The following is a 56,264-nucleotide window of genomic DNA, read 5'->3' as shown; positions in this document are numbered from 1 at the left end:
GAACGTGGGCGGTGGCTGGCTGCGCGGCTTGTCGATGCGAACGCGCTTCGTGAGCTTCGACCGACCACACGTGGCGGCCGCCTCGATGATCGGCCGCTCCTTTCCCTTCAACCGCTGGGCTGCGTCCATGCGGCACCGCGACACGCAGCCCGGCCACTCGGTACTGATCTATGTCTACACCATCGAGGCCGGGCCAAAGGCGTTGCGCTGGCTGCTGGAGCCGGTGGTCGCGTGGGTTTTCGCACGGCAGACGCAGCGGCGCTTCGCGCGCATGCGCGCGTTCCTGGCCACACATGCGCATGAAGTTGTCGCGTGGCAGCACAGGCAGCACGGGAGTTCCGCCGCATGAAGGACGCCGGGTGCTCCCCGCAGCGAAATAAAGTAGGAGGCCGCAGGCCGGGGGACATTCGCGGAGGGGAGCACCCGGTGTCCTTCGCACACACCCCGAACAGGAGCGCCCCGAACGCCCCGCCATGAATCATTGAGATAAAGGCCCCGCGCAGGCCTGTGCAGTTTTCACCAAGACTTCACACACAGCGCCATTGCTTCACAGATGGTCCGCAAACTCGCGGACGCCAACAAAAACACAGTGGGAGCGTCCATGCTTCAAGTCGCCAATCGAAAACTCGCGTCGTTCAGCGACGTGCTCTTCACCGGACTGGGCCGCGTGCTCGGTTTTTTGCGTCCGGTGGCCCGTGGGCTCATCGGTTCCTGGCGACCACCGGGCTGGCTGCGCATCGCGGGCGCCTTCCTGCTCTTCGGACTGCAGTGGCTGCAGCAGCGGCTGGCCTGGGTGGTGTTGCTCCTTCTGCTCGTGCTGGCCGGCTGGATGGCCAGCCCCCATGTGATCAAGTGGTGGCACGGCCTCACGCCCGATCGCGTCGAACCCGTCGTTGCCACCGCGAAGACCGAGCCGCCGCAGCGCACGCAGATCGAGCTCGACAGGGGCCCGAACCCCTTCGTCATCAACTTCTCGGCCTCGGTGGCGCCCATTGCGCGCATCGGCCAGGAGGCCACCGGCGTCACCATCGAGCCCGCCATTGCCGGCCGCTGGACGTGGACCAAGCAGAACCGGCTTGAATTCCTGCCCGCGCAAGACTGGCCCATCGGCCAGCCGTACAAGGTGCAGATCGCTGACAGCGCACTCGCGCCGCACATCGAGATGGCGCTGCGCAAGTACGAGTTCATCTCGCCCGAATTCACCGCGCAGATCAACGCCGCCGAGTTCTATCAAGACCCAGTGCAGGCCAACGTGCGCCGCGCGCTCTTTCAGGTGCACTTCTCGCACCCCGTGAATACGGCCGAGTTCGAGAAGCGCCTGGTGCTGACCTACGACCAGCCCTGCAGCTCCTCCTTCTTCAGCGTGGGCAAGTGCGCGAGCGAGAAGTTCACGGTCAGCTACGACAAGCTGCGCCTCAACGCCACCCTGCAGTCTGAACCGCTGCCGATCCCCGAGAAGACTCGCCCGGCGATTCTCAGCCTCACCTCCGGCACGGTTGCGCAGAAGGGCGGCCCGGCGCTGCGTGCCGACATGTCCCGCGCGGTCGACATCCCCGGCCTCTTCAGCCTGAGCATCGCCAGCATCGAACCCACCATCGTCACCGGAGAGAACGGCGAGCCCGAGCACGTGATGCACGTCGCCGCCTCGATGCCTGTGCACGAGCGCGAAATGGCGCGCGTGGTGCAGGCATGGCTGCTGCCCGCGACAGAAGAAGCCAAGGGCGACCCCGACGAGAAATTCGACTGGTCCGCTGACCCGTCGAAGGTCACCGACGCCGTGCTGCGCCGCGCGAAGAAGCTCAACCTGCAGCCCATCGCCAGCGAGCGCGAAGTGACCGAGATGGTCAGCTTCCGCATGCCGCAGGCCGAGGGCGGCCGCTACCTGCTGGTGCGCGTGGCCAAGGGCCTGAAGACGCCCGGCGGCTACCAGCTCGGCGCCGCACGGCAAGACGTGCGCCTGCTCAAGACCTTCGCGCCCGAGCTCACCATCATGAGCCAGGGCTCGCTGCTCGCACTGTCGGGCGAGCGCAAGCTGCCGATCCTCGTGCGCGACCTGCCCGGCATCCGACTCGAAATCGGCCGCCTGCTGCCGCAGCAGCTGCAGCATCTGGTGACCCAGACCAACGGCGACTTCTCGCATCCGCAGTTCTACAGCGGCCTGCAGTCGGACAACCTCGTCGACCGCTTCCAGAAGGAGATTCCGCTCAGCATTCCCGCCGGCAAGGCGCACTACGAAACCGTCGACTTCGCGGAGTACCTGCGCAACGACGTGGCCGACCGCCGCGGCGTGTTCCTGCTCAAGGTGCAGGGCTACGACCCCAAGGCGAAGAAGAAGCCCGAGGGCGATGAGCAGCAAGCCCAGCCCGAAGACGAACAGCAGCAGGAAGAACAGTCGTCCGACGAAGAAGGCAACGGCGAAGGCGGCAGCCCCGAGCAGCAGCTCGACCAGCGCCTCGTGCTCGTCACCGACCTTGGCATCGTCGCCAAGAAGTCGCTCGACGGCACGCGCGACGTGTTCGTGCAGAGCATTGCCAACGGCCAGCCCGTGGCCGGCGCACTGGTCGAGGTGTGGGGCCGCAACGGCATGATCGTCGCGTCGCAGGCCACAGATGCGACGGGCGCCGCCAAGCTGCCCAACCTTGCCGGCTACCAGCGTGAGAAGGCACCGGTGGTGCTCGTCGTGCGCAAGGATGGCGACCTGAGCTTCCTGCCCTTCAATCGCAACGACCGCACGCTCGACATTTCCCGCTTCGACGTCGGCGGCCTGCGTGCGGCCGGCGTGCCGAACCAGATGACGGCCTATGTCTTCAGCGACCGCGGCATCTACCGTCCCGGCGACACCATGCACATCGCGATGATGGTCAAGGCCGGCAACTGGGGCACCTCGCTGCGCGACCTGCCGCTCGAAGCCGAGATCATCGATGCGCGCGGCCTCAGCGTGCGCCGCGAAAAACTCAAGCTCGGCCCCGGCGGTGCGGCGGAAATTGCCCACACCACGCAAGACACATCGCCCACCGGCAACTACACCGTCAACCTCTACCTGCCGCGCGAATCGTCGCCCGGCACGCCCGAGGTCGAAGGCCTGCTGATCGGCAGCACCACGGTGAAGGTGCAGGAGTTCCTGCCCGATCGCACCAAGGTCACGGCCAAGCTCAGCAGCGAGATTGCCGAGGGCTGGGTCAAGCCCAAGGACCTGAAGGCGCTCATCGACGTGCAGAACCTCTTCGGTACGCCTGCGCCCGATCGCAAGGTCGAAGGCACGCTTACGCTGAGCCCCGGCTTCCCGATGTTCCGCGCCTTCACCGACTACGCCTTCTTCGATCCGCAGCGCGCCGCCGACAAGCAGGTCGACGACCTGGGCAGCGTTCAGACCAGCGCCGACGGCAAGGCCGAGTTCGACCTGCGCCTGTCGCGCTTCGACGCCGCCACCTACCAGGTGCACGTGCTTGCCAAGGCTTTCGAGCCCGAGGGCGGGCGCAGCGTGTCGGCCGAGGCGCAGACGCTGGTGAGCGACATGCCCTACCTCGTCGGCGTGAAGGTCGACGGCGACGTCGGCTACGTGAGCAAGGGCGCCGCGCGCAACGCCACCGTGATCGCCATCGACCCGCAGGCGAAGAAGACGGCCGTGGCCGACCTGAAGATCGAGCGCGTGGAGCGCAAGGTGCTGTCGGTGCTCATCAAGCAGGACAACGGCTTGTACCGCTACGAGTCGCGCCGCAAGGAAGTCGTGCTCGACGAGAAGCCCTTCGCCATCGCCGCGGCCGGCAACAACGTGGCGCTGGACACCAGCGCGCCTGGCAACTTCGCCTATGTGGTGCGCAATGCGCAGGGGCTGGAGCTCAACCGCGTGGAATACAGCGTGGCGGGCAATGCCAACGTGTCGCGCTCGCTCGACCGCAACGCCGAGTTGCAACTCACGCTCGACCGCAAGGACTACGAGCCGGGGCAGGAGATTGCGGTGAGCATTCGCGCGCCGTACGTGGGTGCGGGTCTCATCACCATCGAGCGCGACAAGGTCTATGCCCACGCATGGTTCAAGACCGACAAGACCGCCTCGGTGCAGAAGATCGTGCTGCCCAAGGACTTCGAGGGCACCGGCTACATCAACGTGCACTTCGTGCGCGACCCAGCCTCTGACGAGGTCTACATGAGCCCGTTGTCGTACGGCGTCGTGCCCTTCGCCACCGCGCTGACCAAGCGCACCGCCAACCTGCAGCTCACCAGCAGCGAACTGGTGAAGCCGGGGCAGACCGTGAAGATGAAGCTCACCAGCGACAAGCCCACGCGCGCCGTGGTGTTCGCGGTGGACGAAGGCATCCTGCAGGTGGCGCGCTACAAGACGCCCGACCCGCTGAAGCACTTCTTTCAAAAGCGCGCGCTCGAAGTCGGCACCCTGCAGACGCTCGACCTGATCCTGCCGGAGTTCAAGAAGCTCATGCAGGGCGCCGCACCCGGCGGCGACGGAGAAGGCGAACTCGGCAAGCACCTGAACCCGTTCAAGCGCAAGCGCGACAAGCCGGTGGCCTACTGGTCGGGCCTGGTCGACGTGAACGGCAGCCGCGAGTTCAGCTACACCGTGCCCGAGAGCTTCAACGGCAGCCTGCGTGTGATGGCCGTGGCAGTGAACGACGAGACCACCGCCGCCAAGACCACCCGCACCGTGGTGCGCGGCGACATGGTGATACTGCCGAACGCACCGCTCGCGATGGCGCCCGGCGATACGGTCGAAGTGGGCGTGGGCCTTGCGAACAACATCGTGGGCTCGGGCAAGGAAGCGCCTATTGCGCTCACGCTCACCGCCTCCGGCGGGCTCGAAGTGGTGGGCGACGCCACGCAGACGCTCAAGGTCAACGAGCGCGGCGAAGCCAGCACCAGGTTCAACGTGCGTGCCAAGCCGGGCGAACAGGCGGTGCTGGGTTCTTCCGCGCTGGTGTTCACCTCGACGCACAAGACCTTCAGCGCGCGCCTGTCGACCGAAGTGAGCGTGCGGCCCGCATCGCCCTTCGTCACGCTGGTGCAGGCCGGCAGCTTCCAGCGCGCGGGCGAGCTGTCGAGCCAGGCCGACCTGTACCCGAACTTCCGCCAGAGCGACGTGGCCGTATCGGCTGCACCGTGGGCCTTCGCGACCGGGCTCATGCAGTATCTGGAGGCGTACCCGCACGGCTGCACCGAGCAGATCACGAGCCAGACTTTCCCTGCAGTGCTGCTCGCGGGTCGCCCCGAGCTGGTGAAGGAAATGGCGCGCGGCCGCACGGCCGAGCAGGGCCCGATGCCCGAGGCGCGCAAGACCTTCGAGCGCTACCTCGTGCAGCTGCGTGCACGGCAGACGGCCGACGGCGGCTTCTCGCTGTGGCCCGGCGCCGGCACCGATGCCTTCGCCACGCTGTACGCAGTGCACCTGCTGGTCGAAGCCAAGGACCACAAGCTGCCGGTGCCGCAAGACCTGCTGCAGAAGGCGAACGCCTACCTGCAGGGCTGGCTCGGCAGCGGCGACGCTTCGCTAGACGGCTGGCGCCAGCGCACGCAGGCCGCCTACCTGCTGACGCGCCAGGGCATCATCGCGCCGGCCGCGCTGGCCAACCTGCGCGAAGCATGGCGCAGCAAGCAGACGCAGGGCTGGAGCGACGACCTCGGCGCCGTCTACCTTGCCGCGAGCTACCAGCTCGTGAAGCAGGAGCAGGTGGCCAACGAGCTGCTCAACCCGGTGTGGGCCGACCTGCTCGCGCGCACGGAGAAGAAACAGCGCCGCAACGTCTGGGGTGCCTACTACGACCCGCTGGTGCACGACAGCATGACGCTGCACCTGGTGGGCCGGCACTTCCCGTCGCGCCTGAAGACGCTGAAGCCCGCGGTGTGGGAAGGCATGGCGGCGATGGTGCGCGACGGCTGGTACAACAGCCTGTCGTCGGCCTCGATGCTGCTCGCGGTCGATTCGTACTTCGAGGCCGTGGGGCAGAACGTCGAGGGCAAGCTCACGGCGAGCGCCGTCAACGCGCAAGGCCAGGCCGCAGCGCTCGCGCTGGGTGCGGTGAACCCGATCACGCGCGCCGCGGTGCCGGCCGGCACTGCCAAGCTGAAGCTGTCGAACGACAGCGACTTCAACCTGTACTACAGCTGGGCCGAGCAGGGCTTCGAGCGCAACGTGCCCGCCACGGCGGTGAACAAGGGCCTCGAAATCTTCCATGAAGTGCTCGATGCCAAGGGCAACCCGATCACCAAGGCGAAGCTCGGCGAAGAGGTCACGGTGCGGGTGCGCGTGCGCAGCCTGGAGCGCGCGCAGCTCAATGACGTGGCGCTGGTCGACGTGCTGCCCGGTGGCCTCGAGCCGGTGCTGCAGGCCGTGGGTGATGACGACGATGCCAACGCCGACGCGCCGATCTGGAAGAAGCGCCTGGGCGGAGGCGGCTCGTGGAAGGTGCAATACGCCGACATCCGCGAAGACCGCGTCGTGTTCTACGGCAGCGTCAACAAAGACCTGCTCGAAGTGACCTACAAGGCTCGCGCCACCAACGTCGGCGACTACGTGGTGCCGGCGGCGTATGGCGAGGCGATGTACGACCGGCGGGTGTTCTCGCGCTCGGCGGGTGCGCGCTTCCAGGTGGTGGGGAATTGAAAACAGCGAGCCCCGCCTTTGTCCCCTCTCCCGCTTGCGGGAGAGGGCCAGGGTGAGGGTGCAGCGTCACCATGACCACCGTGCCCGATCCATCGCCGCCGCCCTCACCCCAACCCTCTCCCGGAGGGAGAGGGAGGAAAGCCGTGATTGCCTTGGCGCTCATCGCCGCATTGCTCGCCCTGTTGCGCTTCTGGCCGCACGCACCGTTGAGCGAAACCGTAGGCAGCTCCCGCGCCGTGTATGCGCAAGGCGGCGAGCTGCTGCGCCTCACGCTCGCAGGCGACGAGCAATACCGGCTCTGGGTGCCGCTCGATCGCATCTCGCCCACGCTGGTCGACGCGGTGCTGCTGTACGAAGACCGGCGCTTCTATGCGCACCCAGGCGTCAACCCCGCCGCGCTGGCGCGCAGCGCCTGGCGCATTGCCAGCGGCGAGCGCAGGCAGGGCGGCTCGACGCTCACGATGCAGCTCGCGCGCCGCGTCTACGGCATCGACAGCCGCACGCCTACCGGCAAGGTCGCGCAGATATTCGCGGCGCTGTGGCTCGAAGCGCGCTTCAGCAAGCACGACATCCTGGAGGCGTATCTCAACACCGCGCCCTACGGCGGCAACATCGAAGGCGTGCAGGCCGCGAGCCTCATCTACTTCCGCAAGGACGCCGCCAAGCTCAGCCTGCCCGAGGCGCTGACGCTCGCCGTGATTCCGCAGAATCCCGTCAAGCGCATCGCCGAGCGCGGCCGCAATGCCGAGCTGCAATCAGCACGCGAACGCCTGTGGGCGCTGTGGGCCGAGCGCGATCCGACCGCGAAGCAGCACGCGCCTGATGCGCAGCTTGCGTTGTCGGCGCAGTCGCGCGGCAGCCTGCCCTTTCTTGCGCCGCACGCCACCGACATGCTGCTTGCGCAGGAGCGCGGCGTGCAGGAAGTGCGCACCACCATCGACCTGCGCATGCAGGCCACGCTCGAACGCGTGATGGGCCAGTACCTGCGCACGCATGCCGACGTGGGCATGACGAATGCGAGCGCGCTGCTGCTCGACGCCTCGACCATGCAGGTGCGCGCCATGATCGGCTCGGCCGACTTTCGCAACGACGCCATCTCGGGCCAGGTCAACGGCGTGCTGGCCAAGCGCTCGCCGGGCTCCACGCTCAAGCCCTTCATCTATGCGTTGGCGCTCGACCAGGGGCTGCTGCATCCTAAGACGATGCTGAAGGACGCGCCGACCTCCTTCGGCCCCTACACGCCCGAGAACTTCGACCATCGCTTCGCCGGCCCGCTGCCGGCGCAGGAGGCGCTGATCCGCAGCCGCAACGTGCCCGCGGTGGCCCTGGCCGCGAAGCTCTCGAAGCCGGGTCTCTACGACTTCATGCGGCTCGCGGGCGTGCAGAAGCTGCAGAGCGAATCGCACTACGGCCTTGCGCTGGTGCTGGGTGGTGGCGAGGTGACGCCCGAGGAGCTGGCGGGCATGTACGCGACGCTGGCCAACGGCGGCATCTCGCAGCCCATTCGCTACACGCAGCCCGCGCCCGACGAACGGCCCACGCAGCCGCTGCGCCTGCTGAGCGAGGAGGCTTCTTTCATCACGCTCGACATGCTGCGCCACACGCCGCGCCCCGACACCACGCTGCCCGCGCGCCCCGCCATCGCGTGGAAGACGGGCACGTCCTGGGGCTTTCGCGACGCATGGACGGCCGGCGTGTTCGGCCGTCACGTGCTGGTGGTGTGGGTGGGCAACTTCGATGGCACCAGCAACCCCGCGCTGGTGGGCGTCGATGCGGCCGCGCCGCTGTTCCTGCGCATGGTCGATGCGCTGCGCGCCGAGCGGCTCGACCCCGGCGAGGTCGCGTCGCGCCAGCCGCCGGATCTGAGGCAGGTCGAGGTCTGCGCTGCGACGGGCGGCCTGCCCGACGCGCTGTGCCCGGTGCGCACCATGACGTGGTTCATCGCCGGCAAGTCGCCGATCCAGGTCAGCAACCTGCACCGCGCGGTGTGGGTTGACGAGACGACCGGCAAGGTGGTCTGCGGCCCGCAGCCCAACGCGCGCCAGCAGGTGGTGGAGCAATGGGGCAGTGACATGCGCCGCCTGTTCCGACAGGCCGGCCTGCCGCGCGCGAGCGCACCGGCCGATGGCTGCGAGAAAGACGGCGACGCACCTGAAAGCGCGCCACTCATCACCTCGCCCCTGCGCGGCGTGCGCCACACGCTGCGCGCGAAGAAGCCCGAGCCGCTGGTGCTGCGCGCCGAGGCCGCTGCGGGCACGCAGACGATCTACTGGTTTGCTGACGACGCGCTCATCGGCCGCGCCGCGCCCGGCGAAGGCATCACGTGGATGCCCGACCTCGCGGCGTCGGGCCGGCGCTATGTGCTGCGCGCGGTCGACGACCAGGGGCGCGCCGAGTCGCGCGAGGTGACGGTCGACATTGCACCTTGAAGGGATGTCATGGCTGCGTCATGCCTTCTCGGCATGGTCGCGTGTCTTTAACTTGAACACTTTCCTGCTCATGATGCGTCTTGCTTCCCTGTCCTTCGTCGCCCTCGCCGCTGCGCTCGCATGCGGCGCCGCGGCCGCACAGACCGCCTTCCCCGCCACGCTCTCCGGCCACGCCGTGCTGCCCGCGCAAAGCTTTGTGGCCGCGCCCAAAGATGCGCCGGCCGACCTGCAGGTCAGCGGCAAGTTCACGACCGGCAAGCGCGTCGAAGCGGTCGGCACGGTCGAAGGTCTTTCGGCCGGCCGCGGCACCGGCGTGTCGGTGCCCTTCAAGGGCCAGCCCCTGCAGGGCCACTCGGGCATCAAGAAGATGGACGACGGCAGCTTCTGGATCCTCACCGACAACGGTGCGGGCGCGAAGGCCAACTCGCCCGACTTCATGCTCTACCTGAACCACTACAAGGTGGACTTCAAGGGCGGCAAGCTCAATCGCATCAACACCATCTTCCTGCACGACCCCGACAAGAAGGTGCCCTTCCGCATCGTCCACGAAGGCACGAAGCAGCGTTACCTGACGGGCTCCGACTTCGACCCCGAGAGCTTCCAGTTTGCCGGCGGCGCGCTGTGGATCGGCGAAGAATTCGGCCCCTTCCTCATCAAGGCCGACCTGAAGGGCAAGGTGCTCGCGGTGTTCGACACGCAGGTCGACGGCAAGGTCGTGCGCTCTCCCGACCATCCGGCCGTGACCACGCCGGGCGCACCGGGTGGCGCGGTCGACTTCCAGATCAAACGCTCCAAGGGTTTCGAAGGCATGGCCTCGTCGAAGGACGGCAGCAAGCTCTATGCGTTGCTCGAAGGCCCGGTGTGGAACGCCGAGGCCAAGGACTACGAAAAGGTCGAAGGCAAGGAAGCGCTGCGCGTGCTGGAGTTCGACGTGGCCACCGAGAAGTGGACCGGCCGCCACTGGAAATACGTGCTCGAAGCCAATGGCAACGCCATCGGCGACTTCAACATGATCGACGGCACCACGGGCCTGATCATCGAGCGCGACAACGGCGAAGGCACGAGCGACAAGGCCTGCCCCGAAGGCCAGAAGCGCACCGATTGCTTTCATGACATCGCCAAGTTCAAGCGCGTCTACAAGGTCGAGCTGAGCGACGCGAACGTGGGCGGCCCGGTGCGCAAGATCGGCTACATCGACCTGCTGAACATCGCCGACCCCGACAAGCTCGCACGCAAGCCGCTGAACGACGGCGTGCTGAAGTTCCCTTTCTTCACGATCGAAAACGTCGACGTGGTCGACGCCACGCACATCGTGGTCGGCAACGACAACAACCTGCCCTTCTCGAGCAGCCGCGAGCCGAACAAGGCGGATGACAACGAGCTGGTGCTGCTGGAAGTCGGGGCATTGCTGCAGGCGAAGTAAGTTGCCCTGGCCGGGGCGAAAGCCCCGGCTCGCAGACTGGGCGGTAGGGAAAAGTTCTTGCCAGATGAGTATCATTCTCATCTTCGTTAGCCCTTTTCCCTTTCATGAATCCCCGAACGACCCCGCCCGCCGTCCGGCGCGCGCCGTGACCATCGGCGTTCGTTATCGCCTCGGCGTGGCCTCTCGCGCAGCAGCAGCCATCTTCGGCGGCTACGGCGTCGCCGCCCTGTCCGCCGCCGTGCTTGCGCTCTGCCTGCCTGCCGCTTTCGGCATGGCCCGCAGCGAAGCCGCGATGACCGGCACGCTCGCTTCCTTCGCCATCTTCGCGTTCGCGGTGATGTGGGTTTTTGCCGCGCGCACCGCGCTGCGGGCCTGGTCCGGCCTCGTCATCGTCGCGGCACCGCTGGCCCTGCTGTTGCTGCTGCTCATGCGCACCACCGGAGGCGCCGCATGAAGGAAGGCTTCCGCCAGTCGATGGCCTGGCTGCACACATGGTCGGGCCTGCTGGTCGGCTGGGTGCTGTTCATGGTGTTCGCGGCTGGCACGGCTTCGTATTTCAAGGACGAGATCACGTTCTGGATGAAGCCGGAGCTGCACGCGGTCGCGCAGAACGCCGTGCCGCCGGTCAAGGCCGTCGAGAGCGCCGTAGCCTACCTGCAGCAACGCGCTGCGGACAGCCCGCGCTGGTTCATCAACCTGCCGAATGAGCGCCAGCCGTCGACCGACGTGCTGTACCTCGCGCCGCCCGCACCGGCCGGTGCTGCAGCAACTGCCAAGGCCGGCGAGAAGCCCCGCCGCCGCTTCGACCGCGCCTCGCTCGATCCCGCCACCGGCGAAGCCATCAGCGCACCGCGCGTCACGCGGGGCGGCGAATTCTTCTACCGCCTGCACTTCGACCTGCACTACATGCCCGCGCTGTGGGCACGCTGGATCGTCGGCTTCTGCGCGATGTTCATGCTGGTCGCCATCTTCAGCGGCATCGTCACGCACAAGCGCATCTTCAAGGACTTCTTTACCTTCCGCCCGAAGAAGGGCCAGCGCTCGTGGCTCGACGCGCACAACGTCACCGCCGTGCTCGCGCTGCCCTATCACCTGATGATCACGTACACGGGCCTGGTCACGCTGATGTTCATGTACATGCCCTGGGGTCCGCAGGTGGCCTACAAGGACCGCGGCGGCGAGCAGGCCTTCTTCTCCGAGGCCTTTCCCGGCAGTGGCCGCGACCAGTTCAAGGCCTCGGGCAACAGGGTGCCGCTAGCGCCCATCGCGCCGATGATGGCGCAGGCCTCCGCGCACTGGGGCGGCGCGGCGGTGGGCCGCGTCACGGTGCATCAGCCCAACGACGCCAACGCGGTGGTTTCGCTCACGCGCGCCGAGGGGCCGCAGCTGTCGTACGACCAGCCGTCGATGCAGTTCAACGGCGCGACCGGCGCGCTCATCGGCGCGTTCGGCGATGTGCCCAAACCGGCGGCCGAGACGCGCGGCGTGCTCTACGGCCTGCACATCGGCCGTTTCGGCGATCCGCTGCTGCGCGCGCTGTTCTTCCTCTCGGGGCTCGCGGGCTGCCTGATGGTCGCGACGGGGCTTCTGATGTGGGCCGTGAAGGAACGGCAGAAGTTCGCGAAGACGCTCAAGCAGGGCGGCCGCGTCAGCTTCGGGCTGCGGCTGGTCGACGGACTGAATCTCGGCGCCGTCGCCGGCCTGCCCGTCGCGATGGCTGCCTTCTTCTGGGCCAACCGCCTGCTGCCAGTCGATGTGGTCGAGCGTGGCGAAGCGGAGATCCGCTGGTTCTTCATCGTCTGGGGCACGACCGCCGTGCTGGGCCTGCTGCGGCCCACCTTGCGCATGTGGCAAGCGCAGCTTGCGTTGGGCGCGCTGTTGTTCGCGGGGCTGCCGGTGCTCAATGCGTTCACCGGCCCCGCGCCGCTGACGGTGAGCCTGCGCAACGGCCCGACCTCGGTGGCGGGCTTCGACCTGGTCGTGATCGCGCTGGGCCTGGGGCTCGCGGGCGCTGCATGGCTCGTGGAGCGCAAGCGCCGCAAGTCGATTGCGAAGCAGGCGGCGGCGAAGACGCCACCACCATCATCGACGCTTGCCACTTCGGGCCAGGGCTCATGACGAGCGACTCGCTGCTCCTCGGCCTCGTGTTCGCCGCATCGCTTGCGGGCTTCTGCGCGCTGAGCCTTGCGATGGACCGCCACAGCGAAGACGTCTTCGGCCGCGGCAGCACGCCGGGCCCGTGGCGGCGCTGGCTGCAACTGGGTGGCGCCGTGCTGCTGTGCCTGTCGCTGGTCGCGAGCCTGCGGGTGGCGGGCAGCACGATTGGCTGGGTGCTTTGGCTGGGTGCGCTCACGGCGGCAGCGCTATCCACGGTGGGGTTGCTCAGCTATGCGCCGCGCCGCTTTCACTGGATCGCATTCGCGGCCGCAGCGGTCACGCTGTGCAGCCTGCTGCTGGCCGCGTCGATCACGGCGTGATGCGCAGCGCCTGCCCGCAGATCGCGCTCTTCATGCCGGCCGCCGCACCGAGCTGCCGCCCGAGAGCACGCCCTGCGTCATCGGCAGCGCCATGAAGTCGTGCGGGAAGCCCATCGCGACGGCGCTGGCCGCATCGAGGCGCTGCAGCGCGGAGCCGTCGAGCTCTACATCGAGCGCACCAAGGTTGTCCTCGAACTGAGCGAAGGTGCGCGCGCCGATGATCGGCATCACCGTCGGCGCGCTGCGGTGCAGCAGCCACGCCAGTGCAATCTGCGCGGGCGAGCGGCCCTGCTCCTTCGCGACCTGCGCGACCACCTCGGCGATGTCGAGCGAGCGGGCGGTCAGCGCGCCGTTGCCTGCTGCCACGTCCTTGCGCGAGCCGGTCACGCCCGAATCGGGGTCCTTGCGATAGTCCAGGTCGGCGCGCGTGTACTTGCCCGACAGCACACCGCTGCCCAGCGGCGACCACGCCATCACGCCCAGCCCGAGCTCGCGCGCCATCGGCAGCAGCTCGCGCTCCACGGTGCGTTCGATCAGGCTGTACTCGATCTGCAGCGCCACCAGCGGCGCCCAGCCGCGCAGCTCGGCCAGCGTCTGCATGCGCGCGACCTGCCAGGCCGGCGTGTCGGAGATGCCCGCGTAAAGCACCTTGCCTGAGCGCACGAGATCGTCGAAGGCGCGCATCACTTCGTCGAAGGGCGTCAGGTTGTCCCAGATGTGCAGGTACAGCAGGTCGATGTAGTCGGTGCCCAGGCGCTTCAGGCTGGCCTCCACCGAGCGGACCATGTTGCGGCGGTGGTTGCCGCCCGCGTTCGGGTTGCCTGGCTGCATGTTGAGCGAGTACTTGGTGGCCACGACCACCGACTCGCGCCTGTCGGCGATGAACTGGCCCAGCAGCCGTTCGGAACTGCCGTTGGTATAGAAGTTGGCGGTGTCGATGAAGTTGCCGCCGCGCTCCACATACGCATCGAACATGCGGCGCGATTCGCCCGCGTCCGCGCCCCAGCCCCATTCCTGGCCGAAGGTCATCGTGCCCAGCGACATGGGGCTGACGCGCAGGCCGGAGCGGCCGAGGGTGAGGTAGTTGTCGAGCTTCATGGTGAATGTCCTTTTCGAGTTGAGATGGCAGCGTTGGCCTGGCGATAAAGTTACCTGCCGGGCGTTGTGGAACAAAGCCGTGCCACCTTCAAGCTTTATGAAGCCGCGCTTCAAGACGCAGGACCTGGCGGCGCATTGGACTAAAGTCCGATGACGGGCTCGATGGCTTGCATCAGCATCCGGATTTCCTTGTTGCTGCGGCCAGTCGACCTCACGGGGCTGGCCGTTTTCACGCCTTGGCCTTGACCATCCGATGAGTACTTCGCCGCCCGCGCCCTCCGACGATCCGGTGTTCGCCTCCCGCATGGCCGCGCTGCGGCGCAATCTGCCCTTCGCATTGCTCGGCGTCATGCTGACCGTGGCGCTGGTCATCGCAGCGCTGTACCGCGTTGTGCCGCATGCGCAGCTGGCCGCCTGGGCCGCAGCCAACGCAGTGCTGACCGCCGCTCGTGGCTGGGGTGCGTGGCGCTACCGCCTCGCGAAAGATGGCGCGGCCCTGCATCGCTGGCGCCGCTACACGCTGGCAGGCACGGTGCTCGGCGGCCTGCTGTGGGGGCTGCCCATTGCCTGGTGGATGCTGAGCGTGCCCATGGCCCATCAGATGTTCCTGGTCATCGCATTGCTGACCATGGGAACGGGCGCCATCTATGCCTACTGCATCGACCTTCCGCTGCTCTACGGCTTCCAGGTGCCGTACTTCCTGCCGTCGATGATCTCGATGGCCTTTCTTCAGGAGCCGCTGCTGGAGGTGATGGCGTTTGCAGGCGTGCTCTATCTCTTCGTGACCCTGGCCTTCGCGCACCGCATGCACCGCACGCAGGTCGACTCCCTGCGGCTGGGCTTCGAGAACCTCGACCTCCTGAAGCAGCTGCAACTGGAGAAGGAAGCCGCCGAGCGCAGCGACCTTGCCAAGTCACGCTTTCTGGCTGCTGCCAGCCACGACCTGCGCCAGCCGGTGCATGCCCTGAGCCTGTTCGTCGGCGTGCTGCGCGAACAGGCGCTGCCTTCGCTCAGCCGCCATCTGGTGGACAACATCTCGCGTGCGACGCAGGCCATGGGCGCGTTGTTCGAAGGCCTGCTGAACCTCTCGCGGCTGGATGCTGGCGTGGTGCGGGCGCGGGTGCAGCCCGTTGCGCTGGCGGGGCTGCTGGAGCAGATCGCGCTGGAGTTCGCGCCGCAGGCCGCGGCCCGTTCTCTGGCGCTGCGCATGCGGCCTTCCGATGCCTCGGTGCTGTCTGACCCGGCGCTGCTCGACCGCATCCTGCGCAACCTGGTGGACAACGCCATCCGCCACACGAAGCACGGCGGCGTGCTGGTTGGCTGTCGGCGCGCGGGCAATGCCCTTCGCGTCGAGGTGTGGGACACCGGCCCCGGCATTCCGCCCGAGGAGCATGAGCGCGTGTTCTGGGAGTTCCACCAGCTGGGCAACCCCGAGCGTGACCGTGCCAAGGGATTGGGCCTGGGCTTGGCCATCGTGCGCCGCACGGCTGCATTGCTGAAGCATCCGCTCGCGATGCGATCGCGTGTCGGGCGGGGCACCGTCTTTGCGTTGACGGTGCCGACGGCGAAAGTCGGCGCCCCCGTGCATGGCGCGGCCCCGGACACGGCTTCGCAGGGGCTCCCGCAAACAGAGTCGGAGTCCGCACTCATCCTCGTGATCGAGGACGATGCGCCCAGTCGCCACGGTCTGCAGCTGCTGCTGCAAGGCTGGGGCCATCGCGTGATCGCCGCTGCCGGCGCAGCCGAAATGCTCGAGCTGACCGCCGCGACGCCCGGCAAGCCGAGCCTCATCGTCAGCGACTACCGCCTGCGCGAGCATGAGACCGGCATCGAGGCCATCGACCGCCTGCACGAGGAATACAACGACGACGCCATTCCCGCGTTGCTGGTCAGCGGCGATACCGATCCGCAGCGCCTGATCGAGGTGGCCGCGCGCGGATGGCCGTTGCTGCACAAGCCGGTGGACCCGGCGCTGCTGCGCGCGGCAATGGCGCAGCTGCTGGCCTGATCAGCGGACCCAGGGCCGCGGTGGCACCGGCGGCGGAATGCGCGGCGGCTGCCCGCCGATGGGCGCCACGGCAGTGCCGAGTGAACGGCCGACAGGCACGGCGGGATTGGAAGAAGACACCAGCGTGGGCGCCGAAATTTCGAAGGCGTCGTAGTTGCCCAGCGCCAGCGCATAGGCGACCAGGTTGGCCAACTGCGTGGCGCCGCCCTCGTTCGCCGACGGCGGCTTGAGCACCGGCTTGCTGCCGGGCTGGTACGGCTTGCCCTTGGGGTTCATACCCGTCAACACCTGTCGGGCATCCGCGCGGGCCGTGTGATACGCATTGAACACCACGTCCTTGGCGATATCGACCATGCGTTCCGAGATCTGGTCGGTGTCCTTGTGCATCAGCTCGGCAACGCGCTCGGCACGCACCTGCATGCCTTCCACGTAGGCGTTGATCTTGATGAGCTGCTGGCGCAGGTCGGACGCGGCCATGCGCACCTTGGCCGCCACGCCCGGATAGAGCACGGCGTCGTTCAGGCCGGTGATCTGGTCCGGCATGGAATTGATCAGATTGGCGATGTGCTTGTACTGCGACATGGCCGCTTCCGCGGCGGCCATCGCATCGCGGTCATCGCGAAAGAGCGCTGCGGCGTCCTCGTTGCCGCGCTTGGCGATCACGCCGTCGGCTTCACGGATGCTCTTGCCGTGCAGGTAGCGGTCGAGGCCGCCTTCGGCCTCGCCGACGATCAGGCCCCCGAGCTTGACGGTGCCAGTCACCACCTGCTTGAGGTACTTGGCGCCGGGCACCGGAATGGCGCCCAGCCCCGCCTTGGCCACGGCGGCAACGCCCTTGAGCACCAGCTTCTGCATGTCGGCTGTGTTGCCGCAGTACTCGCCCAGCAGCATGGTGAGCTTCTTCTTGAACGGCACGCTGAAGCTGTCGTTCGACTTGGCGCGGAAGGCATCCCAGGTCCGCTCGACCAGGTCGGTCTTCTGGACGACGGCCGCGCTCACCACGCCCCAGTCCTTGGTGCGCATCCGGTCAAGGAGCATGCGCACACCTGCCGACATTTCTTTCTCGTAGTACTCGCAGAGGCTCTTTCCGAGCTCGTCGAATCTGGTTTGCGGAATATCAAGCATGTATGCAGAACTCTCGGTGTGTGTGGTGGCGGAGCGATCGGCCTCGATGCTAGGCCGGGCTCGTGTGCGGCGCATTGAACCAAAGGCCAATGACAGGCGCCATCACACAAACTAGCGAGGGCGGCCCAGGAGCCCGGCACGGCGGGCCACGATCACGGCCTGGGTGCGGCTGTTCACCTCGAGCCCCGCGAAGATGGCCGAGATGTGCGCCTTCACGGTTCGCTCGGTGGTGCTCAGCCGCTGCGCGATGTCGGCGTTGCGCAAGCCCTCGCACAGCAAGTGCAGCACCTCCGTCTGGCGCGCGGACAGGCGGGTCAGCGGATCGACGGCGCCCGCCAGGATCGGCATCGATGCCGGGCCGAGCGGCGATGCCCACACCACGCCGCTTTGCCCCTGCATGACGCGGCGCAGGGCATCCATCAGCTGCCTGCTGTCGGCTGACTTGTGCACGAAGCCGTGCGCGCCTTCGGCCAGCGCGGTTTCGGTGTCCTGCGGATCTTCGGATGCCGACAGCACGAGGATGCGCAGGCCGGCCCGGCGCCGGCGCAACTGGCCCAGGAGCGCGGCGCCCGCCACGTCGGGCAGGTAGAAGTCCGTCATCACCGCATCGGGCACCGACGGCATCTGCGCAAGCAGGGCCAGCGCTTCGGTGCCATTGCCGGCTGTCTCGATCACAAGGGTGGGATCTTCCTGGCGCAAGGCCAGTGCCAGGCCCTCGCGGAACATGGCGTGATCGTCGATCAGCAGGATGGTGGGCATGGGCTGGGAAATGACCCGGGCGGGTACTTGTTAACTGGCTCCGGACTCTATCTGTGCCATCGGCCAGATGATTATTAATAAAAACGACTTGTTGCGTGGATAGATTGCGCGGACTGCATCGGACGACCGGTCCGGTCCGTTTGCGTTTTCAATCTTTCCATTCACTTCGCCATGTCGCCCCTTTCGTCTTTCAGCCGGCCCTTCGCCATCACCCTCATCGCGGCACTGTGCCTCTCGGCATGCGGTGGCGGTGGTGACGGCGGCGCCTCGTTCCCTATTACCGGCACGCCGCCGGCCACCACGAACCCACCTGCCGTTGTCGTGGCCGGTCCGCCGAAGGACCTGGGCTTCACCGACACCGCGCCCGTGCCCGATACGGTCGCCATACCGCCCTTCGTCGACAACGTCGCGACCAACCAGCGCGGCGATGCGCGCTATGCGACCAAGGAAACGAATGCCGGCGTGCGTGTGGTGGCGGGCTTCCTCGACTTCTGGCAGCCCAGCACGCTGCTGGTCGACGCAGGCGTATCGGCCCCTGCGCAGGGCAGCTTTCCGGCTGTCGTTGCATCCACGTGGAGCGGCATTCCGGGCGACGCCACCGACGGCAAGATCCTCAACAGCGGGGTGCTGAACAGCAATATCCAGTACGTCGTCGACGCCACCAATGCGCGCACCAGTGCGCAGGAGCTGGCCGCCTACCTGGACGACCGCCGCGGCAAGGGCTACAGCATCAGCGACGGCATGGGGCCGCTTACCAGTGCCTGGCGCACTGCCACGCAGCAGAGCACCACCATCACCGGCATCGCCGCCGACGCCACCACCGTGCTCTACAACGACGGCGGCAGCGACATCGGCGTGCCCGGCGCCGCCAACCCCACCTTCGGCACTGTGGTGGACCTGCTCAACAACATCGGCGAGAACGCCTCCACCGAACCCGCCAAGCGCTATTACAAGTACGCGCGCCCATGGCGCTGGAGCAGCAGCGTGAAGGTGGTGCCTGCGCTGGAGCCCGCCAAGAGCAGCACGCCCACCACCGACGGCGGCTTCGTGAGCGGCCACACGGCCGAGGCCGTGCGCAAGGCCATCGCGTTCGGCTACGTGGTGCCGCAGCGCTTCCAGGAGATGGTGGCGCGCGGCCTAGAGCTCGGCGAGAACCGAATCCTGGCGGGCATGCACTCGCCGCTGGACGTGGTCGGCGGCCGCATACAGGGCCAGGCCGCGGCGGCCGCGAGCCTGGCCACCGGCGCCAACGTTGCGCGCAAGAGCGCAGCGTATGCGCAGGCACAGTCCGTGCTGATGGCCGCGGTGGGTGCGAGTGATGCCGCCGCCTTCAACAACTTTGCCCATTCACAGGGCACCGCGACTGATCGCTTCGCCGACCACGCCGCGAGCAAGGCCGACTACCTGCGCCGACTGACCTTCGGCTTCAAGCAGGTGGCCGATGCGACCAAGCCGGCCGTGGTGCCCAAGGGCGCCGAAGTGCTGCTCGAAACGCGCCTGCCCTACCTCGACGCCACCCAACGCCGCGTGGTGCTCAAGACCACGGCCGTAGCCTCGGGCTACCCGGTGATGGACGACCCCGAAGGCTGGGGCCGCCTCAACCTGTTCGACGCGGCCGACGGCTACGGTGTCTTCAACGGCGACGTGGTCGTGACCATGGACGCCAGCCTCGGCGGCTTCAATGCGATGGACAGCTGGCGCAACAACATCTCCGGCGCCGGCAAGCTCACCAAGAAGGGCAGCGGCACGCTCGCGCTCGGCGGCAGCAACAGCTACGCGGGCGGCACGCAGCTCGTGGAAGGCACGCTGCAGGCAGACGCTGCGGCGGCCTTCGGCAAGGGCAATGTCTACGTCGGTGGCGGCACGCTGGTCTGCAATGCGCCTTCGGCGGTCACGATGGCGGGCGCCTACACGCAGCTGGCAGGCACGACGCTGCAGCTGAATCTCGGCGGCAATGGTGCCGGCCGCCTGAGCGTGGCCGGCGTGGCCGCGCTGGACGGAACGCTGACCCTGAGCTTCAAGCCCGGCTTTGCGCCCAGCGCGGGCGACACGCTCACCGTCATCAGCAGCGGCGCGCTGACCGGCCGGTTCTCGGCCATCAATGCGCCGGGCTTCAAGGTCACGCCGACCTATACGGGAACGCAGCTCGTCGTGCGCTTCGACGCATGAGCTAGGGTGGCTGCCATGGCATCTTTGTGAAGCCCGTCTTCATAATGGCCGCCATGTCCCCCGAGCTCCTGCCCGCCATCGCCGCCTTTGCCCGCGTGGCGCACCACGCCAGCTTCACGCGCGCCGCGCAGGAGCTGGGCGTGTCGCCCTCGGCCCTCTCGCAGACCATGCGCACGCTCGAACAGAAGCTAGGCGTGCGCCTGCTCGACCGCACCACGCGCCGCGTCGGCGTGACGGAGCTGGGCCAGCAGTTTCTCGAAGGCGCGCAGCCCGCGCTGGCCGCGCTCGCGCAGGCGGTCGAAGGCATCGACGAGGCGCGCGACAAGCCTGCCGGCCTGTTGCGCCTGAACGTCTCGCGCGTGGCGGCCGAGCTGCTCTTCTTTCCGCACTTCGGCGCCTTCGCCGCCGCCTATCCGGACATCACGCTCGAGTTTGTCTGCGACAACCGCATGGTCGATCTCGTGGAAGGCGGCTTCGATGCCGGCATTCGCCTGGGCGAAAGCCTGGCGCAGGACGTGATCGCCGTGCCGGTGGGCGGGCCGGTGCGCATGGTGACCTACGCGGCGCCCAGCTATCTGAAGGGACGCAAGCTGCCGCGCACGCCCGAAGACCTGCGCGAGCACCAGTGCCTGAACTACCGCTTGACCACAGGCGGCATCTATCGATGGGAATACGCGCAGGACGGGCGCGTGCTGGACGTCGAACTCGCCGGCCCGCTGATCAGCAACGACAGCGACCTGCTGCTGGCGGCAGCACGTTCGGGTGCGGGCATTGCAACGTCTTTCGAGGGTTCGGTGCGCGAAGACTTTGCAAGCGGCAAGCTGGTGCCGCTGCTGGAGCCCTGGTGGCCGACCTTTCCGGGCTTCTACCTGTACTACCCCAGCCGTGCGCAGATGCCGCGCAAGCTGCGGGTGTTCATCGACTTCCTGCAGGCGCGGCATGCGTCGCCGCCGGTGTCGCAGCGGGCCGTCAAGAATGCGTCGGCACCGCGATCGCGCCAGCCCGTTACAGCTCGCGCACAGCGCGCGGCAACCGCTCGGCCAAAATCGTGACCAGTGAACGGGCCTCGGCCTCGTCGAGCGAAGGCGCGATCCTGAAGGTGCGCTGTCCGTAGTCGAACGCGATCGGTCCCATGCCCGCGCCGAACAGCGGCGGCATCGACGCGCGTTGATTGCGGAAGATATCGAACGAGAACTCGACGACCCGCAGGCGCGAAATCGCATGCACCGCATAGGCGCGCGTGCGCCCCAGGCCCCAGATTTCCACGCGATGAACCAGCGACCCTTCTTCGACCGAAATCAGTTCGCGGCCGAAGACTTGCCACAGCACGCAGAAGAATGCCCATGCACCACCCAGGGTCCAGCCCGTGAGCCAGAGCGTGAGGAACCACCGGTCGGTGTCGTGGCGGCTCGGGTGCAGTAGCTGGTTCGCGGCCGTGAACTCGCCGAAGCACCAGCCAGTCAGCCACACGCACATGAAGAGCAGAAACAGCCAGTGCTTGCGCGCGGGCACCACGGCTCGAAGCCCGCCGCCGGGCGTCGTTTCGATGGCGTAGCGGGCGGCCAGCGGCTGGACGTTCATGGCGTCCGGGCGTCAGGCCCGCATCAGCGCCTCGATCTCGTCCGCCTTCACCGGCACGCCGCGCGAAATGAGCTCGCAGCCGGTGGCCGTGACGATTGCGTCGTCCTCGATGCGGATGCCGATGTTGTGGAACTGCTCCGGCACGCCGTCGGCGGGCCGCACGTAGATGCCGGGCTCCAGCGTCAGCACCATGCCGGGATGCAGGATGCGGCTCGGCCGGTTCTTGATGACTTCGTTCGACAGCGGATCTTTGCGCTCGCTCACCTCGCCGACCTGCGTGGGCTCGACGTAGCTGCCGCAGTCGTGCACGTCCATGCCGAGCCAGTGGCCGGTGCGGTGCATGTAGAACTGGAAGTAGGCGCGCGAGTCGATCACGTCCTGCACGCCGCCGACCTTGTTGGCATCGAGCAGGCCGAAGTCGAGCATGCCCTGCGCCAGCACCTTCACGGCGGCGTCGTGCGGGTCGGTGAAGCGGTTGCCCGCCTTGGTGGCGGCGGCCGCGGCGTCCTGGCTGGCCAGAACCAGGTCGTACAGCGCGCGCTGCGGGCCGCTGAACTTGCCGTCGCCCGGGAAGGTGCGGGTGATGTCGCTGGCATAGCCGTCGAGCTCGCAGCCGGCATCGATCAGCACCAGCTCGCCCTTGCGCACCGGCGCCGCGTCGGCGCGGTAGTGCAGCACGCAGGCATTGGCGCCGGCCGCGACGATGGAGTAGTAGGCCGGGTACTGCGAGCCGCCCAAGCGGAACTCGTGCAGCAGCTCGGCGTCGAGGTGGTACTCGCGCGCATCCTTGCCCTCGCGCAGCATGCGGGCCGACAGCTGCATGGCGCGGACGTGCGCGCGGGCGCTGATCTGCGCGGCGCGGCGCATGATGTCTTGTTCGTGCGCGTCCTTGATCAGGCGCATTTCGTCGAGCGGGCCGCACAGGTCGCGCTGCTCCTCGGGGCACAGCGCGCCGTAGCGCACGCGGGCGCGCACCGACTGCAGCCAGCCGTCGATGCGGGTCTCCAGGCCCTTGTGGATGGCGAACGGGAACCACACGGTAGAGCGGTTCTCGAGCAGCTTGGGCAGCTTCGCGTCGAGGTCGGTGACCGAGAAGGCTTCGTCGACGCCGAGCGCTGCGGGCGCCGCGTCGGGGCCGAGGCGGTAGCCGTCCCAGATCTCGCGCTCCAGGTCTTTCGGCGCGCAGAACAGCGTGGCGCGGCCGTCGCCCGCCAGCACCAGCCAGGCGTTGGGCTCGGTGAAGCCGGTCAGGTAATAGAAGTAGCTGTCGTGGCGGTACAGGAAGTCGGTGTCGCGGTTGCGCGGACGCTCGGGCGCGGTCGGGATGATCGCGATGCCATCCTTGCCCAGTTGCGAAGCGAGGCGCGCGCGGCGCTCGGCGTAGATCGTCATCGTGGAGGCTGCTGCTGAAGTCATCTTGGCGTGGTGTTCAGTTGGGCGAGTCGTTCGGGGGTGCCCACATCGGTCCAGGGGCCGGTGTAGAGCTCGGCGCTCACGAGTTCATTGTCCATCGCGGCGCGCAGGATCGGCGCCAATGGGGCTTTGCGGCCGGCCGGGTTGCCGGGCGGGATGTCGCAGTACGGCGGTGCGAAGAGCGCGGCGCGGTAGAGGCCGATGGTCGAGAAGGTGAACTTCTGGTCGGCCGTGTTGAGCGCGAGGCCTTTGCCCGAGAGGCCGAAATCGCCCTTCAGGTTGTGCGCCGGGTTCGGCACCAGCCACAGGTGGGCGAGCTTGCCGCTGGCGACGAAGCGGTCGACCGAGGCCTGCGAGAAGGTGAATTCCGGCGCGAACACGTCGCCGGCCGCGACCCAGAACACATCGCCAAGCAGGGGCAGCGCACGCACGATACCGCCGGCCGTTTCGAGTGCACCGCCGAAGTCACGGCCTTCGTCGGAGTATGAAATTGATAGCGCAATATGCCCATCCAGCAAGGGAGCTGGGCCGAAGCGGTCCGAAATCTGCGCGCCGAGCCAGTCGGTGTTCACCACCAGCTCGGTGAAGCCGCCGGCAGCCAGCGCCTCCATCGGCCACTGCATCAGGGGCTTGCCGCGCACTTCGAGCAGGGGCTTGGGCGTGGCGTCGGTCAGCGGCCGCATCCGCTCGCCGCGCCCGGCGGCCAGGATCATGGCCCGCACGGTGCTCACGCTGCGATCTGCCCGCGCCGCAGTTCGTTGCGCTCGCTATGACGGGGCTGGAACACCGAAATCAGGCACTCCATCAGCGCATGCGCCTTGGCCGAATGGTCGCCGCCGAAGTTGCAGACGTACACATCGAGCGTCACGCCGCGCTGCTCGGGCCAGGTGTGGATGCACAGATGCGATTCGGCCAGCAGCACTGTGGCCGTGACCCCGCCCGGCCCCTGCGGCGTGGCAGGAAAGGAGTGGACCAGCTTGCCCACCGCCTGCAGCCCCGCGGCCGACACCGCCTTGATGCAGACAGCCCCCAAGGCGGGGCCGTCGATGAGCCATTGGGGACCGCATTGGCAGTCGTGAAGGTCGGCGGTGAGGTGCAGCCCATGCATGGGTGGCAACTCTAGCAGTCCGCCCGCCGCACAAGAACATCGGAAGGGTGTTCAGGCTGTATCGGGGGCGGTTGGGGCTCGCCCGGTAAAATCACGGGTTCTCCCGACCCCAATCCTCCCTTTTCCCTCCGAAAGTCCACCGCACATGGCAAACCACGCCCTGATGGCCAACGCAATCCGCGCTCTGGCTATGGATGCCGTCCAACAAGCAAATTCCGGACATCCGGGCGCACCGATGGGCATGGCCGACATGGCCGTCGCACTCTGGGGCGAACACCTGCGCCACAACCCCGCCAACCCGCACTGGTTCGACCGCGACCGCTTCGTGCTGTCCAACGGCCATGCCTCGATGCTGCTGTACTCCGTGCTGCACCTCACCGGCTACGACCTGCCCATTGGCGAGCTCAAGAACTTCCGCCAGCTGCACAGCAAGACCGCCGGCCATCCTGAAGTCGACGTGACCCCGGGCGTGGAAACCACTACCGGCCCGCTGGGCCAGGGCATCACCAACGCCGTGGGCTTCGCGCTGGCCGAGAAGCTGCTCGCCGCCGAGTTCAACCGCAAGGACCACGACGTGGTCGACCATCACACCTACGCCTTCCTGGGCGACGGCTGCATGATGGAAGGCATCAGCCACGAAGCCTGCGCGCTGGCCGGCGCCTGGCACCTGAACAAGCTGATCGCGCTGTACGACGACAACGGCATCAGCATCGACGGCCAGGTCAAGCCCTGGTACATCGACAACGTGGCCGAACGCTTCCACGCCTATGGCTGGCACGTGATCGGCCCGATCGACGGCAACGACGCCGCCGAAGTGTCCAAGGCCATCGCCAAGGCCAAGCAGTCGACCGACAAGCCCACGCTGATCAACTGCAAGACCGTTATCGGCAAGGGCAGCCCGAACCGCGCCGGCACCGCCAAGGCGCACGGCGAGGCGCTCGGCGCCGAAGAAATCAAGCTCACGCGCGACGCCATCGACTGGCACTACCCGCCCTTCGAGATCCCGGCCGAGGTGTACGCCGACTGGGACCACAAGGCCGCTGGCGCCAAGACCGAAGCCGCCTGGAACGACAAGTTCGCCGCCTACGCCGCCGCGTTCCCCGAACTGGCTGCCGAGTTCACCCGCCGCATGAAGGGCGAGCTGCCCAAGGACTTCCACCAGGTCGCTTTCGACACCGTGGTCGCCGCCCACACCAAGGCCGAGACCGTCGCCAGCCGCAAGGCCAGCCAGCTCGCGCTCGAAGCCTTCACGGCCGCGCTGCCCGAAATGCTCGGCGGCAGCGCCGACCTGACCGGCTCGAACCTCACCAACACCAAGAGCACCGCCGCTCTGCGCTTCGATTCGAAGACCGGCGCCGTGGTCCGCACCGAGCCCACCGAACAGCACCCCGAAGGCCAGATCGGCCGCCACATCAACTACGGCGTGCGCGAATTCGGCATGGCCGCCATCATGAACGGCGTGTCGCTGCATGGCGGCTACATCCCCTACGGCGGCACCTTCCTCACCTTCAGCGACTACAGCCGCAACGCCATCCGCATGGCCGCGCTGATGAAGCGCCGCGTGGTGCACGTGTTCACGCACGACTCCATCGGCCTCGGCGAAGACGGCCCGACGCACCAGTCGATCGAGCACGCCGCCTCGCTGCGCCTCATTCCGAATCTCGACGTCTGGCGTCCGGGCGACACGGCGGAAACCGCCGTGGCCTGGGCCGTGGCGCTGCAGAACCAGTCGCGCCCAACTGCGCTGCTGCTGAGCCGCCAGAACATCGCCTACGCGGCGAAGAGCGAACTCGGCGACATCAGCCGCGGCGCCTACGTGCTGTCCGAGCCGGAAGCCGTCGGCCTGAAGAACAAGAAGACCGTGGCCGTGATCATCGCCACCGGTTCGGAAGTGCAACTCGCGATTGCCGCGCAGAAGCTGCTGGCCGACAAGAAGATCGCCGTGCGCGTGGTGTCGATGCCCTCGACCACCACCTTCGACCGCCAGGACCTTGCCTACAAGAAGGCCGTGCTGCCGAAGAAACTGCCGCGCATCGCCGTCGAAATGGGCTGCACCGGCGGCTGGTGGAAGTACGGCTGCGCCGCCGTCGTCGGCATCGACACGTACGGCGAATCGGCGCCCGCGCCGGAGCTGTTCAAGTACTTCGGATTCACGGCAGAGAACGTTGCCGCCACGGTGGAAGCGGCATTGCGCGACTGATCGGATCGTGCCGGTTCACGACAAACAAGTTTTTCAACCTTAGGAGCAAGTCAGATGGCTATCAAACTCGGTATCAACGGCTTCGGCCGCATCGGTCGCAACGTGCTGCGCGCAGCAGTGCAGAACTTCAAGAACGACATCGAGATCGTTGCCATCAACGACTTGCTCGAGCCCGACTACCTCGCCTACATGCTCCAGTACGACTCGGTGCATGGCCGCTTCAAGGGCGAAGTCACGGTTGAAGGCAACACGCTGATCGTGAACGGCAAGAAGATCCGCCTGACGCAAGAGCGCGACCCCGCGCAGCTGAAGTGGAACGAAGTCGGCGCCGACATCGTGCTCGAATCGACGGGCCTGTTCCTCACCAAGGAAACGGCGCAGAAGCACATCGACGCGGGCGCCAAGAAGGTCATTCTGTCGGCACCGTCGAAGGACGACACCCCCATGTTCGTCTACGGCGTGAACGACAAGAAGTACGCCGGCGAAGCCATCGTCAGCAACGCCAGCTGCACCACCAACTGCCTGGCCCCGCTGGCCAAGGTGCTGAACGACAAGTGGGGCATCAAGCGCGGCCTGATGACCACCGTGCACGCAGCCACCGCCACGCAGAAGACCGTGGACGGCCCGAGCAACAAGGACTGGCGCGGCGGCCGCGGCATCCTGGAAAACATCATTCCCTCGAGCACCGGTGCCGCCAAGGCCGTGGGCGTGGTGATCCCCGAGCTCAACAAGAAGCTCACGGGCATGAGCTTCCGCGTGCCGACCTCCGACGTGTCGGTGGTCGACCTGACGGTCGAGCTGGTGAAGGAAGCCACGTACAAGGAAATCTGCGCTGAAATGAAGGCACAGAGCGAAGGCGCGCTCAAGGGCGTGCTGGGCTACACCGAAGACAAGGTCGTGGCCACCGACTTCCGCGGCGACCCGCGCACCTCGATCTTCGATGCCGAAGCCGGCATCGCACTCGACGGCACCTTCGTGAAGCTCGTGAGCTGGTACGACAACGAATGGGGCTACTCGAACAAGTGCCTGGAGATGGTGAAGGTTGTTTCGAAGTAAGGCTTCGCGGCTTCAACGAAAACGCGCCCGAGGGCGCGTTTTTTTATGGCGTTGAGACGAATGCCCGCTTCGCTAATTCGGTTGGATTCTTCTGGAAAAGCGCACACCACAAAGCGTAAGAGAATGCGGGCAAAGAATCAGTTGCCATTTCGAGGAGGGATCACATGTTTGAGCGTGTTGAAGCGATTCGCTTTGACCGAATGATGAGCAATGGCCGCACTCGACCGATGCTTATTGTTTGTGATGGCGTTGACGGAGAGGTGGAGCTCGTCGCGAAGTTTTCTGAAGGCTGTTCCATTGGAGGGCTAATTCGTGAGGCAATGACCGCGATGCTCGCCTTGGATATTGGCCTGCCTGTGCCAGCACCATACTTAGTTGAACTCTCGGCAGACTTTATTGACAGCATCCCTGATTTGACGGTTGCCGACTTTCTGCGCAAGAGCGACGGGTTCGGATATGGCTCTCGCAGACTGCCAGATGGTTATTCCGTCTGGATCGAGCCAGCCGGCAGGATGTCTAGTGCCCTTGAGCAAGAAGCAATCGAGATCTTCGCCCTCGATTGCTGGCTGACCAACGGGGACCGGCATGTAAAGAACCACAATCTACTGACAAACGGCAAGCGCTTTGCAATTTTCGACCATGAACTTGCGCTGATGACAGACCTGAATTTGTTCTGGAAGGAGCCTTGGCAAGTCAATGCATTGGACGGTGTGCGCCCCCCGCTGGAGCATGTTTTCTATAGCCGTCTGAGAGGTAGAGCCAACTATCCGATCGAGGGTGTGTGCACCCGCCTTGCTGCTCTGACAGACCAGCGGATCAGCGACTACGCCGATGCCCTCCCACCCTCATGGGCGGCTGAGGTACAGACGGTCGCCAAGGCCAGAACCTTTATCATGTCCCTTCGCGACAACCTCAACCCGGCAGGGACAGAACTGAAGAGGGCTTTGTCATGAATACCACCGCTCGCACGCCTTACAGTTACGTCGTATTGCGCTACGTCCACGACATCGGGACGGGCGAGTTCATTAACGTCGGTGTGGTGTTGATGGCCGCGCGGGGCTCGTATGTTGGCGCGAAGTTCAAGACTGCCTATGGGCGTGTGAAGAAGGCATTTCCCTCGGTCGATCCCGATGTCTTTCGCGCGAGGATGAAGCGTCTTCAGACGACTTTCGATCACATCGCGGAGGGTGACTTCAGTGCAGTAAGGGTAGTAGACCAAGAGGGCGTCGGGCGCATCGAGCAACTGGTGCATTCGGTCATACGCGCAGACGATAGTTCGTTGCAGTGGTCACCCGTCGGAAGTGGACTGAGCAAGGACTTGCCGATGACGTTGTTGGCGTTATTTCAGAGGTTCGTCACGAAGTACGACACAGACCTCACCAATGTGCCTCGCAAGGATGATGATGTCTGGAAGCACTTCCGGACTGAACTCGAGAAGCGCAACGTGTTGTCCCACTTAGAGGAAAAAGTAATTGCCGTAGCTGACGATGCGGTGAAGTTTGAGCATGCGTGGAAGAACGGCGCCTGGCATTGCTACGAGCCGCTCTCGTTCGACCTTTCAAGCGATGCATCGATCAAGGAGAAAGCGCATCGGTGGTTGGGGCAGGTGTCAAGCATCAAGGATGCACGCGAAGACTTTCACGTCTACTTCCTTGTGGGCAAGCCGACGGATGCTGCGCTGAATGATGCTTATGAAAAGGCGGTCAGCATCCTTCGCAAGGCCCCAGTTAGTGAAGTTGTCGAAGAAGAGAGTGCTGAAGAGTTTTCGAAGACTGTGGCCAACGCGATCTCCAAGCATGAGATTCGGCCTCTTTAGATCGAATGCAAGCGGCAGAAACACTGCAAGTCCTATGCCTTGAAGGCCGGCACGCGCAACGGTAGTTCAACGCAACTTCTCGTCCCTGCGAATCTCGCTGCTCAGCTGCGACGTCAACCGCGTTGCAGCCCTTCGAGCCGCCAGTCCGAAGTCGCCCTTGAACTCGCCGAACTCCGCCGTGCCGTTGCCCGTCGCACGCACGCGCGTGACTTCGGCGCCCGCAGCGTCGGTCACCACGCACGAAACCTCGGCCGTGAACGAAGTCGGCGGCCAGCTGATGAACGACGACGAACTGGAGTCGGTCTTGATGCGCGGTGCGAACACCAGCGACACGCCGGCTGCTTCGTTCGCCTTCGCGTCACCGGCGGTACGCAGCACCACCACGTCGCGGTACACCGCGCGCAGCGCATCGCGGATCGACTTCTCCAGGTCGCGATACGGGTAGTAGCTCACGCGGTCGCCGCTGCCGCCGGGGGTGATCACCTCCAGGTCGCGATCGGCATCGGTCATCACGTAGGCGACCTTCTTTTGAATCAGGTGCGCTGGCGAGCGTTGCGGCGCGGTCTCGGTGATCATCGTGATCGGATGCACGCAGCCAGCAAGCAGCAGGGCCATGAGTGCCGCGCCCGTAACACGTCGAATCGCGGTCATCGGAAGTAAGAAGAACATCATCATCGAAGCGCCTCCAGGCCTGTGAGGTCAGCGGCCGATGGCGGCCACGAACTGCGGATCGGCATACACCTGCCGCAGCAAGGCGCGCACGAGGCGCGGGTACGCAGCCTGTCCGGCTGGCACTGCAACGATGCTCGCGTAGCTCGAATCGAAGGCGGTCTCTGCGCGGTAGGTCTTGCGCAGGCGCTGCGTGCCGTCGCGCGTGACGGTGACTTCGACGTCCATGCGGCCGGTGCCGTTGATCACGCCGAGGTCGATCTCGTTAACCAGGATGCGCGCCGCGATGCGCGTGGGCGCCTTCGGGTCGTAGACGGAGATTTCGCTCAGGTCGCGCATCAGCGCGTCCTGCAGGTATTGCGCGAAGCTGCCGCTGGGCGACAGCAGCCTGGCGCTGCGCAGGCGCACAGTGTTGACCTTGTGTTCCGGCTCGGTCGGTTGCGCTTTCACGAGCGCCACCGGTCCGGGGCGCGTGGCCTCGAGGCGGTCGAGCGTCTCGTAGTCGGCCGCGTAGGGTGGCGCCAGCAACGGCGCGCAGCCGGTCGTCAGAACAAGGGCGGCCAGTAGTGCGCCGGGCGCGAGCCAAGCGCGCAAGCGGAAACCTCGCGAACGAAAGATCGCCATGCCTGCTGTCCCTCTCTCCATGCGGCCGTGCGATGCATGCATGGTGCATCCGCGATGCCTGCTCCCCGGCGCGACGGTAGCACGCATCGCGCCGCGCGCGAAGGCGGGAAACTCAGGCCGGCTTCAGACCGGTTCGAGCACGTGAATCAGCTTGCTCTCGGTGAACTCTTTCGTCTTCTCGCTGTGGGCCTTCATATGCGGTGCGACCGCGTGCGCCTGCAGGTGCGCCAGCGTTTCCCACTTCTCGACGACCACGAAAGTGTCGGGGCCGAAGCTGGCCTTCGATGCCGGGACGCCCTGCGCATCGACCGTGGCGCCGTATTCGATGCAGCCCTCTTCGGCCAGCACGGCTGCGCGGTTGGCAGCAAAGGCTTCGAGCAGCTTGGCGCGCTGGCCCGGCTTGGCGGTGATGACGGCGACGACGTGAATCATTGAAAGAGTCTCCAGTTGGTAAGGTAGTACGACGGTCGAATCTAAGAGATTCGGCGCCGTCGCGCTGGTCCGGTCCGCGACAACACCACGGCCTTGTCCCTATCATCGCCCGCATGTTCTTCCCGCTGCCCCGCACGGCCACCGCGCCCTTCTGCCCATCCGAAGTGAAGGGCAGCGTGGCCGTTCCGCAAGACCTGCCTTTCTTCAAGAAGCTGATGCGCTATGCGGGCCCGGGCCTTCTGGTGTCGGTCGGCTACATGGACCCGGGCAACTGGGCGACCGACATCGAGGCCGGCTCGCGCTTCGGCTACGGCCTGCTGTTCGTGGTGCTGCTCGCGAGCCTCGCGGCGATGCTGCTGCAGACGCTGTGCGTGCGGCTGGGGCTCGTGGCGCAGAAGGATCTGGCGCGCGCCTGCCGCGAGCATTACTCGCCGCGCGTCAACCGCCTGCTATGGCTGGGCGCCGAGCTGGCCATCGTGGCCTGCGACCTCGCCGAGGTGCTGGGCAGTGCGCTCGCGCTGCATCTGCTGTTCGGCGTGTCGATTCCGGTGGGCATTGCCATCACGGCCTTCGACACGCTGCTGGTGCTGGGCCTGCAGGGCGCGGGTTTCCGCCGCGTGGAGGCCATCGTGCTCGGGCTGGTCGGCACCATCGCGGGCTGTTTCGTCGTCGAGCTGGCGATGTCGCCGCCCAACTGGTTCGGCGTGGCGATGGGCTTCGGCCCGAGCCTGGAGCGGCTGCACCAGCCGGGCGCGCTGTACCTGGCCATCGGTGTCGTCGGCGCGACGGTGATGCCGCACAACCTGTACCTGCATTCGTCCATCGTGCAGACCCGGCTGATTGCCGACACCGATTCGGCGCGCCGCGAGGCGGTGCGCTTCTGCACGCTCGACGCGGTGGTGTCGTTGTCGCTCGCGCTGCTGGTCAACGCGGCCATCATGGTGCTCGCCGCCAGCGCCTTTCATGCCACGGGCCACCGCGAAGTGACCGAGATCGACGACGCCTACCGGCTGCTCGAACCCATCGTCGGCAGCGCGTTCGCGGCCACGCTGTTCGGCATTGCGCTGCTGGCTTCGGGGCAAAGCTCGACCTTCACCGGCACCATCGCGGGCCAGATCATCATGGAAGGTTTTCTCGACCTGAAGATCCCGTGCTGGCAGCGCCGGCTGATCACGCGTGGGCTGGCGCTCGGCCCGGCCTGGCTTGGCGTCTGGTGGTTCGGCGATGGTGGCGTGGGCAAGATGCTGGTGCTCAGCCAGGTGGTGCTGAGCTTCCAGCTGCCCTTTGCGATGTGGCCGCTCATTCGCTTCACGAGCAGCCGCGCGATGATGGGCGGCTTCGCCAACGGGCCGGTGGTGAAATCGCTGGCCTGGCTGTTGTTCGGCGTGATCAGTGCGGCCAACGTGTGGCTGGTCGCCACGGTGGCCGCCGGCAACTAGCGCTTGCCGGCGGCCTTCCAAAGGTGCACCAGCGCTTCAGGTGCCTCGGCTTCCGGCACCTCGAAGCTCACGGAGATTTGTTGGTGTTCTTCTTCAGTGCTTTCCACGACCACCTCGACGCGGTAATAGCGCTGGTCGCCGCTGGACAGCGCGGCACCAGCCTGCCCCGCATGCGGCACCGCGCTTTGCAGCGCATCGCCGATCTGCCGGCGCAGTTCGGCGGTGCAGTCGCCGAGCTGGAAGCTGCGCGGCTGCGACAGGCCCGGCATGTAGGCCACCCCGCCCTCGCGCGTCACGCGCACGACGGTTGCTTCGTTCAGCGGCGGCAGGTGGATCATGGCGAGATCACTCCCACGCCCTGCCAGGCGCCAGCCACCGCCTTGTGCACCGCGCTGCCATCGCCGAAGCGCCGCGAGGCGACGTCGGTGCTGAGCGTTGCGAAGGCCTCGAAATCGGCGTCCTGGCGCAGGCGCTTGTCGCATACCGCGTCGTACCAGACACGGCCCGCGGTTTCCCATGCCTGCCCGCCGATGGCCATGGCCGCCAGATAGAAGGCACGGTTCGGAATGCCCGAGTTGATGTGCACGCCGCCGTTGTCCTGCGAGGTGGTGACGAAGTCCTTCATGTGCGCCGGCTGCGGGTCCTTGCCGATCACCGGGTCGTCGTAGGCGGTGCCGGGCTCGGCCATCGAACGCAGGGCCTTGGCCTTCACGCTCGGCATGAAAAGGCCCGCGCCGATCAGCCAATCGGCCTGCTGCGCCGTCTGCCGCAGCGAGTGCTGCTTCACGAGCACGCCGAACACGTCGCAGATCGATTCGTTGAGCGCGCCGGGCTGCCCCTGGTAGACGAGCCCGGCCTCGTGGTCGATCACGCCGTGCGTGAGCTCGTGGCCGATGATGTCCACCGCGATGGTGAAGCGGTTCATGACCTCGCCGTCGCCATCGCCGAACACCATCTGCTCGCCGTTCCAGAAGGCGTTGTCGTAGTCCTTGCCGTAGTGCACGCTGCCGGTCAGCGGCATGCTCGCGCCGTCGATGGAGTCGCGCTCGTACACGTCGTGGTACAGCCGCCAGGTTGCGCCCAGGTGGTCGTAGGCCTCGTCGGCCGCGATGTCGCCGGTGGCGGGCCGGCCCTCGGTGCGCACCAGCTTTCCTGGCAGCGTGGTTGTGTGCGCCGCGTCATGGATGGCGCGCTCCGGCGAGTTCGGTCGCGCCGGGCGTGGCCGCGCGGCCGTCGTGCTCGCTGTGCCCGAGGCAAGCTTTGGCGGCACGAAGCCGCGCAGCGCGCGGTGCTCGCGATCGATCGTCAGGGTGTTCACCGCACGCGCGCTGATGGATGCGCTGGCGTGCTCGGCGAGGCGGCTCAGCAGGTACGGCGGTATGAAGCCAGGCGGCAGGGTCTGCGGTGTGCGCGACGGCATGGGCGGGCCTTTCGTCGGGTGTCGATTGATTCAAAACACCGTAGCAGAAACACCTGTCCGCGCTTGTCGGATTGCGGCTCAAGCCCTCGGCGGCATGTCGTCTTTTCCGAGCGCGGCGGCCATGAAGTCGACGAAAGTTCGCACGCGCGCCGACAGCTGGTGGCGCTGCGGATACACCGCGTAGATGTCGGCGTCGGGTGTGCGGTAGTTGGCCAGCACCTGCACCAGCCGGCCGCTGCGCAGGTAGCGCGCAATGTCCCACTCGGCGCGCATCAGGATGCCGTGGCCGTCCAGCGCCCAGTTGACCGCGATCTCCCCGTCGTTGGTGCTGAGCGCGCCGCGCGTCTTCACGGCCTCGGTGCGCTGCGCCGTGCCGCGCCCGGTGCTCAGCCGCCATATGCCGTAGGCCTCGTCGCCCTGGCGGATGCCGATGCAGCGGTGGTGCGTGAGGTCGTTGGGCACCTTGGGCTGTCCGGCGCGCGCCAGGTAGGCGGGCGAGGCGCACAGCAGCCGCCGGTTCGACGCGATGCGCCGCGCGATCACGCGGGCCTCGGGCGGCGCGCCGAAGCGTATGCAGACGTCGAAGGCATCGTCGGTCAGCGGCGGCGGGTTGACCGAGAGCTGCAGCTGCACTTCCACCTGCGGATGCTTGCGTGCGAACTTCGAGATCAGCGGCGCCACGTGGCTGCGCCCGAAGCCCAGCGTGGCGTTCACGCGCAGCAGGCCCTGCGCCTCGCCCTTTGCGCCGCCCAGCAACTGAGCCATGTCGTCGATCTCACCGAGGATGCGGCGCGCGTGCGCCACGTACAGCTCGCCCTCGGGCGTGAGGCTCATGCGCCGCGTGGTGCGGTTCACCAGCGTCACGCCCAGGCGCGCCTCCATCAGCGCGAGCCGCTTGCTCACCGCGGGCGTGCTGATGCCGAGTTCGCGCGCCGCCGCGCTCAGGCTGCCGCAGGCCGCGAGCGAGGAGAAAAAGCCGAGGTCGGCAGGCTGGACCGGAGCAACCATGAGCGATCCGATTGTTGAACTGAGGTTAATGATGGATTCACTTTCGGCGCGAATCGTTCGGCGCGTCGGATCCTACAGTGGGCCACCACCACTACAGCGCACACAAGGACATCGATGAGCAGCTACAGCATTGCCACCATTCCCGGCGACGGCATCGGCAAGGAAGTGATCCCGGCGGGGCGCCAGGTGATGGAGGCGCTGGCCGCGGCTTCCGGCGGCGCCCTGCATTTCAGCTTCGAGGACTTCGGCTGGGGCGGCGACTGGTACCGCGCGCGCGGCGAGATGATGCCGGCCGACGGCCTCGACGCGCTGCGCAAGAAAGACGCAATTCTTTTCGGCTCCGCTGGCGATCCGCACATTCCCGACCACATCACGCTCTGGGGCCTGCGCCTGAAGATCTGCCAGGGCTTCGACCAGTACGCCAACGTGCGGCCCACGCGCATCCTGCCGGGCATCGACGGGCCGCTCAAGCGCTGCGCGCCAGGCCAGCTCGACTGGGTGATCGTGCGCGAGAACTCCGAGGGCGAGTACGCCGGCGTCGGCGGACGCGTGCACCAGGGCCACCCCATCGAAGCCGCCACCGACGTGAGCATGATGACCCGCGCGGGCGTCGAACGCATCATGCGTTTCGCTTTCAAGCTCGCTCGTTCGCGGCCGCGCAAGCTGCTCACCGTGGTCACCAAGAGCAACGCGCAGCGCCACGCGATGGTGATGTGGGACGAGATCGCGCTGCAGATCTCGAAGGAGTTCCCCGACGTGAGCTGGGACAAGGAACTGGTCGACGCCTGCACCGCGCGCATGGTCAACCGCCCGGCCTCGCTGGACACCATCGTCGCCACCAACCTGCACGCCGACATCCTCAGCGACCTCGCGGCGGCGCTGGCGGGCAGCCTGGGCATTGCGCCCACCGGCAACATCGACCCGGAGCGGCGCTATCCGTCGATGTTCGAGCCCATCCACGGTTCGGCCTTCGACATCATGGGCAAGGGGCTGGCCAATCCGGTCGGCACCTTCTGGTCGGTGGTGATGCTGCTCGAGCACCTGGGCGAGGCCGAGGCCGCGCGCCGCGTGATGGCTGCGGTGGAGCACGTCACGGCCAACCCGTCGCTGCACACCCGCGACCTGGGCGGCAGCGCGACCACGGAGCAGGTGACGCGCGCGGTATGCGCGCACATTGCCGGCGAGCCCGTGCGGCTTGCGGCCTGACCGATTCGAGCGACACGACGGTATCCGCGCGCCTCGATGCGCGCATCACAACAACGAGCCGGAGACAAAACCATGACAGCAGCTTCCTTCCCCCAGCGCCACCGGCGCACGGTGCTTCGGGCCGCGGCGCTCGCGCTCGGCCTCGGCGCCTCTGCCCTGGCGTTTGCGCAGCAACCGCCCGCCGGTTGGCCGACGCGGCCCATCAGCCTCGTCGTGCCCTTCCCCGCCGGCGGCACCACCGACGTGCTGGCCCGCGCGCTGGCCGACAGGCTTTCGCAATCGCTCGGCCAGCCGGTGGTGGTCGAGAGCAAGCCCGGCGCCGGTGCCACGCTCGGCGCCGACTACGTGGCCAAGGCCAAGCCCGACGGCTACACGCTGCTCATGGGCGCGGTGCACCACACCATCGCGACCAGCGTCTACAAGAAGCTGCCCTACGACTTCCAGAAAGACCTGGCGCCGATCACCGTCGTAGCCATGGTGCCCAACGTGCTGGTCATCAACGCCGCCAACACGCCCGCGAAGAACGTGGCCGAACTGGTTGCGCTCGCCAAGGCCTCGCCCGGCAAGCTGGCCTACGGCTCCAATGGCAACGGCACGGCGCAGCACCTGATCGGCACGCAGTTCCAGTCCAGCACCGGCACTACGCTGCTGCACGTGCCCTACAAGGGCAGCGGCCCGCTCACCACCGACCTGCTCGGCGGGCAGGTGGCGATGTCCTTCGACACCATTACGCCGGTGCTGCAACACATCAAGGGCGGCAAGCTGCGCGCGCTGGCCGTGACCACCGCGCGCCGCTCGTCGGTGCTGCCGGACGTACCGACGCTGGAGGAAGCGGGGCTCAAGGGCTTCGACATCGGCACCTGGTTCGGCGTGCTTGCGCCGGCAGCCACGCCGAAGGAGATCGTTGCGCGCCTCAACGTCGAGATGGTGAAGATCATCCACTCGCCCGATTTCGCGCAGCGCATGCAGGCCATCGGCGCCGAGCCGCTGGGCGGCACGCAGGAAGAAATGGCGCGGCAGATCCGGGAAGAGACGGCCAAGTTCGCGAAGCTGGTGAAAGAGGGGGGCGTGGTGATCGACTAGCGAGCAGTCTGTTACGGGTGTGCACACCTCGCCCGGGCGGGCGTCTTGCCAAGGTCATAGGATCGGGGCTTCCGAATTCACCGCAGCCCTGCCCATGTTCATCGTCACCCTCACCTACATCCGCCCGCTCGAAGAAGTCGACGCGCTGATGGACCCGCACATGGTCTGGTTGAGGAAGCACTACGAAAGCGGGCTGTTCGTGGCTTCGGGCCGCCAGGTGCCGCGCACGGGTGGCGTGATCCTCGCCCGTTCGGGCGACCGCGAAGGGCTGGAGGCCGTGCTGGCGCGCGACCCGTTCGTGCAGGGCGGCGTGGCGCGCGCCGACGTGACCGAGTTCGTGCCGAGCATGACGGCCCCCAGCATCGAGGTTCTGAAGACGTTCTGACGAAGAACGTCCTTTTTTCGCTCAGGCTCCCGGCACTTCCTCGTGGCCGCCGGGGTGCCGCGCAAAGCGCGCGGCCTCGCGGTCGTGCACCGGCGCCGGATCGTCCCATGGCCAGCCGCCGAACTGCGTACGGCGGTAGTCGGCCATGGTCTGGCTGATCTCGGCCTGCGTGTTCATCACGAAGGGGCCGTACTGCGCCACCGGTTCGGCGATCGGGCGGCCCTGCAGCACCAGGAACTCGCTCGTCTCGTCGTTGCCGTTGACGATCTCGACGGCCGCATCCGCGCGCAGCTCGACGGCCGCCGGGCCTTCCACGCGCTCGCCGGCAATGTGCGCCACCGCCCCCTTGAAGAAGTACAGCATGCGCCGCGTGCCTTCGCCCGTGGCGGCCGGCAGCGTCCATTGCGCGCCGGGCGTCATCTTCAGCGTCCAGATCGCCACGTCGGCGTCGGCCTGCGCGGCCCATGAATCGGGCGGCGGCGCCAGCGGCTGGATCGGGTCCTGCCCGCTGGCGGCATCGCCGAGCCGGCCCGCGATGACTGCAACCTCGGTGCGGCCGCCCTTCGCGTCGTCGGAGGCGAAGCGCGGAATGGCGTCGGACCAGAACATCGTGAAGTGCGGCTCGGCCATCTTGCTCCTGGCGGGCAGGTTGAGCCAGATCTGGAACAGCTCCAGCGGGTTCGGCGCGCCGGCGTCGAGCAGCGGGAACATTTCAGAGTGCACGATGCCTTTGCCGGCCGTGAGCCACTGCACGTCGCCGCCGCCGAAGCGCGCGGTGGCGCCCAGCGAGTCGGAATGGTCGACCAGGCCCTTGCGCACGATGGTCACGGTTTCGAAGCCGCGGTGTGGGTGCGAGGGAAAGCCCGGCACCGTGTCGCCGTGGTACATGCTCCAACCGTCCTTGCGGCTGAAGTCCTGGCCGATCTGGCGGCCGGCCAGCGAGGCCTCGGGGCCCATCTGGCCGTTGGCCTTCGGGTAGGCGTCGTCGTGGTAGACGCAGAACAGGAACGGGTCGATCGTCTGCCACGGGAAGCCGAGTGGCTTGACCTGGACGACGGGGCCCTTGTTGTTGTCGGACATTTCGATATTCCTTTCCATGTGGGGCGCGGCCGATGATGCCGTGCCAGTGGATGGAATATCGGGGCGCCGCCGCCTTCCGGTAGAGGCCTTCCGTGCAACAGTGAAGAGCGCGTATGGAACGATGGGCATCGCTCTTTTTCCCTTTCGGGCGTGCCTGCCGGCGCTTTACTGCTTCGGCATTTCGGCGTTCGGGTCCATGTACACCAGCTCCCACAGGTGGCCGTCGATGTCCTGGAAGCCGTGGCCGTACATGAAGCCGTAGTCCTTCGGCTCGCTCGGGATGGTGCCACCGGCGGCCTTGGCCTTGGCCACGAGCTCGTCGACTTCGGCGCGGCTCTCGCACGAAAGGCACAGCAGCACTTCGGTGCTCTTCGACGTGTCGGTGAGGCTCTTGGTGGTGAAGGTCTTGAAGAACTCCTCGACCAGCAGCATGACGTGGATGCTGTCCTTCTGGACGACCATGCACGCGGCGTTGGCGTCGGTGAACTGCGCGTTGAAGGTGTAGCCCAGCGCGGCGAAGAAGGTCTTGGTCTTCTCGAGGTTCTTGACGGGGAGGTTCACGAAGATCTGCTTGGTGGCCATGGTGTCGTCCTGTATCGGTGGATGGATGTGGAGGCGTTTTGCGGCGTCTTGTGTACGCCGTCCACAAAAGATACCAAAGAAAATGGACGGCGTCCACATATTTTCTCGGACGTACAGCTGGGAGGCATTTTTCGGCAGAAATTTCACGACGGCCAAACCCTGCCGCTTGCGGCCCCTGAAATGCGTTGCATCCAAATGAGATCAGATCGTCAGGCACGAAGTTTGCATCAGAAAAAACTATGCAAAGGCGTGACCAAGAAGGGTGATTTCTATGAGTCAATTAACGGCGCGTTTCACCTTAAGGCAAATTAAGTACTTTGTTGCCGTGGTGGAAGAGGACAGCATCGTCGAAGCTGCGCGGAAGCTTCACATCTCTCAGCCATCCATCTCCGTTGCCATAAAAACACTGGAAGAAATACTGGATCAACAGCTGTTGATCCGGCATCACGCACAGGGTGTCTCGCTTACATCCAATGGGCGCAGAGTTTATGAACAGGCCAAGCATCTATTGCAGCTTTCTCACGATCTGGAGCAAAACTCAAACGCCGAATGGAACCTGATATCCGGAACCATTGCCTTGGGCTGCTTTGAATCCATGGCTCCGCTGTACATGCCAAAGTTGATTGCCGGATTCAAGGGTGTCTATCCGCAGATCAATATCCAGCTGCACGATGGCGAACAGCACGAACTGATGCAGGGATTGCATCGAGGGCGATTTGATCTGGCATTCTTATACGATCTGGAGCTGGGCAATTCGATATACAAGGAGGAATTGAATGCACCGCATAAACCATATGCGCTGCTCCCGGTTGACCATCGATTGGCAAGAAAAAAATCAGTGACATTGGAAGATTTGAGCATCGAGCCAATGATCCTGCTGGACGTCGTGCCAAGTCGAAACTACTTCATCGACATTTTCAAAAACCGGGGATTCCATCCAACCGTCGCGTATAGCTCGCCGTCGATCGAGATGGTCCGCTGCATGGTAGGTCGAGGTCTGGGATTTTCGTTGCTGGTCACTCGCCCGTGCACCGAAAGCACATACGACGGAAAGCAACTGGTTCAATTGGATATAGAAGATGAAATGCCTGCTTCCACGTTGATCATGGCATATCTGAAAAATAACCAGCCCTCTCCGGCAACAAGACTGTTCATGGACTATTGCCGCAGCGTGGATTTGACGCCGCCATCACAAATCTCGCGGCAAGTCAGTTCGGATATCGAATCATGCCAATGACCCCCTCGCAGGTCGTTTATTGATCGCACCAAGGGCAAGCACCTTGAGCCATTGCTAGGGGCCAGCAGCACATACCCCACTTGCGCGCGTCCCAGCGCGCAGTCGCCCCTCCAGCCGGATCAGCTCACCGAGCCGGCAGTCCAGACCGCACAGACCAGTCCACTCCGCGCAAGGGCAGGTCGACAAAGTCCATTGGCAAATCTCAGACGACGCCAACGACAAATAAACAAGCTGAACCCGTTCGCACCAGAACCGTGAGACCGCACCATCATGGAATATTTAAAACCAAAAAGAGGCGCATTCAGGCCCATAACTCAGGATTTTCGATCAGATGCTTGTATAGGACACGCCTATATAAGACTTAGGTATTTGATAGTTGACCCGATGCAAGGCCGAGCCAGATACTCAAGTCGTCTTGCAAAGCCATGTCATCGACTTTTCCAACCCACCTTTAATTGCTATTGCTGCGAAAAGTAAATATGACATTTGATTGGCAATACATGTTCAGCCTGTTAAGGCTGCAGGATTTCTGGCTGGCGACGCTGACCGTCATAAAGCTCAGTATTTGCACCTGGGTCTTGAGTGTCGTTTTCGGATTTGTTCTGGCACTTGCAAAGCAGTCTTCGAAGCCGCTGATCAGCCTGCCTGCGCGTTGCTATATCTGGTTGTTTCGCAGTCTGCCTCTGCTGGTGTTGTTGATCTTCACTTACAACCTGCCTCAAGCGTTTCCGTCCAGCCAGGTTGTTCTCAATGATCCATTCTGGGCCGGCCTTATTGCCTTGGTCATTTGCGAAACCGCATACATCGCAGAAATTCACCGCGGCGGCCTGCTTTCGATTCCCAAGGGCCAGTACGAAGCTGCCATTGCGCTGGGGCTGCGATTCATGGGAATTCAATACCGGGTGGTAGTGCCTCAAGCCATTCGCGTGGCCCTCCCGTCACTGACCAACGAGTTCATCTCGATCGTCAAACTCAGCTCCCTGGTATCTGTCATTTCGTTGACGGAAATTCTGATGGTCGGCCAACGCCTTTATTCGCAGAATTTCCTGGTGATGGAAACCATGACAGCAGTTGCGATTTACTACGTCTTGATTGTGACGGTATTTGATTTTGTCCTGAAAAGACTGGAACATTTTCTGGACGTTACCAAGCGCAAAGTGGCAAGGACGCCTGATGAGGATGTATTCGAGAAAGCCAGGAACAGTGCGACGCAATCTCGCCGTCCACAGAGCAGCTCGAACATCCCGGCACTCGAAGCATTCAGACTGCACAAGGCTTACAACAATGTCGAGGTTCTGGGCGCAGTCAACCTGAAAGTTGAGCAAGGGCAAGTCGTATCCGTGATCGGCCCTTCCGGTTCCGGAAAAACCACGCTGATTCGCCTTCTCAATGGTTTGGAAAAACTCGACAACGGCGATATCAAGATCAATGGTGAACCGTTTATTCATCTGAGCAGGCAGGGTGCTCAGAAGCCCAGGCTGATCGAGGATCTCAAGCACCGCTTGGACATCGGAATGGTTTTCCAGAGTTTCAACCTGTTCCCGCATCTCACGGTATTGAATAACCTGCTTTTGGCGCCGCGTTATCACGGCACTGCGCCAATCTCCGATCTGAAGCAGCAAGCATACGAATTACTGCTGAAAGTCGGCATGCTCGAGCATGTCTTCAAATACCCCCATCAGCTGTCCGGGGGGCAACAGCAACGCGTGGCAATTGCCCGGGCACTGATGATGCGCCCTCAAATCATGCTGTTCGATGAGCCGACCTCGGCATTGGATCCGGAGAAAGTCACCGAAGTGCTTCAAGTCATCGAAACGCTTGCCAGCGAGGGCATCACCATGGTGATCGTCACACACGAAATGAATTTCGCGTTCAAGGTGTCGGACCGGATTGTATTCATGGAAAAAGGACGCGTGGTTTGCGATGACACGCCCGAAGTTTTCAGAAGTGGAAAAAATGCACGTGTTGAAGCGTTCCTGAAAGACGTTTCATTGGCATGAATATTTGCGATGTGTCAATTTATATTTTCCGAAGGAATTGAAATGATCGAGCAGTGGCAAATTGACAAATACCACGAAGAAGGTGTGCTGGTTGTGGAAGGGGTCCTGTCTCCCGAAGAAGTCAAATCGTTGAACGACGATTTCGAACAATGGGTTGAAGAAAGCCGCGCCAGGACCGCGCCATGGGGTGAAACGCAGGATGGGCGCCCGCGATTCGACATCGAAGATGACCATCGGGCGGACCATCCGTCGCTCCGGCGCGTCAATTCACCCACCGAGATTTCGGCGGCCTACAAGAAGATTGCGCTGGAATCCCGCATGGCCGCCATTGCGGCCCAGTTGATCGGTGGCTCGGGGGCGCGCTTTCACCACAGCAAGATCAATTCGAAACTGCCTCACACCAAGACCGTGGTGAAGTGGCATCAGGACTTTCCCTTCACGCCGCACAGCAACGACGATCTGGTCACGGCGCTGCTGATGGTGAGCGATGTCACACCCGAAAACGGACCTCTGCAGGTTGCAACCGGCAGCCATAAAGGGCCGCTCTGGTCGCATTGGCAAAACAACCGATTCACAGGAACGGTTGAAAACGCTGTGGTGGATGAACATTGCCAGGATCCGGTGTCATGTTATGCGCCGTCGGGCTCCGTATGTTTCATGCACACGCGTCTGTTGCACGCGTCGAGCCCCAATAACACCGAGCTTCCCCGCACGCTGTTCATCAGTGTCTATGCGGCAGAGGATGCCTTGCCGTTTTGCGAGAGCCCATTGCCCAGCGTGCACGCCGGACTCATGGTCGCAGGACAAGAGAGCGGGCTGGTTCGAAGTACGGTGAATGAATTGCGCTTGCCGCAAAAACCGCGCGGCGCATCGTTTTTTCTGCAACAAGCCGGCACTGACACCGCGGCTGCCTAATTCCTCAACTCGGAAGTTTTACCATCATGAATTACCGTTCGATCTGCAAAAACATTCCTCTGGTCTTGAGCGCTGCGGTCATTGCAACCGCTTCTTTCAACGCCGCGGCTTTCCAACAGCCGGGCAAGATCACTGCCGGTTCCGACCTCACGTTTTTTCCATATGAATATATGGACAACAACCAGCCTGCAGGTTTTGATGTCGAATTTCTCGACGGTCTTGCAAAAATAATGGGGCGCAAGGCCGAGAACATCGATACCAGGTTTCCCAATCTGATCACGGGGCTGCAGGGTGGTCGTTTCGACATCATCAATTCATCGATGTACATCACTGCCGAGCGCGTCAAGGTGATGGACATGATTCCGTACCTGAAAAGCGGCGAGTCGATCCTGGCGCTCAAGGGTGCCGAGTACCAGCCGAAAAAGCCCGAAGACTTCTGCGGTCACAAGATCGGCTCGATGGGCGCCACGTCCTGGCTTCAGCAAATGAGAAAGCTCTCCACCGAATACTGTGTCAAGAACGGCAAGAAGCCCATTGAGATCAGTGAATACGGCACCGATCCGCAAACCACCCAGGCGCTGCTGTCCAAGGCCGTGGAAGCTCAAATCACCGACGCCGCCGTCGCTCGCGGTGCGATCGAGAAACTGGGTGATCGGATCTCGATTTCTTCCGACACGCTCATCTACCCGGTCCTGAACGGTTTCGGGGTGAAAAAGGGCAATGATGAAGTCAAGAAAGCATTGATTGATGCCTTGAACAAATACAAGGTAACGCCGGAATATGCCGCGCTGCTGAAGAAGTACAAGTTCGAACCGCCAGCAGAAAAAGACCTGCAAGAGCTGATGCCCAAGCCCTGACCTGTTTGCGGAGCAAGAAGCCATGGCGTTAAACCACGAAGAAAATCTGCGCGTCGATCTTGCCGCGACTTTTCGAATCATCGCGCATCTCGGAATGCACGAGGCTGTGGCCAATCACTTCAGCGCTGCGGTTTCGGACGACGGCAAGAAATTCTTGCTCAATCCGAAGTGGATGCATTTTTCCCGCATTCGTGCCGGCGATTTGCTATTGCTCGATGCAGACGACGAGTCAACTGCCAGCCGTAAAGATGTGGACGCCACGGCCTGGGCCATTCACGGCCAGATCCACCAGATGCTGCCTGCCGCGCGGGTGGTGCTTCATTTGCACCCGGTCTTTGCAACCAGCATCGCATGTTTGCAGAACCCGCAGATTCCTCCCATCGATCAAAACACCGCGCGCTATTTCAACAGGGTCGCGGTGGACGAGATGTACGGAGGAATGGCCGACACGACCGCCGAGGGTGCCCGGCTGGCGGGTCTGTTGAAAGACAAAACACGTCTTTTGATGGGCAACCACGGTGTGATGGTCGTCGGCAAGACCGTTGGCGAGGCATTTGACGACATGTGGACGCTCGAAAGATCTTGTCAGATCCTGGTTACCGCGTGGTCAACGGGCCAGCCGCTTCGGGTTCTTTCAGACGAAGTCGCGGAGAAAACAGCGCGGAGCTGGGAAAAGATTACAGATTTCTCCGAGCAGCATTTCGAAGAAATGAAGTATTTGATGATCAAGCACGATCCATCGCTGGCTGATTGAGCCGTCACCGTGGTTTGTTGATGGCAATTCCTATTGCCATGCAGCCGGAAAACTTCGCCCGAGAGATGAGCAATGACCGAAATTGTGAATGAAATTGACACGCTCGTTGTTGGCGCCGGACAAGCTGGCGTTGCAATGAGCGAACATTTGAGTCGAATTGGAGTTCCGCACGTGGTGCTGGAAAAAAACCGTATCGCCGAAGCGTGGCGCACGGGTAGGTGGAATTCATTGGTCGCCAACGGCCCGGCGTGGCATGACCGTTTTCCGGGCCTCGAGTTCGATGTTGCTCCGAACTCCTTCGCAAGCAAGGACCAGGTTGCAGAGTACTTCGAGCGCTACGCAAAGAAGTTCGACGCGCCCATCCGCACCGGGGTGGATGTCCAGCGCGTGACCCGCAACCCGGGCCGCACCGGATTCGTGGTCGAGACCTCTCAAGGTACTTTCTGGGCCCATCGGGTTGTCGTTGCGACCGGTCCTTTTCAAAAACCCGTCGTGCCGTCCATTGCGCCCGTCGATCCCGCGCTGTACCAGATTCACTCGGCGAAGTACTTCAGTCCTGACCAGTTGCCCGCGGGCGACGTGTTGGTTGTGGGTGCTGGCTCGTCTGGCGTGCAGATTGCCGAAGAACTGCATTCTTCCGGCAAGAAGGTCTACCTTTCGGTCGGCCCTCACGAGCGGCCCCCCCGCACATACCGTGAGCGCGATTTCTGCTGGTGGCTGGGCGTGCTCGGCCTTTGGGATTCCGAAGCCGTGCAGCCCGGTCGGGAGCACGTCACCATTGCCGTGAGTGGCGCCAGTGGCGGCCACACGATCGATTTCAGGCGCCTGGCGCAGTCCGGCATCACGCTGGTCGGGCAGACCGAGGCGTTCGCGGATGGCAAGGTCACGTTCAAGTCCGATCTGGCCGAGAACCTTCAGCGAGGCGACGACAGCTATCTGTCTCTCCTGGATGCCGCCGATGCCTATGTCGAGCGCAACGGACTCGTGTTGCCGCTGGAGCCGCAGGCGCGGGAGCGCGTGGCAGATGCGGCCTGCATCACCGAGCCCCTGCAAGCGCTGGATCTGCAAAAGGCCAATGTCACGTCGATCATCTGGGCGACGGGCTATGCGGCGGACTACAGCTGGCTGCAGGTCGACACTTTGCAGGCCAATGGCAAGCCACGCCACCAGCGCGGCGTGGGCGCGGAGCCGGGCGTTTATTTCGTTGGCCTGCCTTGGTTGTCGCGCCGCGGTTCCGCGTTCATCTGGGGGGTGTGGCACGACGCAAAGCATGTGGCAGACCACATCGCGATCCAGCGCCAATACCAACAGCATCACGCCAGCCGGCAACAGACTCCGAACGCCAGTGGGGCCGACTCCCGCGAAGCTGTGGTCTGACGCTCACTGCACACGCCAACTTTTCACCATCGATCCAGAATGACAACGCCAACGCACACCCGAATCCGCATGTTCAACACGCGGGAGACCTACCCCAATCAGAGCCTGGACAACGATCTGTGCCAGGCTGTACGCGCCGGCAACACCGTTTATGTGCGCGGCCAGGTCGGCACGGATTTCGATGGAAATCTTGTGGGCCTGGGCGATCCCCGTGCACAAGCGGAGCAGGCGATGAAGAACGTGAAGCAGCTCCTGGAAGAGGCCGGCAGCGACATGTCGCACATCGTCAAGACCACCACCTACCTCACCGACCCGCGCTATCGCGAAGCCGTGTATCAGGAAGTGGGCAAGTGGCTGAAGGGTGTGTTTCCCATCTCCACGGGTCTGGTTGTCGTGGCGCTCGGTCAGCCTCAGTGGCTGATGGAGATCGACGTCATTGCAGTCATTCCAGATTGAAAGGAGCACCCACATGACGCTATCCATCGTTGGCCGCTGCGCCGAAACGGGTCAGCTGGGAGTCGCCATCAGTTCTTCCAGCATCGCCGTAGGCGCGCGCTGCCCTTGGCTGCGAAGCAGTGTTGGCGCGGTGTCTTCACAGAACATTACGTTGCCGGCTTTGGGCCCGGAAACTCTGGGTCTGCTGGAGAAGGGACTGTCGCCAGACGACGCGCTGAATGAAGCGCTCGCGACTGACAGTCACAGCCAATACCGCCAGCTGATCGCTATCGACTCCCGAGGTCGCACGGCGCATTTCAGCGGAGGCAAGACGCTGGGGGTGTACAAGGCGATGTCCGGCGATCAGTGCGCCGCCGCCGGCAACATGCTGGCCAGCCCGTCGGTGATAGACGCCATGGTGGAGGCCTTCGCTGCTTCATCGGGACACTTGGCCGATCGCCTGATCGCAGCCATGCAGGCGGGTCTCGCGGAAGGCGGCGAAGCGGGCCCGCTGCATTCGTCGGCGCTGATGGTGATCGATGATTTCGTATGGCCGATCGTCAACCTGCGAGTCGATTGGGTGGATGAAGATCCCATCGGAGAGCTTGAAAGGCTCTGGCAAGCTTACAAACCGCAGATGCAGGACTACATCGACCGAGCCCTGGAGCCAGCCCGGGCTCCCGGATATGGCGTTCCCGGAGACGATAGGTAGGTTGCAGTCGCCGGGTCAGAGGTCGGTGGAATCGAGCATGTCGGCATTCGATCTGACGAACGGGGGTGCGGCGTAAAACCTGGACTGGTCAAGCAACGAATCCAAGGTGCGGTCGGACCCCTCGCTCAGTGGGCACCGACGTGAGCGCGCTTGAGGCCCGACAGCCACTGCAGGAATGCCTGCAGCCCGGGGCTCACAGGCCGGCCCAGCGGGTATGCGACGTGGTAGGCCAAATGGCCCGGCAACGTGTGCCGGCAGACGATGACCAGACGCCCGTCTGCCAGCTCGTTCTCGATCAATTGACGAGCAACAAGGGCCACGCCCAGGCCCGACACAGCGGCACTGGCGAGCAAGGAAAACATCTCGTAGCGCGGTCCGTTGACGGCGGACAGATCGCCATCCATGCCGGTTGCCTGGAACCACTCGCGCCATGCATCCACGCGCGTCGCAAGGTGCAGCAACGGCATGCGTGCGACCTGCTCGGGCCGCAGCGAACGCCGCGCACCGAGAAGGCTCGGCGCGCATACCGGTGCCAGATCGCCTTCGGGCAGCAGTTCAAACCCTTGCACGCCTGGCCACTGCATCGCCCCGAAATGGATCGCCGCATCGAACGGCTCTTCTTCGAACAGGAATCTTCGGTTCCGGATTGCCAGGTTGATGGTGATGTCCGGGTGCAGGACGCGGAACTGCGGTAGCCGCGGGATCAGCCACGAACTCGCAAGCGTCGGCGTGACCGCCACTTCCAGCGTCTGGCCGCGCCCGCCCCTGGCCATCAGTTCGAGCGTGTCACGCTCGATGCGGTCCAGGCTTTCGTGAATGCGCGCCGCATAGCGCTTGCCATGCTCTGTCAGCAGGAGGCGCTGCTTGCTGCGCACGAACAAGGGAACACCGACACGGTCTTCCAGTGCCGCCACCTGCCGGCTCACCGCGCTGTGCGTAATGGACAGTTCCTCGGCAGCGCGCGCAAAGCTCTGGTGCCGCGCCGAGGACTCGAACATCTCCAGAGTGACCAGGCTCGGAATGCGTCTGCGCATGGAATCCCTTCCAAAAACGAACGAAGTACGACCGCGTCCGCAACGAGGTACCTGAGCGAACACGGTGGATCGTCATCGGTGTAGCGATTTCCGGGCCAATTCGCAAGGCACGCTGCTGACCACGCATCGGTCACTTCGTTCCTCAGGAGAACGAAGTGCTTCCGCAATATCAATTGCACGTTGCCAGACGCGATCACACACTTTGCGCAGACGAATCTCCGGAGATCCTGATGAGTTTTCTTTCGACCGAAGTGCGATCGCACCGCCTTGCCAAACTGCAGCACGTGATGGACGCGGCCCGGCTCGACGCCCTCGCGCTCAGCGGCGTCGAGTGGTTCGAGTTCGCCACCAACCACAACATCACGGTGGGGGGATGGGAACGGCCCTACGTCGTGGTCCTTACGCGCGACGGCCGCTGCGTCGCGCTGATGCACGACCTGTCCTCCTTCCGCGCCAACCACGCGCTGCACAGCGGCCGCATGTGGTTGGACCAGGCGCACTACTACGCCGAGGTTCCGCACGTGACGCAGCGCCGCCCGTTGCTGCCGTTGTGGGCCGAGACGCTCGCCGCGCTGTTGCAGCAACTGGGACTGGTGGCCGCACGCATCGGCGTGGATGCAATCCCGGCACCCATGCAGCGGCTCGGGCAGATGCTGCCGGAACTCAAGCTGTTGCCGGCGGGCCGCTGGCTGCGGGATGCGCGCCTGGTCAAGCATGCCGAGGAACTCGCGCTGCTGCGCGCGGCTGCTTCCTTGTCGGACTGGGCGATGGCACGCTATCGGTCCGAGATCCGTCCAGGGCGCAACCTGCAGGAACTGGATCACACGGTCGCGGCACAGACCTGCGTCGAGGCCGGCCGCCGATTCCCCGGGGAAGACTTCCAGATCCTGCGCTTCATGTCGCTCAGCGGCCCGGCCTCGGCCGCTGCACACGGCGACGCGAGCCAGTCCGGCGCCACGGTGCTCGCAGACAAGGCAACGGTGACGATCTGCAATGTGCGGCTGAACGGCATGAGCATGGAGAACCAGCGCACCTTCGCCGTCGGATGCGTCGACGAGACCACGCGCCAACTGATGCGCGTTGCGCTCGAATCCAACGAGGCCGGCTTGCGCGCAGCGTGCACCGGCGCGCCGCTGGCAGGCATCGACGAGGCATCGCTCGATGTGATCAGCCGCGCCGGATACGGCCAGCACGTGCTGCACCGCACTGGCCACGGCATCGGCGTAGGCACGCACGAGTACCCCGAGGACATGGCCTTCAACACGCGCCCCCTGCTGGAGCACGAAGCCATCATCGTCGAGCCTGGCATCTACGTCCCGGGTCTTGGAGGCTTCCGATATGTCGATGGCGTGATCGTCGGCGCCGAGCCCGAGCGCGTGACCCATGCACCCAAGGATTTCGCCAGCATGTGCATTGCCTGAGCTCCTTGAGCTCCCTGAGGGCACCGGGCGACAGCCCTTTGCTCACCTTTTCCCCTCTCTTCCATGCCCCGAGGACACCATGCTCAAGTTCGCTCTACTTCTCTGCAGCTTTTTGACCGCTGGCGCCGTACTGGCGCAGAGCTATCCATCTCGACCCATCACGATGGTCCTGCCCTACCCACCGGGCGGTACCACCGACGCGGTCGGACGGCTGACCGCGAAGCGACTCGAAGCCGCGCTTGGAACCCCGGTCGTGATCGAGAACAAGAGCGGGGCTTCCGGCACCATCGGCAGTGACTTCGTGCGTCGCGCTGCACCCGATGGCTACACGCTGTTGTTCAACGCCAGCATCTTCGTCATCGGCAAAAGTGTGCTGAAGGCCGTGCCATATGACCCCGTCACCGACTTCACGCCACTGGCGCGTGTGGGCCACACGCCGCTGGTGCTGCTGGTCAACCCCGGGGTGCCGGCGGGCAACCTCAAGGAACTCCTCGCCGCCGCCAAGGCCAAGCCTTCGGATTTCAACTTTGCCAATTCCGCCGCTGGATCAGCCGGGCACCTGGCCACCATCGAGTTCAACCACGAGAGCGGCCTCGCGCTGCCGATCGTGACCTATCGCGGCTCGGCGCAGGCGCTCACCGACCTGATCGGCGGTCATGTGCAACTGATGATCGATCCACCGGCCATTGCGCTGCCGCATGTCAAGGCCGGCAAGCTCAAGGCGCTGGCGGTCACGTCGGCGACGCGACTGAACAACGCACCAGACGTTCCAACAGCGGCGGAGGCTGGTATGCCGGGGCTGATCCGCTCGTCGTGGTACGGCGTCTGGGGCCCGCAGCGCTTGCCGGAAGCCGTGCTCAAGCGCCTGGACATCGCGTTCGCCGTGCTCGACCGGGATGAGGAGTTCAAGCGCCAGTTGGCGGTAATCGGTGTCGAGCCCCTCCATGAAGGACGCAAGGATTTCAACTCCTTTGTCGCCGTCGACGCGGCGCGCAACGACGCGCTTCTTAAAAGCATTGGCGTGCTGCCCGAATGAGAGCGCGCAAGCACGCGGCTGCAGGATGTTGAACGGTAGACCGATCAACCGATGCATTGCCGCCCAGGACAGCAGGTCGAGATAGCGCACCGAGGCCTGCGGGGTCGTCGTCGTGCCCCGGAGTGCTCGATGTTGCCCGCATTGCGGGGAACGAAAAAGACGGGGCATCATGGCCACCATGGAAATCGAGTTCAAGTTCTGCATTCCCGCCGGCCGTCTTAAGGCCGTCGAAGCCGCCCTGAAGCGCGGCACCGTCGTGCGCACCCGCCTGCAGGCCCGCTATTTCGACACCGCCGACCAGCGGCTCGCTGCCGACGGCATGGTGCTGCGGCTGCGCAAGGAAGGCCGGCGCTGGGTGCAGACCGTGAAGGCCACCGGCGACAACGCGCTGCACCGGCTGGAGCACAACGTCGACCTGGGTACGGCGGCTGCGGCGCCGCAGATCGATCCGCAGCGCCATCAGGGCACGCCCGTGGGCGACCGGCTTTCGAAGCTGCTGGCCGAGGGCGGCGGCGCGCCGCTGGTCGAGCGGCAATCGACCGACATCGTGCGGCTCACGCGCGACGTGCGCGTCACCGGGCCCGGCGGCGCGGTGGTGGAGATGGCGCTCGACATCGGCAAGGTCGTCGCGCACGCGGGCACCCCCGAGCAGCGCGAATCGCCGGTGTGCGAGCTGGAGCTCGAACTCAAGCGCGGCGACGTGCAGGGCCTGGTGTCGCTCGCGCGGCGCTGGTCGCAGCAGCATGGGCTGTGGTTCAGCACCGTGTCGAAGGCGGAACGCGGCGCGCGCCTGCTGGCGGCGCAGCAGACCGTGGAAGCCGTGAAGGCTGAAGCGCCACGCTTCGCAACGCAGCACCCCGACGGGCGGGCCGTGCAGCAGGCCGTGGTGGCATCGTGCCTGGCGCAGATGCTGCCCAATGCCGGCGAGATCGCTGCGGGGAGTACAGATGAAGAGCAGATCCACCAGCTACGCATCGGCATCCGCCGGCTGCGCACGGCGTTGCGCGAGCTGCCGGAGCTGGGCCAGTTCGACACGACCGAATGGGAGCCGCCGCTGGTCGACGCCTTCCGCGCATTGGGCGCATTGCGTGATCGCGAACAGGTCGTGAAGCTGGCGCAGCCCCGGCTGCGCGAGGCCGGCGCGCCGGACTTCGATCCGCTGGCCGGCGACGACACTGCGGCCCACACGCCCTCGCCCGGTGACATCGTGCGCGCCCCGGCGTTCCAGAACGTGCTCGTCTCGCTGATCGGCTTTACCGCTGCGAAGCCTGTGGAAGCCGCACCGGCGACCGTCGCCACTGAAGACGGCCCGGCAGTTCCTTCAGCACCCGCGCCCATCAACGCCAATGCCGTGCGCCGCCTGCTGCGCAAACGCCTGCAGCGCCTGCACAAACAGGTGCTGCGCGACGGCGAGCGCTTCGAGTCTCTTGACACCGAAAGCCAGCATCGCGTGCGCAAGCGGCTCAAGCGCCTGCGCTACCTCGCCGAGTTCGTGGCGCCGCTGTTCGAGAAGGAAGACGGCAGCGCCGCCGCGCGCTACCTGAAGGCACTGCGCCCCGCGCAGGACGCGCTGGGCGAGTTCAACGACGAGGCCGTCGCGCTCGCGCTGTACCGCGAGGCCGTCGAGCGCGATGCGCGTGCGTGGTTTGCGGTGGGATGGTTCACCGCGCGGCATGCAGCCGGCGCGAAGGCCTGCCACAAGGCGCTGGCGAAGATCGAGGATGCGCCGCGGTTCTGGAAGAAGAACTGACCGGCGGCCGGGGCGCCCCTCGGGGTGTCAGTGATGGTGCCCGTGCGCCCCATGCACATGCCGGTGCTCGATCTCCACCGGCAGCGCCGCACGCACATCCGTCACCTGCAGGCTGAAGCGCAGTGCCTTGCCGGCCCACGGATGGTTGCCGTCGAGCAGCACGACCGGGCCCTTGATCTTCATCACGGTGAACACATGCTCGGTGCCGTCGTCGAGCCGGCCCTGCAACTGGCCGCCCACCTTCACGCCCGGCGGAAAGTCGGTCTTGGGAATGCTGCGCACCAGGGTCTCGTCGCGTTGGCCGAAGGCGTCTTCGGGCGCGAGGTTCAGCACGGTCTGGTAGCCCTTTTCCTTGCCATCGAGCGCTTCCTCGATCTTGGGCAGCGTGTTCTCGTAGCCGCCATGCAGGTAGGCCATCGGCTCGGGGCTCGCCTCGATGAGCTTGCCCTGGGCGTCGGAGACCTTGTACTTGATGGTGACGACGGTGTCTTTTTCGATTTTCATGGGGTGGCATTTTCAGTGGAAACGAAAGGGCGCTGGTGACTAGGCCTTCCCGGAAGAGGAAAGCGACGGCTCCTGCAGCATGTCCATGTGGTCGAGCTTGCTCATCACCAGGTCGATGAACGCCGACACCGCGAGCGGCAGATGCTTGCGGCTGGGATACACCACGCTGAGCCCCCGGCCGGTGTACTCGTACTGCGGCAGCACCCGCACCAGCCGCCCTTCCTGTTCGTCGCGCGTCGCCATCGCCGGCGGCAGCTGCGCGATGCCCAGCCCGGCCAGCGCCGCCTTGCGCAGTGCCTGCGCGGTGTTGCCGGTGAACCGGCCGGTGACCTGCACTTCTTCTTCCACGCCCCCGGGGCCCGTGAGGCGCCAGGTGGTGTGGCCGGCCGGGTGCGGTGGCGTCACGCAATCGTGGTCCGCCAGCTCCTGCAATGTTGCGGGTTCCCCGCGTTGCGCGATGTAGGCGGGGCTTGCGAGCAGGCCGCCGCTGCGGGTGGCCAGTCGCCGACCGATGTAGCCCGAATCGCGCAGCACGCCGCCGCGGAAGGCCACGTCGATCTGTTCCGCGATGAGGTCGGCGGCCGCGTCGCTGAGCACGAAGTCGAGCTTGACCAGCGGATGCGCGGCCAGGAAGTCCGACACCCATTCCATCGGGAAGAAATCGAAAAAATCCGCCGGCGCCGCCACCCGCACGAGGCCGCTGGGCTCCTGGCCTCCGGCCACCAGGGCCTGCCCGGCGGCCGCCAGCCCGTCGACCAGCCCCGCGCATCGGTCATGAAAATCCTGCCCGGCGCTGGTCAGCGTGAGCTTGCGTGTCGAGCGCTGCATCAGCCGCGTGCCCAGTTGCGCTTCGAGCTGCTGGATGCGCCGGCTCACGGTGTTGGGCGGCAGGCCCAGCCGCCGGGCCGCCTCGGCAAAGCTGCCGTAGCGCACCACCTGCACGAACATGGCGACGTCGTTGAGGTCGAACATGGCGGGTTGATTCCTTTGGTTTGTGGACGAGTGCAATCCGACTCTACCGTCTAGTCGATCAATGGGTGCGTGCCTAACCTTATGCCCATGACTTCTTCATTTACTTCCTCTCCCATGCAGCGCCGCATCGTCTGGGGCGTTCGCATCCTGCTCGCGCTGGCTTTCGGCGCCGCCGGCGCTTCCAAGCTGGCGGGCGTGCCGCAGATGGTCCAGGTGTTCGACGCGATCGGCTTCGGCCAGTGGTTCCGCTACGTGACGGGCCTGGTCGAGGTTGGCGGTGCGCTGCTGCTGCTCGTGCCCGCAACCGGCTTCTTCGGCGGCCTGCTGCTGGCCGCGACCATGGTCTGCGGCGTGGCCACGCACCTGGTGCTGATCGGTGGCAACCCCGCGCCGGCAATGGTGCTGGCGCTGCTGTCGGGCTTCGTCGCGTGGCGCCTGCGGCCCGAGTCCCTGCTTGCCGGCAAGGCCGCCTGACCCCTCTTTTCTTCATTCCTTCTTCCGGAGTACCCCATGACTCAGCAACAACCCCGCATCGGCATCATCCTCGGCTCTACCCGCGAAGGCCGCTTCGGTGAAAAGCCTGCGCAATGGATCCACGAAATCGCGAAGCAGCGCGCCGACCTCGCCTTCGAGCTGGTCGACCTGCGCGACCATCCGTTGCCCTTCTTCAACGAGGCGGGCGCGCCGGCCTGGGGACCGGTGAAGAACGAGGCCGCGCAGCGCTGGCAAGCCAAGCTGGCCACCTTCGACGGCCTGGTCGTCGTCACGCCCGAATACAACCACGGCCCGAGTGCGGTGCTGAAGAACGCGATCGACTGGGCCTACAAGGAATTCATTCGCAAGCCGATCGGCTTCGTGGGCTACGGAGGCGTGGGCGCGGCACGGGCCGTGGAGCAACTGCGGCTGGTCGCGGTCGAGATGCAGATGGCGCCGGTGCGCAACGCCGTGCACATCGGCATGGTCGAGTTCCTCGGCATCTGGCAGCAGGGCAAGAGCTTCGACGACTTCCCGCACCTCGCGCAGTCAGCCACCGGCATGCTCGACGACATCGCATGGTGGGCCAAGGCGTTGAAGACGGCGAGGGAGGCCGTATGACCACCACCGCTGTCGAAACGCTGGCCCGCGCGATCGTCTACCGCACGCGCGGTTCGCAGCATGGCGGAATCGTGCGGCTGATGAGCCCCGGCGACCTGGGCGAGTTTCTCAAGCCCTTCGTGTTCCTCGACCTCTTCGGCTTCGACACCACGGGCGGCCACAAGGGCTTCGGCCTGCACCCTCACTCGGGCATCGCCACGCTCACTTATCTGATCGAGGGCGACACGCTCTATGAAGACACGACCGGCGAGCAAGGCACGCTGCTTGGCGGCGGCGTGGAATGGATGCGCGCCGGCAACGGCGTGTGGCACACCGGCGGACCCGCGCCGGGCGTGAAGCGCGTGCGCGGCTTCCAGTTGTGGGTGGCGCTGCCGGCCTCGGAAGAAAACGCACCGGCGCAAAGCATGTACCTCGCGCCCTCGCAGGTGCCGCAGGAAGGCCCGGCGCGCGTGCTGCTCGGGCGCTACGGCGCGGCGCAGAGCGCCATTGCGGCGCCGGCTCCGATCAACTATCTGGCCGTGCAACTGGAAGACGGCGAGCGCTGGAGCTACGTGCCGCCTGCCGGCCACACGGTGGGCTGGGTTGCGGTCAACGAAGGCGCGCTCGAAACAGGCGACCAAACAGGCGATCAAACGGGCGGCCCCATCGGCGCCGGCGAGCTCGCGGTGTTCGAGGAGTCGAGCGCGGTCATCGACTTCGTGGCCCGCGGCGACACGTCCTTCGTGCTGGGCTCGGCTGTGAAGCACCCGCACGAGCTGGTGATGGGCCACTACTCGGTGCACACCAGCCGGGCGACGCTCGACCAGGGCGAGGCCGAAATCCGGCGCATCGGCGCACGGCTGCGTCAGGAAGGCCGCCTGCCCTAGCACCCCATCGGTGCGCCTGGGCGCACGAACGACAGCCTTCAACCACGCCGGTGGCGCGCATTTTCGGGTGCGCGCCGCCGGCGTTTTTGCGTTCCG

50 protein-coding genes (1 of these 50 only partly in view) are annotated in these 56,264 nt (G+C 65.2%); 32 read left to right on the top strand and 18 right to left on the bottom strand.

Annotated features, from left to right (window positions below):
* The 7 genes from ACSFCA_RS18560 to ACSFCA_RS18530 all read left to right on the top strand — a co-directional run.
* A protein-coding gene (locus ACSFCA_RS18560) for an SRPBCC family protein (RefSeq protein ID WP_435460256.1) crosses the window boundary here: on the top strand, positions 1-349 show its 3' portion. It extends 158 nt beyond the left edge of the window; only the last 349 of its 507 coding nucleotides appear in the window; its start codon lies beyond the left edge, outside the window; the stop codon is at positions 347-349.
* 252 nt (positions 350-601) lie between these two features.
* Positions 602-6,613 carry an alpha-2-macroglobulin family protein gene (locus ACSFCA_RS18555; protein WP_435460257.1) on the top strand — a complete coding sequence of 2,004 codons (6,012 nt, stop codon included), beginning with the start codon at positions 602-604 and terminating at the stop codon, positions 6,611-6,613.
* A 143-nt stretch (positions 6,614-6,756) separates the two neighbouring features.
* Positions 6,757-9,042 (top strand): penicillin-binding protein 1C, encoded by a 2,286-nt coding sequence (gene pbpC, locus ACSFCA_RS18550; RefSeq protein ID WP_435460258.1) that lies wholly within the window; start codon positions 6,757-6,759, stop codon positions 9,040-9,042.
* Between the two features lie 70 nt (positions 9,043-9,112).
* On the top strand, positions 9,113-10,465 hold the full coding sequence (locus ACSFCA_RS18545) for an esterase-like activity of phytase family protein (protein WP_258352114.1): 1,353 nt from the start codon (positions 9,113-9,115) through the stop codon (positions 10,463-10,465).
* 145 nt (positions 10,466-10,610) lie between these two features.
* Positions 10,611-10,919: a DUF3649 domain-containing protein gene (locus tag ACSFCA_RS18540; protein WP_258355393.1), complete on the top strand. Its 309-nt coding sequence runs from the start codon at positions 10,611-10,613 to the stop codon at positions 10,917-10,919.
* Positions 10,916-12,583 (top strand): PepSY-associated TM helix domain-containing protein, encoded by a 1,668-nt coding sequence (locus ACSFCA_RS18535; RefSeq protein ID WP_258352115.1) that lies wholly within the window; start codon positions 10,916-10,918, stop codon positions 12,581-12,583. Before ACSFCA_RS18540 ends, ACSFCA_RS18535 begins: the two co-directional genes overlap by 4 nt.
* Positions 12,580-12,942, top strand: a complete 363-nt coding sequence (locus ACSFCA_RS18530; RefSeq protein WP_258352116.1) for a DUF3325 domain-containing protein — start codon at positions 12,580-12,582, stop codon at positions 12,940-12,942. The genes ACSFCA_RS18535 and ACSFCA_RS18530 overlap by 4 nt, the downstream gene beginning before the upstream one ends.
* Before the next feature lie 30 nt (positions 12,943-12,972).
* On the opposite strand, the gene ACSFCA_RS18525 is transcribed toward ACSFCA_RS18530, so the two are convergent.
* A complete protein-coding gene (locus tag ACSFCA_RS18525; RefSeq protein WP_258352117.1) occupies positions 12,973-14,040 on the bottom strand; it encodes an aldo/keto reductase in 1,068 nt (355 codons plus the stop codon).
* Between the two features lie 253 nt (positions 14,041-14,293).
* Between ACSFCA_RS18525 and ACSFCA_RS18520 the strand changes: the two genes are divergently transcribed.
* Positions 14,294-16,048, top strand: coding sequence for an ATP-binding response regulator (locus tag ACSFCA_RS18520; protein WP_435460259.1), 1,755 nt, complete (start codon positions 14,294-14,296; stop codon positions 16,046-16,048).
* Here ACSFCA_RS18520 and ACSFCA_RS18515 read toward each other — a convergent pair whose 3' ends face one another.
* Positions 16,049-17,086, bottom strand: a complete 1,038-nt coding sequence (locus tag ACSFCA_RS18515; RefSeq protein WP_435460260.1) for a hypothetical protein — start codon at positions 17,084-17,086, stop codon at positions 16,049-16,051.
* 198 nt (positions 17,087-17,284) lie between these two features.
* Positions 17,285-17,932 carry a response regulator transcription factor gene (locus tag ACSFCA_RS18510; RefSeq protein ID WP_435460261.1) on the bottom strand — a complete coding sequence of 216 codons (648 nt, stop codon included), beginning with the start codon at positions 17,930-17,932 and terminating at the stop codon, positions 17,285-17,287.
* 171 nt (positions 17,933-18,103) lie between these two features.
* Between ACSFCA_RS18510 and ACSFCA_RS18505 the strand changes: the two genes are divergently transcribed.
* Positions 18,104-20,101 (top strand): phosphatase PAP2 family protein, encoded by a 1,998-nt coding sequence (locus ACSFCA_RS18505; RefSeq protein ID WP_435460262.1) that lies wholly within the window; start codon positions 18,104-18,106, stop codon positions 20,099-20,101.
* Positions 20,102-20,154: 53 nt separating this feature from the next.
* Positions 20,155-21,153, top strand: a complete 999-nt coding sequence (locus ACSFCA_RS18500) for a LysR family transcriptional regulator (protein ID WP_435460263.1) — start codon at positions 20,155-20,157, stop codon at positions 21,151-21,153.
* Here the strand turns inward: ACSFCA_RS18500 and ACSFCA_RS18495 are convergent.
* Genes ACSFCA_RS18495 through speD form a run of 4 tightly spaced genes read right to left on the bottom strand, consistent with a single transcriptional unit; the run spans position 21,107 to position 24,203 of the window.
* Positions 21,107-21,682, bottom strand: coding sequence for a hypothetical protein (locus ACSFCA_RS18495; RefSeq protein ID WP_435460264.1), 576 nt, complete (start codon positions 21,680-21,682; stop codon positions 21,107-21,109). The two genes, ACSFCA_RS18500 and ACSFCA_RS18495, sit on opposite strands and share 47 nt — an antisense overlap.
* Positions 21,683-21,694: 12 nt before the next feature.
* A complete protein-coding gene (locus ACSFCA_RS18490; RefSeq protein ID WP_258352124.1) occupies positions 21,695-23,098 on the bottom strand; it encodes an aminopeptidase P N-terminal domain-containing protein in 1,404 nt (467 codons plus the stop codon).
* On the bottom strand, positions 23,095-23,808 hold the full coding sequence (locus ACSFCA_RS18485) for a nucleotidyltransferase family protein (RefSeq protein ID WP_435460533.1): 714 nt from the start codon (positions 23,806-23,808) through the stop codon (positions 23,095-23,097). Before ACSFCA_RS18485 ends, ACSFCA_RS18490 begins: the two co-directional genes overlap by 4 nt.
* Positions 23,809-23,822: 14 nt before the next feature.
* On the bottom strand, positions 23,823-24,203 hold the full coding sequence (gene speD, locus ACSFCA_RS18480; RefSeq protein ID WP_435460265.1) for an adenosylmethionine decarboxylase: 381 nt from the start codon (positions 24,201-24,203) through the stop codon (positions 23,823-23,825).
* Between the two features lie 145 nt (positions 24,204-24,348).
* Here speD and tkt point away from each other — a divergent pair, with 145 nt between their 5' ends.
* From tkt to ACSFCA_RS18460, 4 genes are all read left to right on the top strand, one after another.
* Positions 24,349-26,403 (top strand): transketolase, encoded by a 2,055-nt coding sequence (gene tkt / locus ACSFCA_RS18475; RefSeq protein ID WP_435460266.1) that lies wholly within the window; start codon positions 24,349-24,351, stop codon positions 26,401-26,403.
* A 54-nt stretch (positions 26,404-26,457) separates the two neighbouring features.
* Entirely contained in the window at positions 26,458-27,459 is a 1,002-nt protein-coding gene (gene gap, locus ACSFCA_RS18470) for a type I glyceraldehyde-3-phosphate dehydrogenase (RefSeq protein ID WP_435460267.1), read from the top strand.
* 164 nt (positions 27,460-27,623) lie between these two features.
* Positions 27,624-28,412: a HipA family kinase gene (locus ACSFCA_RS18465; RefSeq protein ID WP_435460268.1), complete on the top strand. Its 789-nt coding sequence runs from the start codon at positions 27,624-27,626 to the stop codon at positions 28,410-28,412.
* Positions 28,409-29,275, top strand: a complete 867-nt coding sequence (locus ACSFCA_RS18460) for a DUF3037 domain-containing protein (protein WP_435460269.1) — start codon at positions 28,409-28,411, stop codon at positions 29,273-29,275. Before ACSFCA_RS18465 ends, ACSFCA_RS18460 begins: the two co-directional genes overlap by 4 nt.
* 66 nt (positions 29,276-29,341) lie before the next feature.
* Here the strand turns inward: ACSFCA_RS18460 and ACSFCA_RS18455 are convergent, their stop codons facing one another.
* The 3 genes from ACSFCA_RS18455 to ACSFCA_RS18445 all read right to left on the bottom strand — a co-directional run bounded on the left by ACSFCA_RS18455 (position 29,342) and on the right by ACSFCA_RS18445 (position 31,000).
* The gene (locus ACSFCA_RS18455; protein ID WP_435460270.1) at positions 29,342-29,890 is read right to left on the bottom strand and encodes a hypothetical protein; all 549 of its coding nucleotides are present in this window, start codon (positions 29,888-29,890) and stop codon (positions 29,342-29,344) included.
* Positions 29,891-29,974: 84 nt separating this feature from the next.
* Entirely contained in the window at positions 29,975-30,538 is a 564-nt protein-coding gene (locus ACSFCA_RS18450) for a YajG family lipoprotein (RefSeq protein ID WP_435460271.1), read from the bottom strand.
* A 153-nt stretch (positions 30,539-30,691) separates the two neighbouring features.
* Positions 30,692-31,000, bottom strand: coding sequence for a putative quinol monooxygenase (locus tag ACSFCA_RS18445; protein WP_258352129.1), 309 nt, complete (start codon positions 30,998-31,000; stop codon positions 30,692-30,694).
* A 113-nt stretch (positions 31,001-31,113) separates the two neighbouring features.
* Here ACSFCA_RS18445 and ACSFCA_RS18440 point away from each other — a divergent pair, with 113 nt between their 5' ends.
* Positions 31,114-32,439 carry an Nramp family divalent metal transporter gene (locus ACSFCA_RS18440; protein ID WP_435460272.1) on the top strand — a complete coding sequence of 442 codons (1,326 nt, stop codon included), beginning with the start codon at positions 31,114-31,116 and terminating at the stop codon, positions 32,437-32,439.
* On the opposite strand, the gene ACSFCA_RS18435 is transcribed toward ACSFCA_RS18440, so the two are convergent.
* The 3 genes from ACSFCA_RS18435 to ACSFCA_RS18425 form a co-directional block, all read right to left on the bottom strand.
* Complete coding sequence (locus ACSFCA_RS18435; RefSeq protein WP_435460273.1) at positions 32,436-32,777, bottom strand: protealysin inhibitor emfourin; 342 nt, start codon at positions 32,775-32,777, stop codon at positions 32,436-32,438. The genes ACSFCA_RS18440 and ACSFCA_RS18435 overlap by 4 nt on opposite strands.
* A complete protein-coding gene (locus ACSFCA_RS18430) occupies positions 32,774-33,859 on the bottom strand; it encodes a M4 family metallopeptidase (protein ID WP_435460274.1) in 1,086 nt (361 codons plus the stop codon). The genes ACSFCA_RS18435 and ACSFCA_RS18430 overlap by 4 nt, the downstream gene beginning before the upstream one ends.
* Positions 33,860-33,937: 78 nt before the next feature.
* Positions 33,938-34,867, bottom strand: a complete 930-nt coding sequence (locus ACSFCA_RS18425; protein ID WP_258352133.1) for a LysR family transcriptional regulator — start codon at positions 34,865-34,867, stop codon at positions 33,938-33,940.
* 114 nt (positions 34,868-34,981) lie between these two features.
* On the opposite strand from ACSFCA_RS18425, the gene ACSFCA_RS18420 reads away from it, so the two are divergent.
* The 3 genes from ACSFCA_RS18420 to ACSFCA_RS18410 all read left to right on the top strand — a co-directional run bounded on the left by ACSFCA_RS18420 (position 34,982) and on the right by ACSFCA_RS18410 (position 37,541).
* Entirely contained in the window at positions 34,982-36,073 is a 1,092-nt protein-coding gene (locus ACSFCA_RS18420) for a tartrate dehydrogenase (protein ID WP_435460275.1), read from the top strand.
* Positions 36,074-36,145: 72 nt separating this feature from the next.
* Complete coding sequence (locus tag ACSFCA_RS18415) at positions 36,146-37,156, top strand: tripartite tricarboxylate transporter substrate binding protein (protein WP_435460276.1); 1,011 nt, start codon at positions 36,146-36,148, stop codon at positions 37,154-37,156.
* Between the two features lie 94 nt (positions 37,157-37,250).
* The gene (locus ACSFCA_RS18410; protein WP_258352136.1) at positions 37,251-37,541 is read left to right on the top strand and encodes a YciI family protein; all 291 of its coding nucleotides are present in this window, start codon (positions 37,251-37,253) and stop codon (positions 37,539-37,541) included.
* A 21-nt stretch (positions 37,542-37,562) separates the two neighbouring features.
* On the opposite strand, the gene ACSFCA_RS18405 is transcribed toward ACSFCA_RS18410, so the two are convergent.
* Both ACSFCA_RS18405 and ACSFCA_RS18400 read right to left on the bottom strand, forming a co-directional pair.
* Complete coding sequence (locus ACSFCA_RS18405) at positions 37,563-38,621, bottom strand: pirin family protein (protein ID WP_218132224.1); 1,059 nt, start codon at positions 38,619-38,621, stop codon at positions 37,563-37,565.
* Positions 38,622-38,786: 165 nt separating this feature from the next.
* The gene (locus ACSFCA_RS18400) at positions 38,787-39,203 is read right to left on the bottom strand and encodes a VOC family protein (RefSeq protein ID WP_435460277.1); all 417 of its coding nucleotides are present in this window, start codon (positions 39,201-39,203) and stop codon (positions 38,787-38,789) included.
* A gap of 271 nt (positions 39,204-39,474) precedes the next feature.
* Between ACSFCA_RS18400 and ACSFCA_RS18395 the strand changes: the two genes are divergently transcribed.
* The 8 genes from ACSFCA_RS18395 (at position 39,475) to ACSFCA_RS18360 (ending at position 47,490) form a co-directional block, all read left to right on the top strand.
* Positions 39,475-40,440 carry a LysR family transcriptional regulator gene (locus tag ACSFCA_RS18395; protein WP_258352139.1) on the top strand — a complete coding sequence of 322 codons (966 nt, stop codon included), beginning with the start codon at positions 39,475-39,477 and terminating at the stop codon, positions 40,438-40,440.
* A 479-nt stretch (positions 40,441-40,919) separates the two neighbouring features.
* Positions 40,920-42,440 carry an amino acid ABC transporter permease/ATP-binding protein gene (locus tag ACSFCA_RS18390; protein ID WP_435460278.1) on the top strand — a complete coding sequence of 507 codons (1,521 nt, stop codon included), beginning with the start codon at positions 40,920-40,922 and terminating at the stop codon, positions 42,438-42,440.
* A gap of 42 nt (positions 42,441-42,482) precedes the next feature.
* Entirely contained in the window at positions 42,483-43,355 is an 873-nt protein-coding gene (locus tag ACSFCA_RS18385) for a phytanoyl-CoA dioxygenase family protein (RefSeq protein WP_258352140.1), read from the top strand.
* Between the two features lie 26 nt (positions 43,356-43,381).
* Positions 43,382-44,212, top strand: coding sequence for an ABC transporter substrate-binding protein (locus ACSFCA_RS18380; protein WP_435460279.1), 831 nt, complete (start codon positions 43,382-43,384; stop codon positions 44,210-44,212).
* 22 nt (positions 44,213-44,234) lie between these two features.
* Positions 44,235-44,966 carry a class II aldolase and adducin N-terminal domain-containing protein gene (locus ACSFCA_RS18375; RefSeq protein WP_435460280.1) on the top strand — a complete coding sequence of 244 codons (732 nt, stop codon included), beginning with the start codon at positions 44,235-44,237 and terminating at the stop codon, positions 44,964-44,966.
* Positions 44,967-45,038: 72 nt separating this feature from the next.
* Positions 45,039-46,343 carry a flavin-containing monooxygenase gene (locus ACSFCA_RS18370; RefSeq protein WP_435460281.1) on the top strand — a complete coding sequence of 435 codons (1,305 nt, stop codon included), beginning with the start codon at positions 45,039-45,041 and terminating at the stop codon, positions 46,341-46,343.
* A 39-nt stretch (positions 46,344-46,382) separates the two neighbouring features.
* The gene (locus tag ACSFCA_RS18365) at positions 46,383-46,799 is read left to right on the top strand and encodes a RidA family protein (protein WP_258352144.1); all 417 of its coding nucleotides are present in this window, start codon (positions 46,383-46,385) and stop codon (positions 46,797-46,799) included.
* Positions 46,800-46,812: 13 nt separating this feature from the next.
* Positions 46,813-47,490, top strand: coding sequence for a DUF1028 domain-containing protein (locus ACSFCA_RS18360; RefSeq protein ID WP_258352145.1), 678 nt, complete (start codon positions 46,813-46,815; stop codon positions 47,488-47,490).
* A gap of 125 nt (positions 47,491-47,615) precedes the next feature.
* On the opposite strand, the gene ACSFCA_RS18355 is transcribed toward ACSFCA_RS18360, so the two are convergent.
* Positions 47,616-48,524, bottom strand: a complete 909-nt coding sequence (locus ACSFCA_RS18355; RefSeq protein ID WP_258352146.1) for a LysR substrate-binding domain-containing protein — start codon at positions 48,522-48,524, stop codon at positions 47,616-47,618.
* A 230-nt stretch (positions 48,525-48,754) separates the two neighbouring features.
* Between ACSFCA_RS18355 and ACSFCA_RS18350 the strand changes: the two genes are divergently transcribed.
* From ACSFCA_RS18350 to ACSFCA_RS18340, 3 genes are all read left to right on the top strand, one after another.
* Positions 48,755-49,945: a M24 family metallopeptidase gene (locus ACSFCA_RS18350; protein WP_435460282.1), complete on the top strand. Its 1,191-nt coding sequence runs from the start codon at positions 48,755-48,757 to the stop codon at positions 49,943-49,945.
* A 79-nt stretch (positions 49,946-50,024) separates the two neighbouring features.
* Complete coding sequence (locus tag ACSFCA_RS18345; protein ID WP_435460283.1) at positions 50,025-50,981, top strand: Bug family tripartite tricarboxylate transporter substrate binding protein; 957 nt, start codon at positions 50,025-50,027, stop codon at positions 50,979-50,981.
* A 169-nt stretch (positions 50,982-51,150) separates the two neighbouring features.
* A complete protein-coding gene (locus tag ACSFCA_RS18340; protein WP_435460284.1) occupies positions 51,151-52,731 on the top strand; it encodes a CYTH and CHAD domain-containing protein in 1,581 nt (526 codons plus the stop codon).
* A 27-nt stretch (positions 52,732-52,758) separates the two neighbouring features.
* On the opposite strand, the gene ACSFCA_RS18335 is transcribed toward ACSFCA_RS18340, so the two are convergent.
* A complete protein-coding gene (locus ACSFCA_RS18335; protein ID WP_093055094.1) occupies positions 52,759-53,235 on the bottom strand; it encodes an FKBP-type peptidyl-prolyl cis-trans isomerase in 477 nt (158 codons plus the stop codon).
* Positions 53,236-53,274: 39 nt separating this feature from the next.
* A complete protein-coding gene (locus tag ACSFCA_RS18330) occupies positions 53,275-54,207 on the bottom strand; it encodes a LysR family transcriptional regulator (RefSeq protein WP_435460285.1) in 933 nt (310 codons plus the stop codon).
* Positions 54,208-54,294: 87 nt separating this feature from the next.
* On the opposite strand from ACSFCA_RS18330, the gene ACSFCA_RS18325 reads away from it, so the two are divergent.
* From ACSFCA_RS18325 to ACSFCA_RS18315, 3 genes are read left to right on the top strand one after another with little or no spacing between them, the layout of a single operon-like run.
* Positions 54,295-54,681 carry a DoxX family protein gene (locus ACSFCA_RS18325; RefSeq protein WP_435460286.1) on the top strand — a complete coding sequence of 129 codons (387 nt, stop codon included), beginning with the start codon at positions 54,295-54,297 and terminating at the stop codon, positions 54,679-54,681.
* Between the two features lie 36 nt (positions 54,682-54,717).
* Positions 54,718-55,302 carry an NADPH-dependent FMN reductase gene (locus tag ACSFCA_RS18320; RefSeq protein ID WP_258352152.1) on the top strand — a complete coding sequence of 195 codons (585 nt, stop codon included), beginning with the start codon at positions 54,718-54,720 and terminating at the stop codon, positions 55,300-55,302.
* Positions 55,299-56,168, top strand: coding sequence for a pirin family protein (locus ACSFCA_RS18315; protein WP_435460287.1), 870 nt, complete (start codon positions 55,299-55,301; stop codon positions 56,166-56,168). The genes ACSFCA_RS18320 and ACSFCA_RS18315 overlap by 4 nt, the downstream gene beginning before the upstream one ends.
* Positions 56,169-56,264 lie beyond the last annotated feature (96 nt).

The organism is Variovorax multivorans (assembly GCF_051216835.1).
GTDB lineage: Bacteria > Pseudomonadota > Gammaproteobacteria > Burkholderiales > Burkholderiaceae_C > Variovorax.
This window is presented reverse-complemented; position numbering and strand designations above follow the sequence as displayed.

Coding starts and splice junctions, on each gene's coding strand:
- ACSFCA_RS18545 (WP_258352114.1), top strand. CDS start 9,113: ATGATGCGTCTTGCTTCCCTGTCCTTCGTCGCCCTCGCCGCTGCGCTC.
- ACSFCA_RS18345 (WP_435460283.1), top strand. CDS start 50,025: ATGCTCAAGTTCGCTCTACTTCTCTGCAGCTTTTTGACCGCTGGCGCC.
- ACSFCA_RS18315 (WP_435460287.1), top strand. CDS start 55,299: ATGACCACCACCGCTGTCGAAACGCTGGCCCGCGCGATCGTCTACCGC.
- ACSFCA_RS18335 (WP_093055094.1), bottom strand. CDS start 53,235: ATGAAAATCGAAAAAGACACCGTCGTCACCATCAAGTACAAGGTCTCC.
- ACSFCA_RS18460 (WP_435460269.1), top strand. CDS start 28,409: ATGAATACCACCGCTCGCACGCCTTACAGTTACGTCGTATTGCGCTAC.
- ACSFCA_RS18430 (WP_435460274.1), bottom strand. CDS start 33,859: ATGCCGTCGCGCACACCGCAGACCCTGCCGCCTGGCTTCATACCGCCG.
- ACSFCA_RS18365 (WP_258352144.1), top strand. CDS start 46,383: ATGACAACGCCAACGCACACCCGAATCCGCATGTTCAACACGCGGGAG.
- tkt (WP_435460266.1), top strand. CDS start 24,349: ATGGCAAACCACGCCCTGATGGCCAACGCAATCCGCGCTCTGGCTATG.
- ACSFCA_RS18415 (WP_435460276.1), top strand. CDS start 36,146: ATGACAGCAGCTTCCTTCCCCCAGCGCCACCGGCGCACGGTGCTTCGG.
- ACSFCA_RS18395 (WP_258352139.1), top strand. CDS start 39,475: ATGAGTCAATTAACGGCGCGTTTCACCTTAAGGCAAATTAAGTACTTT.
- ACSFCA_RS18375 (WP_435460280.1), top strand. CDS start 44,235: ATGGCGTTAAACCACGAAGAAAATCTGCGCGTCGATCTTGCCGCGACT.
- ACSFCA_RS18390 (WP_435460278.1), top strand. CDS start 40,920: ATGACATTTGATTGGCAATACATGTTCAGCCTGTTAAGGCTGCAGGAT.
- ACSFCA_RS18435 (WP_435460273.1), bottom strand. CDS start 32,777: ATGATCCACCTGCCGCCGCTGAACGAAGCAACCGTCGTGCGCGTGACG.
- ACSFCA_RS18380 (WP_435460279.1), top strand. CDS start 43,382: ATGAATTACCGTTCGATCTGCAAAAACATTCCTCTGGTCTTGAGCGCT.
- ACSFCA_RS18500 (WP_435460263.1), top strand. CDS start 20,155: ATGTCCCCCGAGCTCCTGCCCGCCATCGCCGCCTTTGCCCGCGTGGCG.
- ACSFCA_RS18405 (WP_218132224.1), bottom strand. CDS start 38,621: ATGTCCGACAACAACAAGGGCCCCGTCGTCCAGGTCAAGCCACTCGGC.
- ACSFCA_RS18385 (WP_258352140.1), top strand. CDS start 42,483: ATGATCGAGCAGTGGCAAATTGACAAATACCACGAAGAAGGTGTGCTG.
- ACSFCA_RS18440 (WP_435460272.1), top strand. CDS start 31,114: ATGTTCTTCCCGCTGCCCCGCACGGCCACCGCGCCCTTCTGCCCATCC.
- ACSFCA_RS18355 (WP_258352146.1), bottom strand. CDS start 48,524: ATGCGCAGACGCATTCCGAGCCTGGTCACTCTGGAGATGTTCGAGTCC.
- ACSFCA_RS18515 (WP_435460260.1), bottom strand. CDS start 17,086: ATGCTCCTTGACCGGATGCGCACCAAGGACTGGGGCGTGGTGAGCGCG.
- gap (WP_435460267.1), top strand. CDS start 26,458: ATGGCTATCAAACTCGGTATCAACGGCTTCGGCCGCATCGGTCGCAAC.
- ACSFCA_RS18350 (WP_435460282.1), top strand. CDS start 48,755: ATGAGTTTTCTTTCGACCGAAGTGCGATCGCACCGCCTTGCCAAACTG.
- ACSFCA_RS18465 (WP_435460268.1), top strand. CDS start 27,624: ATGTTTGAGCGTGTTGAAGCGATTCGCTTTGACCGAATGATGAGCAAT.
- ACSFCA_RS18510 (WP_435460261.1), bottom strand. CDS start 17,932: ATGCCCACCATCCTGCTGATCGACGATCACGCCATGTTCCGCGAGGGC.
- ACSFCA_RS18325 (WP_435460286.1), top strand. CDS start 54,295: ATGACTTCTTCATTTACTTCCTCTCCCATGCAGCGCCGCATCGTCTGG.
- ACSFCA_RS18360 (WP_258352145.1), top strand. CDS start 46,813: ATGACGCTATCCATCGTTGGCCGCTGCGCCGAAACGGGTCAGCTGGGA.
- ACSFCA_RS18445 (WP_258352129.1), bottom strand. CDS start 31,000: ATGATTCACGTCGTCGCCGTCATCACCGCCAAGCCGGGCCAGCGCGCC.
- ACSFCA_RS18525 (WP_258352117.1), bottom strand. CDS start 14,040: ATGAAGCTCGACAACTACCTCACCCTCGGCCGCTCCGGCCTGCGCGTC.
- ACSFCA_RS18505 (WP_435460262.1), top strand. CDS start 18,104: ATGTCGCCCCTTTCGTCTTTCAGCCGGCCCTTCGCCATCACCCTCATC.
- ACSFCA_RS18340 (WP_435460284.1), top strand. CDS start 51,151: ATGGCCACCATGGAAATCGAGTTCAAGTTCTGCATTCCCGCCGGCCGT.
- ACSFCA_RS18455 (WP_435460270.1), bottom strand. CDS start 29,890: ATGGCCCTGCTGCTTGCTGGCTGCGTGCATCCGATCACGATGATCACC.
- ACSFCA_RS18495 (WP_435460264.1), bottom strand. CDS start 21,682: ATGAACGTCCAGCCGCTGGCCGCCCGCTACGCCATCGAAACGACGCCC.
- ACSFCA_RS18425 (WP_258352133.1), bottom strand. CDS start 34,867: ATGGTTGCTCCGGTCCAGCCTGCCGACCTCGGCTTTTTCTCCTCGCTC.
- speD (WP_435460265.1), bottom strand. CDS start 24,203: ATGCATGGGCTGCACCTCACCGCCGACCTTCACGACTGCCAATGCGGT.
- ACSFCA_RS18400 (WP_435460277.1), bottom strand. CDS start 39,203: ATGGCCACCAAGCAGATCTTCGTGAACCTCCCCGTCAAGAACCTCGAG.
- ACSFCA_RS18520 (WP_435460259.1), top strand. CDS start 14,294: ATGAGTACTTCGCCGCCCGCGCCCTCCGACGATCCGGTGTTCGCCTCC.
- ACSFCA_RS18555 (WP_435460257.1), top strand. CDS start 602: ATGCTTCAAGTCGCCAATCGAAAACTCGCGTCGTTCAGCGACGTGCTC.
- ACSFCA_RS18420 (WP_435460275.1), top strand. CDS start 34,982: ATGAGCAGCTACAGCATTGCCACCATTCCCGGCGACGGCATCGGCAAG.
- ACSFCA_RS18485 (WP_435460533.1), bottom strand. CDS start 23,808: ATGATCCTGGCCGCCGGGCGCGGCGAGCGGATGCGGCCGCTGACCGAC.
- ACSFCA_RS18330 (WP_435460285.1), bottom strand. CDS start 54,207: ATGTTCGACCTCAACGACGTCGCCATGTTCGTGCAGGTGGTGCGCTAC.
- ACSFCA_RS18410 (WP_258352136.1), top strand. CDS start 37,251: ATGTTCATCGTCACCCTCACCTACATCCGCCCGCTCGAAGAAGTCGAC.
- ACSFCA_RS18320 (WP_258352152.1), top strand. CDS start 54,718: ATGACTCAGCAACAACCCCGCATCGGCATCATCCTCGGCTCTACCCGC.
- ACSFCA_RS18530 (WP_258352116.1), top strand. CDS start 12,580: ATGACGAGCGACTCGCTGCTCCTCGGCCTCGTGTTCGCCGCATCGCTT.
- ACSFCA_RS18490 (WP_258352124.1), bottom strand. CDS start 23,098: ATGACTTCAGCAGCAGCCTCCACGATGACGATCTACGCCGAGCGCCGC.
- ACSFCA_RS18535 (WP_258352115.1), top strand. CDS start 10,916: ATGAAGGAAGGCTTCCGCCAGTCGATGGCCTGGCTGCACACATGGTCG.
- ACSFCA_RS18370 (WP_435460281.1), top strand. CDS start 45,039: ATGACCGAAATTGTGAATGAAATTGACACGCTCGTTGTTGGCGCCGGA.